This window comes from Marinobacter excellens LAMA 842 (assembly GCF_001574445.1).
In the GTDB taxonomy this organism is placed as follows: Bacteria; Pseudomonadota; Gammaproteobacteria; order Pseudomonadales; family Oleiphilaceae; genus Marinobacter; species Marinobacter shengliensis.
Window position 1 is genome coordinate 64702 of record NZ_LOCO01000011.1, and the last position, 57671, is coordinate 122372.

Genomic DNA, 57671 nt, shown 5'->3' on the forward strand with positions numbered 1-57671 from the left:
GAAAAAAGCCGCCGGGGTTAGCGGCGGCTTTTTATGTGCGGAGCGATTACTGAATCAGGTCGTTTTTGATGATCTTCGGAGTTACAAAGATCAACAACTCGCTTCGCTCGTCAATGTGCTCAGTGCGTTTGAAAAGGCGACCTAGGTAAGGAATATCGCCCAGGAACGGAGTCTTCGTGGTTTGGGTGGCCACCTCAGACTGGAAGATACCGCCCAGCACAACTGTCTCCCCGTTCGCTACCAGAACCTGAGTGGTCACGGAATTGGTATTTATAGAGGGGATACCGGCCGTTACCTCGCCTCGGGAATCCTGGTTTACCACCAAATCCATGATGATTTTGTCATCCGGAGTGATCTGGGGGGTTACTTCCAGAGATAGAACCGCTTCCTTGAACTCAACATTGGTTGCACCACTGGAAGTTGCTTCCTGGTAAGGGATTTCTTCACCAGATTTGATCGAAGCACTCTGACGATCTGCGGTGACAACCCTCGGCTGCGAAACCACCTCTGCACGACCGTCTGTTTCAAATGCTGACAACTCAAGATCCAGGAGGAAGTCGGTGCCAATATACCCCAGCGCGACAGAAGAGGAACCAGCGCGAGTAACACCCAAATCAACATTGAGATCGGATGGCAGACTCAACGGACCACTCGGAGAGATACCTGCCAGCCCCCCCTGAGAACCACCGATAATTATGTTATCGGAACCACCATCGGCAGTAGCACGGCCTTGCGCGCCCCAACGCACACCGAGCTCTTCGGAAACGTTATTCTGAGCGCGTACGATTCTAGCTTCGATCGATACCTGGCGAACTGGCACATCCCAAGTGCCAACCAATCGGCGAATCTCTTCCAGCTTTTGCTGCGTCTCACGCACACTGATCGTGTTGGTGCGAACATCCGAGGAAACAAAACCCCTGGAGGAAATAAGCTCTTCGTCTGCACGAATCAGTGCCACGATATCTCCAGCCTTCGCATAGTTCACCTGAATGATGTCCAGACGCACGGGGGCAAGCTCAGCAATTTGCTTGTTTGTCTCCAGCTCAAGCCTCTCTCGCGCTGCGATTTCCTCCGCAGGGGCCACCAAAAGAACGTTACCAATCTGACGCTTATCCAGACCTTTAGTTTTAAGGATAAGGTCAAGCGCCTGATCCCAGGGTACATTCTGCAACCGCAGGGTAATGCTGCCGCCAACGGTGTCACTGGCCACCAGGTTCAGGCCGGTAAAGTCGGCAATCAACTGGAGAACCGAACGTACTTCGATGTCCTGGAAGTTCAAGGACAGCTTGTCGCCGGTGTACGGGAATTTCTCTTCGCGACGGGTCTCGGCCTCTTCTTCAGAAAGTTTCTCAACGCTAACGGTAAACTCGCGACCTGACTGATAGGCAATATAGTCATAATTGCCTTCCGGGCGAATCTCAACCACCGCGTTGCCTTCCTCAACGAATGTATCGATCCGGGTAACAGGAGTGGCAAAGTCTGTAACATCAAGACGACGACGAAGATCTGAAGGGACATCCAGTCCCGGCATGGTCAGCCGGATGCGACCAGCCTGCTCAGACAGATTCACCGCCGCAGAGGCACTTCCAAGATCAACGATCACGCGCCCCTCGCCTTCCTTGCTCCGGCGGAAGTCCACGCCTGCAAGGGCATTGGAGGAGGCAGCGGCCGTCGATCCTGACTGGCGCTGCTGGGAAGCTGCCCCAGTGGGCGTAGCGCCACTGGCGCCGCCAATAGTCATGACCAGCGAATTGTTTTGACGAACTGTCTCGTGGGGAGTCAATTCCACCAGATTGAAGATCAGCCGCGTGCGATCTTTGGTTTCCACCACGGTCACGCTTTGCGCATTGCCGGACCCAAGCGGAATACTCCGCTGGTTAAGCCCACTGGTGGTGTCCTTGAGGTCCACAGCGATGCGCGCCGGGCGCTCAATCGTGTACCCGGTAGGCTCGGGCGGTGGCCCATCGAATTTCATGGTCACTTCCAGGCGTTCTCCCGGCAGCGACGAAAACGACACGTCTTCCAGCGTGACCGCGCTGGCCAGGCTGCTCCATAACCCGATGGCGATCACGCCCACGCAGACATTGAGTTTTTTGAACATCGCTAGCCTCGACCTTAAACCATTTTGTTCGTGCATGTTTTTTTCATTCATCCTTTATCGCTCCCGGCCTTATCCTTCATCCAAAGACAGGGAACGCGGGCGCTCGACCCAGCCACCCCGGCCATTTGGAACGATTTCAATCAATTCAATGCGGGTTTCACTGATACCGACAATTCGGCCGTAGTTCTGACCCATATAATTTCCGCTTCGCACCCGGTGGATGCCGCCGCTGCCATCACGAATCAGTGCAAACAATCCGCCGCCGACACCCTGAAGCGTACCAACCATGGTCAGAGATTTGAGATCGAAGTTCTCAAGAACCTCTCTCGGCCGGTCCAGGTCCGGCTCGACATCACTGATCGGCTGCTCGTCCACCATGGTCAACTGAACGTCGACGGGCGGCTCAAAGGGGGCCCGGCGATCTGCCGCTGAATAACTGAACGCCTCGTAGGCCTTGAATTCTGGCAGGGGCTCCACGTGCCCCCGGGGCTTGGCCCGGGTATCGGCCATGAACTTGTCCAGATCCGAGAAACCGTTGCCCTGGGAACAAGCCGTCAGCAAAGACGCCAGACACACACCCAGCCAGGCTTTTCCCGCATGCTTTCCTGTCATGCTCACTCTCCAGCCCGGTAGCGGTAGGTACGTGCAACAACTTGCATATCAAGCCGCTCACCATCTCCGCCAATTGGTTTTATGGTTAAATCGTGCAATGTCACAATCCGAGGGAGACTTGCCACACTGCTAACAAACGTCGCAAGTTCGTGATACGCACCGGATACCCGGATATTGATCGGCAGCTCCGAGTAAAAATCCCGCCGCTGCTCAGGCTGTAGCGCCACTTGCTGCAGAGACAGACCACTACCCAATGCGGTATTGGTGATATCCTCCAACAAGCCCGGCACCTCAGTCTCACTGGGCAACTGGCGTACCAACGCGCCAAACGTCTCTTCCATCTCGGCCATTTGAGCCTTGAACACGTCAAGGTTGGCCACCTGATAGGCCTTACGCTCATATTGTTGCTTGAGCTCCTGCTCGGTGCGCTCGACCCTGTCCAGCTGGGCATATTGATCCTTGATAAAGAACCAGTATCCGCCGCCAAGAATCAGGCCAAAGATAATCAGAGCAACAATTGCTTTTATCGGTGCAGGCCAGATACCTGCGTTGTTGATATCGAGGTCGTTGATATCAAATTCGTTCAAGCTCTTGAGTGAGTCCGCGAGGCTCATTAATTATCCTCCCCTTCGGGCTCTGGTGTCTGCTGCTGAACAGACAGGTTGAACTGGCTGTAACCTGCACGACGAGCGTCGGCTGCAGCCACATTGGTAAGGTTGGGATTGGTGAACCAGTCAGAGTCATCAAACTGACGCATCAGGTTGGATATGCGGCTGTTCGACTCCGCCATACCCACGATTTCGATGCGTTCTCCCGTCCGCTTCAGATCGGTGTAGAAGAGGCCATCAGGCAAGGTGCGAACCAACTCATCAAACACCCGAACGATGACCGGGCGAGTACCCTGCAGATCCTGGATTACCTGCATTCTCGCCAGCAATTCATCGCGCTGGCGCTTGAGGTTCTCGATTTCCCTGATCTGCTGATCAAGCTGTTTTGTCGCGGTTTCAATATAGGCGTTTCGGGATTGCTGATAAGCAATCCGGCTGTCCATATCCGACTTCCAGAGGAATGCCAGACCAGCCGCCACAATAGTTGCGCCAAGGATCATGACCACGAACTGCTTCTGCTTCTCAGCTCGCAGTTCCTCACGCCATGGTCTGAGGTTAATCTTTGCCATCAGTCGAAACTCCTCATTGCCAGGCCGCAGGCAATCATCAACGATGGAGCATCATTGCTCAGGGCTGATGCATTCACTCTGGAACCCACGGCCATGTCGGCGAATGGATTCGCAACCAGGGTTGGCGTACCGGTCTTCTCCTCCACCATCTCGGTCAGGCCCTGAATGGATGCCGTACCGCCTGCAAGAACGACGTAATCAACGGCGTTGTACTGGCTGGCACCAAAGAAGAACTGGAGAGCCCGTGCAACTTGCTGCACAACCGCTTCACGGAAGGGGGTAAGGACCTCCGGCTCATAGTCGTCCGGAAGCCCGCCCTGTTTCTTCGCGAGACCGGCTTCTTCAAGTGATAAGCCGTAGCGGCGCTGAATTTCCTCGGTAAGCTGCTTGCCCCCGAAAATCTGCTCACGGGTATAAACTGTCTTACCCTCAGCCAGCACACTCAGCGTGGTCATGGTTGCGCCGATATCGACGATGGCAACCACCAGCTCTTCGCCCTGGGACTCCAACTGGGGCTCGATCAGTTTGTACGCCCTTTCCAGTGCATAGGCCTCGACATCGACAATCTTGGTGGTCAGGCCGGCAATCTCGAGAGCGTCCTCACGGATATCCACGTTCTCTTTTCTGCACGCAGCCAGCAGCACGTCGACCTGGTCCGGATTCGACTCAGACGGACCCTGCACCTCAAAATCGATGGCTACTTCATCCAGCGGATACGGGATATACTGATCGGCCTCGAGGGTGATCTGGTCTTCCATCTCGAATTCGTTGAGGCCGCCATCCATCTGGATGACCTTGGTGATAACCGCAGAACCTGACACAGCCACGGCAACCTGCTTAACGCCGGTACGGGATTTAGAGGCCACTCGCTTGAGCACCTCACCCACCGCTTCTACATCAGTGATGTTTTTCTCGACAACTGCGTTGGCCGGCAACGGCTCAACCGCATAGCTTTCAACCTTGTAACGGTCGCCATGCCTTGACAGTTCCAGAAGTTTGACCGAGCTGGAGCTGACATCCACGCCCAGCACTGCACTGGATTTTTTTCCTAGCAATCCGAACACGCGCTCACCCTATACCTGGTTTAATGCACCCGGCTAAGGCGCCTCTGAACCAATCCCTGATACGGCAATCATGACAGAGACGCTTTATGTGTTTTTTATGTAAGAGAATTCTTCAAGTTTTCCGTCTACAATGCAGGCTCTTTGTTATTCAAGAGATCTTGCATTCAGTGAAGCAACTCAACCTTCCTAAAGCAATTTCTCAAATAATAGACCTATATCCAACTGTTGTCAGAAAAAAATGTCTCATTTGCTGCGCACATCTCGTGTTTTCGCCTGGTTCCTGCTCACCGGCCTGAGTGTCGCCATTATTATCGCCTCGGCCTTCTATTTATACCTTCGGCCCAGCCTGCCTCCTGTTCACCAACTGCTGGACGTAAAACTTCAGACGCCGCTTCGGGTATACAGTGCAGACAACAGATTAATAGCAGAATTCGGCGAAAAGAGAAGGGCACCGATCACAATCGAACAGATCCCTACAATTCAGTTACAAGCCTTTCTGGCCGCGGAAGACGCCCGATTCCACGACCATTTCGGAGTCGACATCAAAGGGTTGACGCGGGCTGCCATCGAACTGGTGTCCACCGGCAGTATCCAGTCCGGCGGTAGTACTATCACCATGCAGGTTGCAAAAAATTACTTTTTGTCACGCGACCGCACCTTTATTCGTAAGTTCAACGAGATACTTCTGGCTCTTCAGATCGAACGTGAACTTGATAAAGACAAGATCCTGGAGCTGTACCTGAACAAGATCTACCTGGGCAACCGCGCCTACGGCATCGCCGCCGCCGCCCAGGTCTATTACGACAAACCCGTCGACGAGCTCACCCTTGCCCAGATGGCCATGTTGGCCGGACTGCCAAAGGCGCCTTCTGCCTACAACCCTCTGGCCAACCCTGAGCGAGCACTGATACGCCGAAACTGGATTCTTGGAAGAATGCGGGATCTCGGCTACATCACACAGGAAGACTGGTCAGAAGCAACCAAAGCCCCGCTCACCGCCACCTATAACATGCGGGAAGCTGAGGTAGATGCCGATTACGTCGCCGAGATGGCACGAACGGAGATGGTTCGCCGTTTTGGTGAAGCTGCCTACAATGATGGCTACAGCGTGACGCTGACCGTTGACGGAACCAAACAACAAGCGGCAACGGAAGCCCTTCGCACCGGCCTTGAAAACTACGATCGGCGTCACGGCTTCCGGGGCCCCATCGGCCAGTTTGACATTGCCGGTATGTCTACAGCAGAGCTGTCCAATCAGCTACTCAACTACCCGAGGGTAGAAGGCCTCATCCCTGCAGTGATCACCTCAGTCAACGATGATGAGGGCGCAGCAAGGGTTCACACCCGCCACCTCGGTCCGGGAAAAATGGACTTCGAAACCATGACCTGGGCTAAGCGATACCGCACAGAGAACCTGACAGGACCAACCCCGGAGAAGCCATCCGATGTCGTTAATGTCGGCGACGTGGTCTATGTGAAGGTAACGCAACTGCCGCAAATTCAGGAGCAAACCCCTGAAACCGACGGCAACGAGCCTCGACTTGAACTGCAGGTTGCGCTCTCTCAGGCCCCAAGAGTGGAAGGCGCAGTGATTTCTCTGTCGGCAAAAACCGGCGCCATTGAGGCCCTTGCCGGCGGCTACAGCTTTAGCCAGAGCAAATACAACCGGGCAACCCAGGCTAACCGCCAGCCGGGTTCTACGTTCAAGCCTTTCCTGTACCTCTCTGCCCTGGAGAACGGCCGCACACCTGCAACCATTTACAATGATGCACCCATCGTATTTGAGGACTCAGAACTCGAAGGCGCCTGGCGCCCCCAGAATTCATCGGGCCAGTTTTATGGCCCAACGACACTCAGGGAAGGCCTCTATCGCTCGCGCAACCTGGTTTCAATCCGGCTGCTGAGAGATCTGGGCATTCGCCAAACACTGAACTATCTGGATCAATTGAAGATCCCGACCGCCAACATGCCAGCCAACTTGTCTCTCTCCCTGGGGGCAGGCCAGCTCACGCCAATGGCGCTGGCGCGCGGCTTCGCCGTTATCGCCAACGGCGGTTATGACGTGGAACCGTATCTGATTAAAACCATCCAGGAACCGGATGGCACCGTTGTCTACGAGGCACCTGAAACCGTACTTTGCGACAGCGACTGCGAACAGCAACTGACAGATAACGCCAGTGAAGACCCGCTCACAGAGAGCAACAGCGACACACCGGAAACGGATGGCATTCTGTTGCCGGCAAGCGCACAGCAGTCTGCGGAAAAACGCGTGATGAAACGCCTGGCCGACGAACGCTCGGTTTATATCATGCACACGATTCTTCAGGACGTGGTCCGTCGCGGCACTGGTCGCCGCGCACTGGCGCTGAACCGCAAAGACCTGGCCGGTAAAACCGGCACCACAAACGAACAGAAAGACACCTGGTTTGCCGGCTTCAATCACGACGTGGCAACAACCGTATGGGTGGGCTTCGACCAGCCATCCCCCCTCGGCCGACGGGAATTTGGCGCAAGCACAGCCCTGCCAATCTGGGTTGACTACATGAAAACCGCCATGCAAGGCGCACCCGAATCTACCATGGCAAGACCCAACGGGATTGTGAACATCCGCATTAACCCCAGAACCGGCGAACGGGCGCGCCCTGGAGAAGATGGCACGTTTGAAATCTTCAAAGAGGAAGATGCCCCAGCGCCGCTATCACAGGACACCAACGGCAACGGGTCTGGCGCCAACGACTCTGACAGCCTGCCCGGACAGATTTTCTGATCCGGCGCAGCCGAGCCCAGCAATGGGCAGACACAAAAAAACCGGCGGGATCTCCGCCGGTTTTTTTTGAGGCCCAACAACTACATCCGGATCAGATGATGTCGTCCATGGACTTCAGCGGGTAGTGCGCCGGGTAAGGATTGCGCGCCACACCAGAGTCTACGGCAGCACGGGCAACCGCAGCAGGCACTACGTCAAGCAGACGAACGTCCATCGGCTTGGGAATAATGTATTCCTTACCGAACTCCAGGCTGTCGACACCGTAAGCGGCGCAGATTTCCTGGGGCACGGGCTCTTTAGCCAGTTCACGAATAGCATGAACCGCTGCCACTTTCATTTCCTCGTTGATGGCGGTTGCACGAACGTCCAGCGCGCCACGGAAAATGAACGGGAAGCCCAGAACGTTGTTCACCTGGTTCGGATAGTCCGAACGGCCGGTTGCCATGATCAGATCATCGCGGGTAGCCAGAGCCACTTCCGGACTGATTTCCGGATCCGGGTTGGAGCACGCGAATACGATCGGGTTCGGAGCCATCTTCGCCAGCTGCTCAGCACTCAACAGGTCCGGACCAGACAGACCCAGGAACACGTCGGCGCCGTCAATGGCGTCATCCAGTGTACGCTTGTCTGTCTCGTTGGCGAACATCGCTTTGTACTGGTTCAGATCGTCACGACCAGAGTGGATCACACCCTTGCGGTCGAGCATGAAAATGTTTTCAGAGCGAATACCGCAGCTGATCAACAACTTCATGCAGGCAATGGCAGCCGCACCGGCGCCCAGACAAACCACCTTTGCCTCTTCAATTTTCTTACCCTGCAGCTCAAGGGCATTGATCATGCCAGCTGCAGTCACGATGGCAGTACCGTGCTGGTCATCATGGAAGATGGGCACGTTGCACTTTTCGATCAGCGCACGCTCAATCTCGAAGCACTCCGGTGCCTTGATGTCTTCGAGGTTGATACCACCGAAGGTATCCGCGATACGCTCTACAGTTTCAATAAACGCTTGCGGGCTTTCGGAATTGACTTCGATATCGAACACGTCAATACCAGCAAAGCGCTTGAACAGTACGCCCTTGCCTTCCATTACCGGCTTGCTTGCCAGGGGGCCGAGATTACCCAGACCCAGGATCGCAGTACCATCAGAAATCACAGCTACCAGGTTGCCCTTGGCCGTGTACTTGTATGCGTTCTCGGGGTCCTTCGCGATCTCGCGGACCGGTTCGGCAACCCCGGGGCTGTACGCCAGGGAAAGGTCGCGGGAAGTTTGGGTTGGCTTGGTGATTTCAACACTCAGCTTACCCGGCCGCGGTTTGGCGTGATATTCAAGGGCTGCTTCTTTCAGATCTTGAGACATTGCCACTGTTCCGTTTGTCACGTTTAAAGGTATTAACCGCCGGGGCTCGCCCAACGGAGCGCGACATTATGGCGCGACCGCCCCGAAACGACAAGCCAAAACCGAATATTTTATGACCAGTCAATAGTGCATTTTGCGTATAAGACATCGAAAAAACCGACGTCCAGACAAAAAAAAAGCGCCCTGAGGCGCTTTTTTGCAACATTTCGGTGCAGATCAGGCTTTCTTGCCGCCGATACGGCTGCCGAAACGCTTCTGGAACCGATCAATACGACCGCCGGTGTCCATAACCTTCTGCTTGCCAGTGTAGAACGGGTGGCACTGGGAGCATACGTCCAGCTGCAGGTCGTGGCCTACAGTGGAGCGAGTCTTGATCACGTTACCGCATGAACAGGTGGCGGTAATGTCTTCGTACTTCGGGTGAATACCTTCTTTCATGGCGAACCTCTGTCGGTCATGCCGCTACCTGATCACCCGCCGAAAACGGCCTACATGCCAGGCACCGCATGTTTGAATCAATTGGAAAGACCGTGCACAATCATGCCCGGCCATAAACAGACCGCGAATCTTACTGACAAACCCGGCCACAGGCAAGTATCTTGACTCCTCACAAGACTCCAGAACACAACGCCCGGCGCCAGAAGGCCCGCCATCAGGATACGCAGATACCGTGACACGGCCAGCTATCGCCCGCATCGCCCTGAACCGCCCCCTGAGGCGCCTGTTTGACTACCTGATTCCCGACAGCCTTGAGCTCGCACCTGGCCAGCGGGTTACCGTGCCTTTCGGGCGCCAGACTTTGACTGGCCTGGTAGTAGAGATTGGCGTTGAGCCCCCGCCCGGCGTCAACCTGAAGGCTATCAAAGGCACACTGGAAGCCTGGCCAGCCCTGCCAGACAACACCTTTAACCTGCTCACCTGGGCCAGCGATTATTACCAGCATCCGCTGGGAGAATGCCTGTTTACCGCCCTCCCCCCAGCCTTGCGACGGGGTCGGCCCGCTCAGGAGAAAGCCGATGAAAGCTGGCACCCGGCAGCAACAGAGGCCGTCTTACCAGCCAACGCACATCGGCAAGTCGCCCTGTTCAATGCCATCAAGGAATCACCCGGCATTAGCTCCAGCGCGCTGGTGAAATCCGGCTTCAGCCGGGCCCAGATTCGCAATCTGCAACAGAAAGATCTGATCACCGAGGGCGCCAAAGCCATAACTGCGCCGGCCACCAAAGACCTGCCGGCCCCGACCCTGTCCGCCGCCCAACAGGCAGCGTCAGCTCAGATGCCGGAGCACACACACGAATTCTCTGCCACCCTGCTCTATGGAATAACCGGTAGCGGTAAAACCGAACTTTACCTTCATTATTTAAAAAAGCACCTCAACGCGAACGAGCAGGCACTGGTACTGGTACCCGAGATCAACCTGACACCACAAACACTCGCCCGCTTTCGCCGCTACTTCGGCAACCGCATTCAGGTATGGCACTCTGCCCTGAATGACGGTGAGCGCCTGAGCACCTGGCTGAAAATCCGCAATGGCGAACCGGTGATCCTGATCGGCACCCGCTCGGCAGTACTGCTTCCTTTTAGCCACCTTCGCACCATCATCGTCGATGAGGAGCACGACAGCTCCTACAAACAGGGCGAAGGTTTCCGGTATTCCGGGCGGGATGTTGCCGTCTACCGCGCTCACCTGAACCGGTGCCCGGTGATTCTCGGCTCGGCCACACCGTCCCTGGAATCCTGGCATAACGCGCAACAGGGCAAATACCAACTGATTCGACTGGAAGAACGGGCCGGCAACGCGAAGCCGCCCCAGCTTGAATTACTGGACATCCGAAGCCGGCCACTTGAAGCGGGATTGTCCCGCCCGACCCTGAATTCGATCAAAGAAACGCTTGCGAGGGGCGAGCAGGCGCTGGTCTTCGTCAACAGACGGGGGTTTGCCCCTGTGATGATGTGCTTTGATTGCGGCCACCTTGAAGAATGCCCACGCTGCGACACCCGCCTGACCTACCACCGCCGCGACCACGCCATGCGCTGCCACCACTGTGACTTCCAGATGGCTGCCAGCCACACCTGCCCAAAATGCCAGAGCGAAAACTACAAACCCGTTGGCCAGGGCACCGAGCGCACCGAAGACACCCTTGCCGAGCAATTTCCGGACACGCCCATCGTGCGGGTAGACAGGGACAGCACCCAGCGCAAAGGCAGTATCCAAGCCATCCTGAAAAGGGTGAATACCGGCGAGCCCTGCATTCTTGTCGGCACCCAGATGCTGGCCAAGGGCCACGACTTCCCCAACGTCACCCTGGTGTGCGTGGTAAACGCCGACGGCGGCCTGTTCAGTGTTGATTTCCGGGCACCGGAACAGATGATCCAGACTCTGCTACAAGTCAGTGGCCGCGCCGGTCGGGGCGATAAACCGGGAAAAGTGCTGATCCAGACCTGCCACAGCGACCACCCGCTTCTCACCAACTTGTGCCAGGGTAACTACGCTGCGATCGCCGACCAGCTCCTGGCCGAGCGAGAAACCGGCGCACTGCCACCCTACCGTGCTATGGCGATCGTACGGGCCGAAGCCGAAACCATGCAGAACAGCCTGCAACTTCTGGACACCCTGAAACCCATGGCGCAAAGCCCCGGCATCGAAATCTGGGGCCCGTTACCTGCCGTTATCGCCCGCAAAGCCGACCGCCACCGGGCCCAACTGATTCTGTGCAGCGATAGCCGTGGCCACCTCAATCGCGTGCTGACACAGCTATGCCAATATCTGGACCAAGCCAGACTGTCCTCCAGTACCCGATGGGTGGTTGATGTAGATCCGCAGGAAACCGGCTGATCAGTTCACACAGGCCAGCTTTTTGCTTACACCCCAACTTTCCGCGATAATACGCCTCTTCTGATTTCATGGGCGCCCTGCCCTGTACCCATTCTCCTGAAAACCGAGTCATCTGACGCATGAAAGAGACCGTATCCGAGCTTCTCCAGTCCGCACTGGCTGCCCTGCAGTCTGAAGGCACTCTGCCGGCTGACCAGACCTTTACCCCCCAGGTTGGCAACACCAAGGACAAATCCCATGGCGATTACGCTTGCAACATTGCCCTGATGGCCGCCAAGGCGGCTGGCTGCCCGCCGCGAAAGCTGGCCGAGGCCCTGGTGGCGGCGTTGCCGGAGAGTTCAGCGGTGGAGAAGGTGGAGATTGCCGGGCCGGGCTTTATCAACTTTTTCATGAGCACCGCCAGCGCGTTCGGAATAGTGAATACCATCCTGGGCGAAGCGGAACAGTTTGGCCGTAACAACTCGGGCAAAGGTGAGAAGGTTCAGGTGGAGTTTGTGTCGGCCAACCCCACCGGCCCCCTGCACGTGGGCCATGGCCGCGGTGCCGCTATTGGCGACTGCCTGTGTCGCCTGCTGGAAGCCAACGGTTACGACGTTACCCGTGAGTTTTATTACAACGACGCCGGCGCCCAGATCAACAATCTGGCGCGGTCGGTTCAGTCCCGCGTGAAAGGCCTGACCCCGGAGCATGAAAGCTGGCCGGAAGACGGCTACCGGGGCGACTATATTGTCGACGTGGCCAACGCCTATATGGCCGGCGAAACGGTGATTGCCGATGACCGGGAAGTGACCGCCAAGGCCGACCCGGACGACCAGGACGCCATCCGCGACTTTGCCGTGGCCTACCTGCGCCGGGAGCAGGACCTGGACCTGAAAGCCTTTGGCGTTCAGTTTGATGTGTATTTCCTGGAATCTTCCCTGTACGAGGACGGCAAGGTGGAGGCCACCGTTGAGCGCCTGAAGGCCAACGGCTACACCTACGAGCAAGACGGCGCCATGTGGCTGAAAACCACCGAGTTTGGCGATGACAAAGACCGGGTTATGCGTAAAAAGGATGGCGGCTACACCTACTTCCTGCCGGATGTGGCCTATCACCTGGACAAGTGGCAGCGTGGCTTTACCACCGTGATCAACGAACAGGGTGCAGACCACCACTCCACCGTGACCCGCGTGCGCGCCGGCCTGCAGGCACTGAAAGCCGACATCCCACAGGGCTGGCCGGACTACGTTCTGCACCAGATGGTGATGGTGACCCGCTCCGGCCAGGAAGTGAAAATCTCCAAGCGGGCCGGCAGCTACGTCACCGTACGGGACCTGATCGACGAAGTCGGCCGCGATGCCACCCGTTTCTTCCTGGCCGCGCGCCGTGTCGACTCCCAGTTGACCTTCGATATCGACCTGGCCCGCTCCCAGACCAATGAAAACCCGGTGTATTACATCCAGTATGCCCATGCCCGTATTTGCAGCGTGCTGCGTAAGCTCGCAGCAGAGGGCGTACAACGGGGCATGACCGAATGTGTTGGCGATCTCAGCCTGTTAACCCTGGACGAAGAGAAGGAACTGGCCAATCAGCTGGCCAAGTATCCGGAGCTGATTGCCAACTCCGCCACCCAGCGGGAGCCGCACCACCTCACCCATTACCTGCGTGAGCTGGCCGGCCAGTTCCATACCTATTACAACGCCCACAAGGTGTTGATTGAAGATACCGCCCTGCGGGATGCCCGTGTCAGCCTTTATCTGGCCGTGCGCCAGGTGATTGCCAACGGCCTGGATTTGCTGGGCGTTAGTGCGCCAGAGGAGATGTAAGAAGACCATGGCCAGAGACTACGCCAAGAAAGACCGGCCTGCGGGAAAAGGAGCGGCTTCGTCCAGAAAGCCAGCGCCGAAGCCCCGTAAAGCTTCCCCCGCTAAGCGGAGTGCGCCATCGCACTCCCAGCACGGGGCGCTGTCGTTCAAATGGATTCTGTCTCTGGCTGCGGTAGGTGGTTTTGTCGGTTTTATCGTGTACCTCAACACACTACCAACGGGCCAGGAATCCGCCAGGCCGAGCCAACCCGCACAGCAGTCTGCCCAGCCCAAAACACCCGCGCCCAGCACCGCCAAGCAGGAGCCAAGCCGGCCACGGGAGCAGAATTTCCGGTTCTACGATATGTTGCCGGAATCAGAAGTGGTGCCCCCTAAGGTTCAGGAGTACTCCCCCAACCCTGCTCAGCAGGACTTCAATTATATTGTCCAGTCCGGCTCTTTCCGCAGCCAGGCGGATGCCGAACGGCAGCGGGCTCAGATCGCGTTCCAGGGTTTGCGAGCGCAGGTTCAGCGCATTGATCTGGAAAGTGGCAGTGTGTGGTATCGGGTGAATGTGGGGCCATTTGAGTCTCGCAGCCAGATGAATGCGGCGGTGGATAAGCTGGTTTCTATTAATATTCAGCCGCTGGTTCGGAAGATCCCGAAAGAAGGCTAGACTGTTGGAGTTGTCGGGGCTCAGGAAAGCTGGCCTCCACCTCAAGCCGGCCCTCTTGAATTCCCGCCAGAAGCCTCCATAAAGCTCCAAGACACTTTTACATCAGGCAACTGGAGCCAAAATGACTACCATAGTTTCCGTCCGCCGGGACGATGAAGTCGCCATGGGCGGCGATGGCCAGGTTTCTCTGGGCAACACCGTCATGAAAGGCAATGCCCGTAAGGTTCGCAGGCTCTATAACGGCCAGGTGATTGCCGGTTTTGCCGGCGGTACCGCCGATGCGTTCACTTTGTTTGAACGTTTTGAAGCCCAGTTGGAGAAGCACCAGGGTAATCTTACCCGGGCTGCGGTAGAGCTTGCCAAAGACTGGCGTACCGATCGCGCTCTGCGAAAGCTGGAGGCCCTGCTGGCCGTGGCCGACAAAACCGCCTCGCTGATCATTACCGGTAACGGGGATGTCATCGAGCCTGAACAAGGGCTGATTGCCATTGGCTCCGGTGGCCCGTTTGCCCAGGCCTCGGCTCGTGCGCTGCTTGAAAATACCGACCTGAGTGCACACGAAATCGCCGAAAAGGCGCTCGAGATCGCCGGTGATATATGCATTTACACCAATCAGAACCGCACTCTGGAAGTGCTGTCCTTCAAAGACTGACCGGAGCGACCATGTCTGCAATGACTCCCCGTGAGATTGTCCACGAGCTCAATAAACACATCGTGGGTCAGGATGAAGCCAAGCGTGCCGTAGCCATTGCCCTGCGTAACCGCTGGCGCCGCATGCAGCTGGACAGCAGCCTGCGTGACGAAATCACTCCCAAGAACATTTTGATGATTGGCCCCACCGGCGTGGGTAAAACCGAGATCGCCCGGCGCCTGGCCAAGTTGGCGGATGCGCCGTTCCTGAAAGTGGAAGCCACCAAGTTCACCGAGGTGGGCTATGTGGGCCGGGATGTGGAATCCATTATCCGGGACCTGGCCGATATGGCGGTGAAACTGCTCCGCGAGAAGGAGATGAAACGCCACGAGAACCGTGCCCTGGATGCCGCCGAGGACCGTATTCTGGATGCCTTGCTGCCACCAGCCCGGGATTTCAACGAAGACAGCCAGCGCGCCAGTAACGATTCCGCCACTCGCCAGATGTTCCGCAAAAAGCTGCGGGAAGGCGAGCTGGATGACAAGGAAATCGAGATTGACGTTCGCAGTGGCGGCGCCGGTGTTGAAATCATGGCTCCTCCTGGCATGGAGGAGATGACCAACCAGCTTCAGAGCATGTTCTCCAACCTGTCATCTGACAAGCGTAAGACCCGCAAGATGAAAGTGGCGGACGCCATGAAGCAGGTCAAGGACGAGGAAGCCGCCAAACTGGTGAACGAGGAAGAGATCAAGCACAAGGCCATTGATGCGGTTGAGCAGAATGGCATTGTGTTCATTGATGAGATCGACAAAGTCGCCAAGCGCTCGGAGAACACCTCATCGGATGTCTCCCGCGAGGGCGTGCAGCGGGATTTGCTGCCGTTGATTGAAGGCAGCACCGTCAGCACCAAGTATGGCGCGGTGCGCACCGATCACATTCTGTTTATCGCCTCCGGCGCCTTCCACCTGTCCAAGCCGTCAGACCTGATCCCGGAACTGCAGGGGCGTTTGCCGATCCGGGTAGAACTCCAGGCGCTGACACCGGAGGACTTCAAACGCATCCTGACTGAACCAGACGCCTCCCTGGTGCAGCAATACGAAGCCCTGATGGGCACCGAAGGCGTGAAGCTCAACTTCAGCGAAGATGCCATTGCGCGGATCGCAGAGGTGGCTTTCAAGGTGAACGAAACCACCGAGAACATCGGTGCCCGTCGCCTGCATACGGTGCTGGAACGCTTGCTTGAAAGCCTGTCGTTCGATGCCGGTGACAAGGTAACGGATGGCTTCGAGATTACTGCGGAGTACGTCGATGAGAAGCTGGGCGAGTTGTCTGAAGACGAGGACCTGAGCCGGTATATTCTGTAACCGGCTTCGCCCAACACTGAAAAGGCCGGATGTGTTTAACGCATCCGGCCTTTTTTGTACCCTGGCGCTTTTTTTACTGGGCTTTCGAGAACAAATGAGTGACGTTGCCGATACTTGCGGCTAACTTGCCCTTCTCCGCCTGCTTCTTGCGCCCCTTGGCCACATACAAGGGCAGCATTTCGCCATACAGGCTGGTGCTGATGGTGCGTTGTTCGTCTTCCAGGCGATCCCGACGCAGTTTGATGCCGTACTTGAGCAGTTTTGGCTCCAGTTCATCGGCCCGGTTCAGCAGATCTCTACGCGTCATTTGATAGGCGTGTTCGCACACCATCCGCCGGCTCTGGAAGCTGAACACGTTGGAGAAGAACAGCTTGGCGTCGTCCCGGGTGGGCTCGAACAGCAGGATGTCTTTGTCCGGGTAGTCACGGCCATACTGGGCAATACCGGACTGCATCCGTGAGTAGACCATGGTGCGGAACGTCTGGGACAACAGGTTGGGCATGCCGGAGCGCGTGAGGTCGCCGGGCTTCATGGTGCCTGCACGCACCGCTGCACTGGCGTCAATAGGCACCTGAGGGTTCACCGCCAGCACCAGATCGGCGCCGTCTTCGAAGGCGACCGAGGCGTGCAGCCCCTTGCGCAAGGTGCCGTCCACATAGTAACGCCCATCGATGTCGACCGGCACATACAGCCCCGGCGAAGCCGTGCTGGCCTGGACCGCCTTGGAAATGGGTACGTGGTCATACCCCGGGGCACCAAAGCACACCGCTTCCGTGCTCTCCACATCCGCAGCCACCACGTACAGGCTACGCTTTAGCTGACGGAAATCGTTGGTGCGGCCAAGCATGGTAAACGCCCGCCGCAGGTATTCGTGCAGCCCCTCGTTATCAAACAACCCGGCAGGCGCGGCTTGGGCCAGAATGGTCAAGGCTTCCAGAAGGCTCTGGTCGTAGGGGTTATTGATAAAACGGCTGACAGCCGAAGACAACAAACCGGGAACCGCCAGCAAGCGACTACCAATCTCCCGGAATGCAGGGCGATAGAATACTTCCGGGTGGAACGGGTGAACCTCGGCTTCATTGCGCACGAAGATACGACACAACTGGGCCGTGGTCATCTGATTGGCCAGGTTAGCCGCCACAAAGGAGCCGGAGTTAACCCCGACATAAACATCGATGTTATTGAAATCCAGGCCATCCAAGGCTTCGTCCAGCGCCCTTAGCGCTCCGATCTCATAAATGCCACCCAGTGGCCCACCGCCCCCAAGGGCGAGGCCAATGCGCGGTGCTGGCTTGAGCTCGGTCGCTTTGGTCATAGCCTGTCCTTCGTAGGTACTGCAGTAAGAATTACGTTACTAACCTATCAACGGATTTTAGAGTAAGCACCCTATTACTGTCACAGTCGGTCAGGAAACCGCCTGCTCTGCCATCGCAGCGCTGGAGGATTTCACCGGTCGCAAATACCGGCCAAACCCGGCATTACGCAGGGCCAGGTCGACACAGCTCTTGATGACGTGGGGGGAATCCAGCAGCAGAACATCTTCCAGCAACTGGATAGCCCACTCCCGATCAATGCTGCGGATAACGGATTTCACCTTCGGCAGACTGGCCGCGTTCATCGACAGGGAATCATAGCCCATCGCCATTAACAGCAACGCGCCACCCGGGTCGCCGGCCAGCTCGCCACAGATGCCCACCGGCTTACCCACGGAGTGGGCATCCTGGGCAATGCGCACCAATGCCTGTAAAACGGCCGGATGATAGGAATGGTAAAGCTGGGCAACACGCGGGTTGTTGCGATCTACCGCCAACAGGTATTGGGTCAGGTCGTTGGAACCCACCGATAGAAAGTCCACGCGCTCAGCCAGTTCACGAATCTGGTAAACGGCAGCCGGCACTTCCACCATCACACCCACTTTGGGCATGTGGATGTCGTAGCCTTCTTCGCGCACTTCGTGATAAACCCGGTAAATCAGGTGCAGGGATTCCTCCACCTCGGAAATGTTGCTGATCATCGGCAGCATGATCTGCAGGTTGTTCAAGCCTTCGCTGGCCTTCAGCATGGCCCGCACCTGAACAAGAAAGATCTCGGGGTGATCCAGGGTAACCCGGATGCCCCGCCAACCAAGAAAGGGGTTTTCCTCCTCAATCGGGAAATAGGTCAGGGCTTTGTCACCACCGATGTCCAGAGTACGCATGGTCACCGGATTAGGCGCAAAGGCTTCCAGTTGTTCCCGGTAATACTCCCGCTGCTCCTGCTCAGACGGAAAGCGGTCCTTGATCATGAACGGCACTTCGGTGCGATACAGGCCAATGCCTTCGGCCCCGTGAGACAGCGAGCGCACCACATCGGTCATCAGGCCGGTATTTACCAGCAGTGATACCCGATGGCCATCGGTGGTTTCGCAGGGCTTGTCCCGCAGCACCTCAAGCCCACGGATCAGCTCGTCTTCTTCCTCACAGATGGCCTGGTAGAAAGCGCGAAGATCCGATGACGGCGAGGCAAAAATCTGCCCTTCAAAGCCGTCCACCACCAGTTCTCGGCCATCCAGCTGGTTGACCGGAATATCCACCAGCCCCATCACCGTGGGCACACCCATGGCGCGGGCCAGTATGGCCACATGGGAGTTACTGGACCCTTTGACGGACACAAGGCCAACCAGTTGCCCTTTCGGCACTTCGCCCAGCATGGCTGGCGTCAGTTCTTCACTGACCAGTACCGTGTGCTCCGGGTATTCCTGAAGCTTTTGCTCGCCTTCCTGCATATGGGACAGCAGCCGCCGGCCGAGATCCCGGATATCCACCACCCGCTCTTGCAGGTAAAGATCATCCATCATCTCGAAATGACGGATGTACTGCTGCACCACCTGTTTCAAAGCACCCTGAGCCCAGATGCCTTCGCGAATTTTGATCGCAACTTCGCCTGGCAGGGCACCGTCATCCAGCATCCGCAGGTAAACGTCAAACAGGGCCTGTTCTTCGGGGCGCAGTTGCGAGGCCAGGCGGTTCGCTACCCGCTCGATGTCTTCCCTAACGGCCTGCACGGCAGACTGGAACAGCTCCAGTTCCTGCTCGATGTTCTCGGTCGGTTTCTCCGGCACCACATCCAGATCGGCGGACGGATACACCACCACACCAGTACCAATCGCGACACCAGGGGAGCCCGGCACACCATTGAAACTGACATCCTGGGTTTCTTCCCCGGTCAACGACAAGCCGCTTATGGCCCCGGTGGCCTCGCTGTGGGCAATGACACCCGCCAACTGGGCAGAGACCGTGACCAGGAACGCCTCTTCGCCCTCATCAAAACAACGGGAGCTCTCCCGTTGCTGAACCACCAGCACGCCCAGTACCCGGCGATGGTGAATGATGGGCACGCCCAGGAATGAACGGAAGCGTTCCTCACCCGTCTCCGGGAAGTAACGATAGCGGGGATGGGCAGGGGCGTCTTCAAGATTGATAGGCTCCTCACGGGAGCCTACCAGGCCCACCAGGCCCTCAGAATAAGCAAGACTGACCTTTCCAACAGAGTCTTTGTAAAGACCCTCGGTAGCCATCAGGATGTAACGGTTGGATGCCGGATCTAAAAGATAGACGGAGCAGACCTCGGTATTCATGGCCTTTTGCACCCGCGAGACAATGATATCCAGCGCCTCCTGCAAATCGCGGGCGCTGTTTACCTCTTGTACTAGACTTCGCAGGATGCTCAGCATGGAGTCAGTCCGTCATTTCTGGTGTTCCTTCAAACGCCGGTTCTGCTCACTCCGTTGCCACTGTTCCATGTTGTGGAACAGCCTGGGAGCCAGTTCTCTCAGCGCGCGCCTATACACTTCTCTCTTGAATGAAACTACTTGTCCTAACGGATACCAGTAGCTTACCCACTGCCACCCGTCGAATTCCGGTGAATCGGTACCATCCACGCGCACATGCGCGTCTGGCGACATCATCCTCAGCAGGAACCATTTCTGTTTTTGCCCCACACAAACGGGGTGCGAGTTATGGCGTACCATCCTCCTCGGAAGCCGGTAACGCAGCCAGCCCCGGGTGCAGCTGATGATTTCCACATCGCTGGCACTCAGGCCGATTTCCTCTCCAAGCTCCCGATAAAGCGCATCCTCCGGTGATTCGTCGTGCTTGATACCACCTTGTGGAAACTGCCAGGAGTCCTGCCCTATTCGCCTTGCCCAGAGAACCTCTCCCCTGTGGTTGGCCAGAATGATTCCGACGTTGGGTCTGAAACCGTCTGAGTCGATCACGGCACAGTCCTCATTAAAGTCGGCACCGGTTAAGTTTTAACCGGCGAAAATTGTCCAAGTTGCTCTCATTCTTACAGAATCCCAAGGCTTCGGCAAACGGAGCCGTTAGCGGCAGGTCATGGTAGACTGTGGCTCCTGCTTCAGAGCCTGTCACAATGGGAGGAAACGGCTTGACGCTCGCAATATTTGATCTGGACAACACCTTGCTGAACGGTGACAGCGACCATGCCTGGGGTGAGTTTCTGGTGGAAGAGGGCATGGTGGATGCCGAAGAGTACAAGCGCGCCAATGACCGCTTTTACGAAGAGTATCTGAACGGAGAGCTCGACGTATTCCACTATCAGCGCTTTGTCCTGGCACCACTGACCCGGCACAACATGGACGAACTGGAACGCTGGCGCGAAGCCTTCATGGCCAAGAAAGTACAGCCCATGATGCAGGATAAGGCGGCGAAGCTACTGGCCGACCACCGCGAACAGGGCCATACCCTGATGATTATCACCGCCACCAACCGATTCATTACCGAGCCAATTGCTGAACTAATGGGCATTGAGCACCTGATCGCCACCGAACCCGAGCTGGTCAACGGCAAATTCACCGGTGAAGTGGCTGGCACACCAAGTTTTCAGGAAGGCAAAGTGGAACGGCTGAACGACTGGCTGGCAGCTCACGGTGAGAGCCTTGAGGGCGCCTGGTTCTACAGCGACTCACATAACGACCTGCCGCTGTTGCGGAGGGTGGAGAACCCGGTGGCGGTTGATCCGGATCCGACGCTGGAGAAGACGGCTGTGGAGAATGGCTGGAAGGTTATGTCGTTACGGGTCTGACAGGGGGCTGCTCCAGGGGTCAGTCCCCGCATGGGGACTGACCCACTTTTGCCCGTCTGTTGCAACCAGATCGAACCATGGTGCTGGAGTCCAAAATGGGTCAGTCCCCATGCGGGGACAGACCCCTGGGCCCAAAGCTAACAACGATACTGGATTCCAAAATGGGTCAGTCCCCGTTCGGGGACAGACCCTTGGGACAGACCCTTAAAACCTAGAAAAACCCGGTCAGTGAACGCACAAAGCAGGACTTAATGTAGTCCGTCTCCGGAATCCCCGGCACGATGGGATGGTCCGGCGCCTGGTGACCTTGCTCCAGCAGCTGCACAAACCGATCAATCTTGCGGCCACTGCCACGAATAATGTCGATCAGCTTTTCCTGGGACAGATGCATGGAGCAAGATGCTGACACCAGCAATCCATCACGCTCCAGCAGCCTGAGCCCCAATTGGTTCAGCCGGGCATAGGCCTGCTCCCCGGCCTTCTGGTCACGGCGGCGCGGAATCAGTGCGGGCGGGTCCAGTACCACAATGTCGAACTTCTCTTTCTCATCCGCCAAGGCTTTCAGGGCATCAAAGGCATCGCCCTCAATGGTGTCCACATTCTCCAGCCCGTTCAGCTTTGCATTGTGATGTACCGCATCCACCGCCGATGAGGACGCGTCCACACAGGTCACCTGGGATGCCCCGGCACAAGCGGCCTGAATCCCCCAACCGCCGACGTAACTGAACACATCCAGCACTTTCTTCCCGGGCGCATAGGCCTGCAGGCGTTGCCGATTCATACGGTGATCATAGAACCAGCCGGTCTTCTGACCACCGGCCAGCGGCACCTCAAAGCGAGCACCGTTCTCCTCCACCAGCACCGTGTCCGCTTCCGGCCCATGGGCAAATTCCACATAGGTGTCCAGCCCCTCAACCTTGCGCATCTTGCCATCGTTCTTCAGCACGATAATCCGGGCATGAGCCAACCGCTGAACGGCACGCACAATGGCATCCTTCATCTGCTCCATGCCCGCGGTGGAAATCTGCACCACCACGACATCATCAAACCGATCCACCACCAAGCCAGACAGCCCATCACTGTCACCAAACACCCAACGGTAAAAAGGCTTATCAAACAAACGCTCCCGAAGACTGAGCGCCGCCTCCATCCGATCCGTCAGCCGCTTAGGCGTCATGCCATGGTCCGCATCCCGACTGATCAGCCGGCCGCAAATCAATGCGTGAGGGTTCACAAACGCCACACCCATCGGCTTGTCGTTCGATGCACGCACCTGAACCTGCGCGCCGGGCTCAAACCCTGGCAGCGGGCTACGCTGGGTGTCTACTTCGTTGCTGTACACCCACAAATGGCCGGCACGAAGACGGCGTTCTGCGCCCTTGCGCAGGTAGAGAACGGGAAAATCCATCGAATAGTTACCTGAGAGTTCGGTTAAATAGAGGACCGCGCCATTGCTTGGGCGTGCTTCCGGGGACAGGCCTCACGAAACTGTGCGGAGCCATGGATGGCGGAGCCCAAGCGCCACATGGATGTGCCGAAGGAGCGTGTTTCGGGAGGCCTGTCCCCGGAAACACGCTTGCACCAGGAGCGGATCTTACTCTTCTGCTGCCACATGCTCACCATAGGCTGCCGCATCCATCAGGCCATCAAGCTCGCCTTTATCAGCCAACTTCACCTTGAACATCCAGCCATCGCCGTACGGATCTTCGTTCACAATCTCCGGCTCGTCCTCAAGCTTCTCATTAATCTCGATAACCTCACCAGTCACCGGACTAAACACATCAGACGCCGACTTAACCGATTCAGCCACACCAGCCTCCTCGCCACCATTCACCGTAGCGCCAACCTCCGGAACACCAATGTAAACCACATCGCCCAACTGCTCCTGGGCAAAATCGGTAATCCCCACGGTGGCTGTGCCATCGGCATCCACCCGAACCCACTGATGAGTTTCGATGTATTTCAGATCTGCAGGAATATCGCTCATGATTTTGTGTGTCCTGTTGAAATTTTTCGCGCAGTTTAACCGAAGATCCTAGCCCCAGCGAACCTCACGCGCCAACTTCACAAACTCCGTAAGATAATCCACCGACTCATCCCGCTCCCGGAAGCCCAGAAAAATCTGCTTGGGCATACCTTCTTTACCCAGTTTCAGCGCAGTGATTGGCAGGTTTCTGGCGTATTCGTCCACCAGCCAGCGTGGCAACGCACTCACTCCCCGGCCCGCAGCCACCATCTGCAACATGATATCAGTGGTTTCGATAGTCTTGTGCCGGGCGGGCGCACAGTGGGCCGGCAGGAAAAACCGGGTAAAAATATCCAGCCGCTCCACCGCCACCGGGTAGGTAATCAGGGTTTCTTTCTCCAATTGGTGGGGCTCTACCCACGCCTTGCCCGCCAGCGAGTGACCCTCAGGCACCACCAACACCTGCTCGTAGTCGAACACCGGCTCAAAACATACTCCCGGCTTGTGCAGCGGATCTGGCGTTACCAGAAGATCGATGTCATGGCCGAAAAGCGCCCCCATACCACCAAACTGGAACTCCTGCTTTACATCCACATCCACATCCGGCCAATGCTGCAAGTAAGGACCCACTACCTTCAGAAGCCATTGGTAGCAAGGATGGCACTCCATTCCCACACGCAAGCTCCCGCGTTGGCCCCTGGCAATCTGTCGAACCTGCATTTCCGCGTGTTCAAACTGGGGCAACAGGCGGTTTGCTAGTCCCAATAGCTGACTACCCGCCTGGGTAAACCTCAGTTGCCGGCCCTCCCTCAGCCAGACCGGCGTGCCCAGTTGCTGCTCCAACTTGCGAACCGCATGGGACAGCGCGGATTGAGTCAGGTGCAACTGTTCCGCTGCCGCCGTCAACGAGCCTTGGCGCTCCACCGCTCGCAATATCTCAAGGTGATGTCGTTCAATCATGGCCAACCCGTGAATTATTCTCATGAATAGGTGAAATAATACCATTTTTATTCATGCCATCACCCACCTAACCTTGAAGGCCTTTAACAAACCACGGAATTCAAGGATTCAATCATGGCAATCACTCACAACCTGGGCTTCCCCCGCATTGGCGGCCAGAGGGAGCTGAAATTCGCACTGGAAGCCTACTGGGCTGGCCGGCAGACCGAGCAAGAATTAGCCATCACGGCCGCCGACCTGCGCCGGCGCCACTGGCAGCAGCAAGCCGGGCTGGATTATGTACCGGTAGGTGAGTTCTCGCTGTACGACCAGGTATTGGATATGTCCGTCACCCTCGGCAACCTGCCAGCACGGGCCAAAGACAAAGAAGGCTCGGAACTGGACGCCTACTTCCGTGCCGCCCGGGGCCGCGGCGCCAACGATAGCCCCTGCTGCGCCACCGCCGCTGGCGAAATGACCAAGTGGTTCGATACCAACTACCACTACATCGTGCCGGAGCTGCATGCCAAAACCCGGTTCGAGCTGAATCCCGAACGCCTTCTGGCCCAATTGGCTGAAGCACGAAAACAGGGCGTTAATGCCAAGCCCGTGATCATCGGGCCCGTTACTTACCTGTGGTTAGGCAAAACCTCGGATGGCAGTCATCGCCTGGATTTGCTGGAGCGCCTGCTGCCAGTCTACTCGCAGCTACTGGAAGCCCTGGCCGATGCCGGCGCCGAATGGGTGCAGATTGATGAACCGGCCCTGGTGACCGATTTGGACGCCAACTGGCGCTATGCGTTCAACCTGGCCTATCACCAGTTAAAGGCCAATCGCCCGAAGCTGCTGCTGGCTACCTATTTTGGAGAGCTCCGGGATAACCTGCAACTGGCTTGCGAATTGCCGGTGGCCGGGCTGCACATCGATGCTGTGAGCGCCCCTGCTGAAGTCAGCCGCGTGGCAGATTGGCTGCCCAGCCACAAGGTGCTTTCCCTTGGTGTCATCAACGGCCGTAACATCTGGAAATCCGACCTGAACAGCATCCTGGAATGGCTGGAGCCGCTGAGTGAGAAATTGGCCGACCGCCTGTGGCTGGCGCCGTCCTGCTCGCTGCTCCATGTGCCGGTAGACCTGGATCGTGAGCAGGAGCTGGATACTGAAATCCGCAGCTGGCTGGCCTTTGCTGTGCAGAAACTTGATGAGCTGAGCACGCTGGCGAAGTCCCTGAACGAAGGCCACGCCAGTGTTCGCGCAGAGCTGGCCGCAAACCAGCGGGCCATTGACAGCCGCCGGAAATCCGACCGTGTTATCAACCCGGAGGTTCGCCGTGCCATTGCCGCAGTGACGCAGGAACTGGGCAACCGCCAAAGCCCCTATCCCCAGCGAATTGCCAGGCAGCGTCAGATCCTGAACCTCCCGGCGTTCCCGACCACCACCATCGGTTCTTTCCCGCAAACGCCGGAGATCCGCCAGGCAAGGTTGCAATTCCGTAAAGGCGAACTGACCGGGCAAGCCTATACCGAGCAGATGCAGGCAGAAATCGCCCGATGCATCGAAGAGCAGGAAAAGCTGGGACTGGATGTGCTGGTTCATGGTGAGCCAGAGCGCAACGACATGGTGGAATACTTCGGTGAGCAGCTGGAAGGCTATGCCTTTACCCGCTTCGGCTGGGTGCAATCCTACGGCTCCCGCTGTGTAAAACCGCCCATCCTGTTTGGGGATATCCGCCGGCCAGCGGCGATGACGGTGGACTGGATTCGTTTTGCCCAATCCCTCACCGACAAGCCGGTAAAAGGCATGCTGACCGGCCCGGTGACCATTCTGAACTGGTCCTTCGTGCGGGACGATCAGCCAAGGAAAGACTCCTGCCTGCAACTGGCCCTGGCCATTCGTGAAGAGGTACAGGACCTGGAAAAGGCCGGCGTGAACATCATCCAGATAGACGAAGCCGCGTTGCGGGAAGGCTTGCCCCTGCGCCAATCAGACTGGACAACGTACCTGGACTGGGCGATTAACAGCTTCCGCATCGCCGCCAATGGCGTGGACGACAGCACCCAGATTCACACCCACATGTGTTATTCGGAGTTCAACGACATCATCGAGGCCATCGCCCACATGGATGCCGACGTGATCACCATCGAGACCTCACGGTCGGACATGGAGTTGCTGGATGCTTTCCGGAACTTTGAATACCCGAACGACATTGGCCCGGGCGTGTACGATATTCACTCCCCCAACATTCCGGACAAGCAACACATCATCAATCTGATGACCCTGGCGGCAGAACGCATCCCGGCAGAACGATTGTGGATCAACCCGGACTGCGGTTTGAAAACCCGTAAATGGGAGGAAGTGACGCCTGCGCTGGAGACGATGGTTGCAGCGGCCCAGGCTTTGCGGGCCTGACGCTCGAACACGGACTGTCCCTGTATATTCACAGGCCGGCGAACACGCCGGCCATTGGGAATATACAGGGACATAATAATCGGCTAGTAACCGGTACTCTTCTCGTCCAGATCAAACTCGAACCCATTCGCCCGGCATACTTCCGTGGAGTACTGCCCGGAAGCCTCAAGCTCAAACCAACGGTATCCGGGCGCCAGCGGCTCTACGGCAAATTTGCTGGAGCCAGTGGCGAACTGGATGCAAGTGGAGGGCGTGGCGAGCAGCTGCACGCTATTACGCTGCTGTTGGAGATCCTGGTGAATATGACCCCAGAGTACGATTTTCACTTGCGGGTGCCTGTCGATCACCTGCCAGAAAGCATCGCGGTTCTTCAGGCCGATTTTTTCCATCCAGTCAGAGCCAATATCCACCGGGTGATGGTGCAGGCACACCATGGTGGGCAACTCCGGTTGCTGCGACAGTGACTCGTCCAGGAAAGCAAGCTCCGGCTGCGAAAGCTCACCGAAAACCTTGCCGTGCACGGAAGAGTCCAACATCACAAAATGCCAGCCTCCCTGCACGAGCTGTTTTTGCTCCGCCTGAAACTCCGCTGCGATGGACGCCAACAAGTCGGAATCGTCGTGATTGCCGGCAATCCAGAGCGAGGGGCAGTTAAACGCTTTCAACTGCTCGCCAAAATACCGATAGGCCTCAGATGACGCATCCTGAGTAAGATCACCGGTCGCGAGGATCAGATCCGGCTGGCCATGGTTGCGCAAGACTTCATCAATCACCGCCGCCAGGCTGTCCCGGGTATTGACCCCAAGCAACGCGCCATCTGCCGACGCCATCAGGTGCGGGTCGGTCAGCTGCAATACCTTCAGGGGGTGAGCAGTATGCGCAATGGTCATTCAGGGCCTGTTGTCTTGAGTGCAACCGTTTGATATTTCAGACAAGTGTACGACGGCTGCGTTCCGTTTTATCAGTTTTAAATGGAAGGTAGGTCACATTCTGGCCCGCCACCACAAAGATTTTGCAGTTTTTGACAACTATGGCACAGGCAAAGCCGGGAGCAAGTCAGACTTTCAGCGCACTGTGGCGCAGTTCATGACAGAGACAACGAATTCAGTCGCAGCCTTCGCCCGCAGACCAGGCGGCGTGCTCCATAGGCAGGTGTCCAAACCGCAGGCAGTAATCCAGCCAATCGGCCAGAAACCCATTAACCTGAACTTTCTCATCCGGGTGATGCATGAACCGGTTCGGGTAGTCGTTTACCGGCGCAATCTGGCGCTGCCGGTAGCAACTGATCACTTCAGCCATGAGCGCGTCATGGTATACACGCACCGTCATTTGCGGGTTGTTCAGCCACCGGCCACTGTTATGCACTTGCTCGAGTAACAGGGTTTCGGTGAACTTTGCGGTTTGCAGCACTTCGATGCGCACCCGGCCCAAATACTGGTTTTCCCGGTGCAGCTCAAACTCGCAAACGGGCTTACCATCAGCCTCCAACTGGCGCAGTTTGCGCAGGCGCTGGTAGTTGCCATCACACAGCGCACCCAACTGACGCAGATCCGGCACATACGGCTTGGGCCGTTTTACCCACTCGGTCATGCCCGCCACTCCCGGCGCAGCCTGTCCCGGTTCAGCTGCAGCCATTGGATAGCGATGATGGCGGCAGCGTTGTTGATGCGGCCATCGGCAATCATGGCGAAGCACTCTTCAGCGCTGACCACGTGGCTGAGAATGTCTTCGTGTTCGTGCTCCATACCGAAAACACCGCCAGCCTCGGCCGTACTGACATGTCCGCAATAAAGGTGAATCATTTCGGTGGTGCCACCCGGAGACACCAGGTAATCGCAGATTTTATCAAGTCGGCTAAAGCTCAACCCTGCCTCTTCCTGCCCTTCCCGCTGGGCCACGTCTTCCGGGCTTTCGCCGTCTTCATTCATGCCGGCCACGAGCTCCAGCAACCAGGGCGACTGGTTACGGCCCAGAGCGCCGAGGCGAAACTGTTCCAGCAGCACGACTTCGTCCCGTTCCGGGTCGTAGGGGAGCACGCAGGTGGCGTCGCCCCGAACGAAAAGTTCGCGGGTGAAGGTGGGCATGTCGCGGCCGTCAAAGCGCGGGTGAGTCAGCCAGAGCTTGTCCATGCGGAAGAAACCCTGGAAAACGGTTTCGCGTTTTTCGACGGTGACGTCGCTGGCGTTGAACTGGAACGGTTTCGGCATTCGTGTTTCCGGTTTGGTGTTCGGCTTGGAACGATAGCCTTTGGGGTTGCTTGGGTGCAAGTGTCTTACGGCTGGCGTAATGGTTTGGTTCTGGCCCCAGCCTGCTCAGGTTGGTGCATCGCAGTCGTTGGGTATTGCTTTCCAAAACACGCTCCTTCGGCCCATCCATGGGGCGCTTGGGCTCCGCCATCCCTGGCTCCGCACAGTTTTGGAAAGCAATACCCAACGCCTGCAGCCGACGCTTGTGCGACACGCCCCAACATTGCCTGACGCCCTCTTGGGAGCGATTACTGCCAAAGCCCAAGAGAGTTGGGGTGGGGGTGCCGTTCAGGAGTGTGCGGAGCCAGGGATGGCGGAGCCCAAGCCGCACAGGGACGTCTTGAGGCGTCTCCTGAACGGCACCCCCACCCCGACTCACAACGCCTAACCAGCAGGCTAAGGCGATCTAGAGCGCCAAAGTCAGACCTTGTCGTAAAGCTTGGAGCCAGATTCCACAAACTCCCGCGATTTGGCCTGCATCCCGGCATCAATCGCCGATACCTCGTCGATGCCCTGCTCTGCCGCGTAATCCCTTACTTCCTGCGAGATCTTCATGGAACAGAACTTCGGCCCACACATGGAGCAGAAGTGGGCCACCTTCGCCGATTCCTTGGGCAGGGTCTCATCGTGGAAAGCGCGGGCGGTGTCCGGGTCCAGGCCGAGGTTGAACTGGTCTTCCCAGCGGAACTCGAAACGGGCCTTGGACAAGGCGTTATCGCGGATCTGGGCCCCCGGATGGCCCTTGGCCAGATCGGCCGCGTGGGCGGCGATTTTGTAGGTGATGATGCCGGTTTTTACATCATCCTTGTTCGGCAGCCCCAGGTGCTCCTTCGGGGTGACGTAGCAGAGCATGGCGCAGCCGAACCAGCCGATCATGGCTGCCCCAATGCCGGAGGTAATGTGATCATAGCCCGGAGCAATATCAGTGATCAGCGGGCCGAGAGTGTAGAACGGGGCTTCGTCACAGCATTCCAGCTGCTTGTCCATGTTCTCTTTGATCAGGTGCATGGGCACGTGGCCGGGGCCTTCGATCATGCACTGGACGTCGTGTTTCCAGGCGATCTTGGTGAGCTCTCCCAAAGTTTCCAGTTCGCCAAATTGTGCCGCATCGTTGGCATCTGCAATGGAACCCGGGCGCAGGCCGTCACCGAGGCTGAAGGAGACGTCGTAGGCCTTCATGATTTCGCAGATGTCTTCGAAGTGCTCGTACAGGAAGCTTTCTTTGTGGTGCGCCAGGCACCATTTGGCCATGATGGAGCCACCGCGAGACACGATGCCGGTGGTACGTTTCGCGGTCAGCGGCACGTGATGGAGCCGCACGCCGGCGTGGATGGTGAAGTAGTCGACGCCCTGCTCAGCCTGTTCGATCAGCGTGTCGCGGAAGATTTCCCAGGTCAGGTCTTCAGCCACGCCGCCCACTTTCTCCAGGGCCTGGTAAATGGGCACGGTGCCGATGGGAACCGGCGAGTTGCGGATAATCCACTCGCGGGTTTCGTGGATGTTCTTGCCGGTGGACAGGTCCATTACCGTGTCGGAACCCCAGCGGATACCCCAGGTCAGTTTCTCGACTTCGTCTTCGATGGACGAGGTGACCGCCGAGTTGCCGATGTTGCCGTTGATCTTCACCAGAAAGTTACGGCCGATGATCATCGGCTCGGTTTCCGGGTGGTTGATGTTGGCGGGAATGATGGCGCGGCCACGAGCCACTTCGTCGCGAACAAACTCGGGGGTGATCTCCGGCGGCAGGTTGGCACCGAAAGATTGGCCGGGGTGTTGATCCGCAAGCAAGCCATTGTCACGAGCTTCCTGCAGCTTCATGTTTTCCCGGATGGCGATGTATTCCATCTCCGGGGTGATGATGCCCTGGCGGGCGTAATGCATCTGGGACACGTTCTTGCCCGGCTTCGCCCGCAGGGGTTTACGCTCATCCATAAAGCGCAACGGGTCGAGCTGGGGGTCTTTCATGCGCCGGCGGGTGAATTCGGAGGTGTAGCCATCCAGCTGCTCCACATCGCCCCTCTCGGCAATCCAGTTGGCGCGAACCGGGGGCAGGCCTTTTCTCAGGTCGATGGAGGCCTCAGGGTCGGTGTAAGGCCCGGAAGTGTCGTACACAACGACCGGCGGGTTCTTTTCGCCGCCCATTTCCGTGGGGGTGTCTCCCACAGTAATTTCCCGCATAGGCACGCGCAGATCGGGTCGGCTACCCTGCACGTATATTTTTCGTGAGCTTGGTAATGGTTTGATTGCTGCGGAGTCTACTTTTGCGGAGTCGCTGAGGTAGGCTGGTAAATCCGTCATGATCTGCTCCCGTTGAGGCTGATGGTGTCGGGTCGCGTATGACGGAGTTACGACAAGATGCCACCAAAGGCACGTTGACGCGGTTCGTATGGTCTTAATTCCTACGCCGGTATTATCCGGATCAGGTCGCGGGTTCTGCGTTGCAATCTCAGCCGATCGCCATATTCTGGCAATTCGGCACCCCGTCAAGACGCGATAAGTATTTTGTTCTGCTCTAAAAATGCATGAGCTATGCAAGTGTAGAGGCCGGACTGATTATTGTCCATAATGGTCAACCAATACCTTTGGGTCATTGCCGGGCAGATTCCCGGAGTTAGTTTTTCAGGAGAAACAATGAAGAAACGTTTACTTCCAGGATTGATCACCCTGCTCGCAGCCCAGCCTGCCTTTTCTCTGGATCTGATGGAAACCTATGAGAAGGCACTCTCTTACGATTCCGGCATCGCATCTGCACTAGCACAATTTCAGGCGCAGCAAGCGGCCAGCGATGTCAGCAGGAGCACACTTCTGCCACAAGTCGGCGCGTTTGCTGAGGCCAACCACACAGATTTCGACGCCAAGAATGGCCCGGGAGACAGCTATAAGGCCCTGAACTACGGCGTTCGGCTGAGCCAACCGGTGTTTCGTGCCGACAGCTGGTTCCGCTACGATGCCAGTCAGTTCCAGACCGAAGCCGCCCAGGCTCAGTACAACCTGGCCCAACAGCAGCTGATTCTGGACGTCGCCACCGCTTACTTCAACGTGCTGCGTGCCCAAGATACGGTGACAACCGCACGCGCCACCGAAGCAGCCATCCAGCGGCAGTACGAGCAGGCTCAGGAACGCTTTGATGTCGGCCTGATTGCGATCACCGAGGTCTATGAGGCCCGCGCCAGTTACGATGACAGTAAAAGTCAGCGCATCGCCGCTGAAAACCAGCTCAACGTTGCCCGTGAACAACTGGCGCGTTTGACTGGCGAATACGCAGAGGATCTGGAAAACCTGCGCGAGAACTTCCCGCTTGGCCGACCGGAGCCGATGGATCCTTCAGCCTGGGAAAACACCGCACTTGAGCAGAACTGGGTTATTCAGTCTGCGCTTTATCAGTTGAATGCCAACGAGGCCAACCTGAAGGTCGCGAAATCCGGCCACCTGCCTACGCTTGACCTGTTTGCGTCTTATGGCAAGTCTGAACTGGATGGCGCCAAGAATACCCAGCAGGAAGGCACACAAGGCGTTATTGGCCTTGAGCTGAACGTTCCCCTCTACATGGGTGGCGGCACACAAGCCGGCGTGCGCCAGCAGCGCTCACTGGTTACCGCCGCGCAGGAAGACCTGAACACCACGCGCCGGGATGTTCGGGTTAACACCCGCAGCCTGTACCTGACCGTAAATAATAACGTTGAAACCGCCTCAGCCCTGGAACAGACCATCATCTCCCGCCGCAGTGCGCTGGACGCGACCCGTGCCGGTTACGATGTGGGAACCCGGAACATTGTGGAAGTGCTGGATGCCGAGCGGGCGTATTACGTGGCCCTTCGGGATTATGCCAATGCCCGTTACGATTACGTGATTAACACGTTACAGCTGAAACAGGCGGCAGGCACTCTGAGCCCGCAAGACCTGATTGAACTGAACAACTGGCTCAGCGCCAACGCCAGGGGCATCGAAGCTCTGGCAGAAGAAGATCTGACCCTGGACGACCCCACGCAGTAATGGCACCGTCGTCTGTGTGATTCCGGTGGCGACTGCCCCGGAATCACAGCCTTTCGATTATCCCCTCAACCACCCTGTCCAGCGCGCCCCGGTTTTTATTAACCACGGCCAGCGCTCGCTCCCCATAGGCTTTGCGTTCCGCCGGGTTGGCAAACAATAGATTGATCGCCCGAGCCAGATCGTCTGCCCCCTGAACCAACTGCACACCCTGGTCTGCCAGCAACCGTTCGTAGATGGTCTCGAAATTGAACACATGAGGCCCGGAAAACACCGGGATACCCCAGGCTGCCGGCTCCAGCGGATTGTGACCGCCCCGTTCGATCAGTGAACCTCCCACAAAGGCAAGGTCGCTGGCGCCGTAGAGCATCATCAGCTCGCCCATGGTATCGGCCAGATAAACCTGCGCGCCCCCGGCACTCTGCGCCTGAGATCGCCGTGCAACCTGAAAGCCCAGCTCCTGTGCCATGACCGCCACGGCGTCAAAGCGTTCCGGGTGGCGCGGCACAATAATCAACAGGGCATCAGAGTGTCCCGCAAGCACCAATCGGTGAGCCTGAAGCAGCTGTTCATCCTCGCCACTGTGTGTGCTGCCGGCGATCCAGACCGGACGGGGGCCAAGCGTGGTACGAAAACGCTCCGAGGCAAGCCGGACATCCTCCGGGATGTCTACATCGAACTTCACACTGCCCGTCACCTCAACGTGGCTTGCGGCAACCCCAATTCGACGAAAGCGTTCTGCATCCGGCTCTGCCTGGGCCGCCACCCAGGTGATGCTTTTCATGATCGGCGCCGCCAGCCCCCTGACCCGCTCGTACCCCCGGGCAGAGCGCTCCGACAGCCGGGCGTTGATCAGAAACACCGGCACGTTTTTGCGGCGGCACTGGCTGATCATATTGGGCCAGATCTCGGTTTCCATGATGACCAGAATGCGGGGATTGACCCGCCGAAGAAATCGACGGATGGCGCCCGGTGTGTCGTACGGCGCGTAGGCATAGGTTACCCTGTTACCAAACATTTTCCGGGCCTGGGCAAGGCCGGTGTCGGTCATGGCGGTCATCAGAATGGTGGCACCGAGATTGCGCGCCAGCAGTCGACGCACCATGGGGCCGGCAGCGATGGTCTCGCCCACGGAGACCGCATGCACCCAGATTACAGGCCCGGGTATGGAAGGCACGTGGCCCAGGCGATGCTGCCAGTCTTGCCTGAGCGCCGGAGCTTTGCGACCTTGCCACCAAAGTCGGATGAGAATAAATGGCAGGGCCAGGCGAATCAGCAGGGAATAGATAAACTGGAACACGCAGGACTCCCGGCAAAACAGTGCGTTATCATAGGGCGAAAAGTGTCGAGGGGTTGCATCTTGCCCCCGGGTTAAACGTTTGTCGATGCAGGATTCACGATTTTGAAAAAGAAGTACCGCAAACTTCCGAGAAATACCGACTATTCAGCTTACCGTCATCCTCGCTGGTGGCCAACCTGGCTGGGTATTGGCGTGATGTGGCTGGTTGCCCAACTGCCCATCCGGTTTCAATGGTGGCTGGGAAAGGTGGTGGGCTTGCTGGTCTGGAAACTGGCCAAGAGCCGCCGGCACATCACCGAGGTCAACATTCGCCTGTGCTTTCCGGAGTTGAATGAACAGCAACAGGCGGCCCTGGTACGTAATGCCTTTATCGCCAATGGTATAGGGTTGATGGAGCTCGGCATTGCCTGGTTCCGGGACCCGGCCAAGCTGACCGGCATGACCCGCATCCACGGCATCGAGCATTTCGAGAAAGCGCTGGAAGCCGGCAAGGGCGTGCTGCTATTGGGCGGCCATTACAGCACGCTCGACCTGGGTGGCAGCCTGGTCACCGAATACATAGAAGCCGACGTCATGCAGCGTGATCACAACAATCCGTTGATGAATGCCGTAATGACCAGGGCCCGGGGCCGGCGCTATGGCACCGTACTAGGTGCCCGCGACCTGCGCGGCCTGTTCAGGAGCCTCAAGAAAAATCGCGCCGTGTGGTACGCGACAGATCAGGACTACGGCCGCAAGGACATCGTGTTCGCTCCCTTCTTCGGCATTCCCGCCGGCACCATCACAGCCACTTCGCGAATTGCTGAACGCAGCGGCTGTAAAGTCGTGCCCTTCAGCCATTTTCGCCGCGATGACAAGCCCGGCTATGACATCTATTTCCACCCCGCCCTTGAGAACTTCCCAAGCGGTGACGACCTGGACGATGCAACCCGGATCAACGCCGTCATCGAGCAGGAAATTCGCAAAGCGCCAGACCAATACCTGTGGATGCACCGGCGCTTCAAAACCCGCCCTGACCGCGAAGACCCCGGCTTTTACGGGCGCAAGCGCAAGGAATAACCCGTGAGCAATCACTCGCAAGCACCGGTTGTCTGGCTGCTGACAGACAACAAGCCCGGCCACAAAAACCAACTCAAGGGGCTGGGCAATCGCCTGCGGGTGCTGACCGGCGCGGCGCTCTACTGGATCAGTGCCGAAGAATACCCGGTACCTCTGTGGCGGGCCCTGCTGGGTGTGGCCCCAGCTATGGATGCAGCACTGCCCAAACCGGACCTGATTGTGGCCGCAGGCACCGGTACTCATCGTTTATTACTGGCACTTCGGCGCCTGGGCAAGGCCAAAACCCTGGTACTGATGAAACCGGCCTTCCCACTGGGCTGGGTAGATGGCGCGATTATCCCGACCCATGATGAGGTAAAGCCCGCTAACAACATCCTGCACACCGAAGGCGTGATCAACACCATCACACCCCTCGCCCGGCTGACCAGCAAACCGGAAGCCCTGATCCTGGTGGGTGGGCGTTCGGAACATTTCGATTGGGACGACGATGCCATTCTGAACCAGGTCAGTGACCTGATAGCCCGCTACCCTCAGTGGCGCTGGACCATCACCGATTCCCGGCGCACACCAGAAAGCACCACCGATCGGCTGGCCGAATTGCAGAGCCCGAAAATCTCCGTAGTGCATCACACCCGTACCCACGACGACTGGCTCAGCCACCAGCTCGCTGCTTCCCGCGCGGTCTGGGTAACGCCGGACAGCATTTCCATGGTGTGCGAAGCCGCCACTTCCGGCGTGCCCACCGGCCTGCTGAGTTTGAATGCGCGTGCCAACAGCCGCGTGGCGAACGGGGTAAAACGCCTGACAGAGCGGGGGCTGATTGCCCACTGGGCAGACCATGCCAGCGTGATGGCCGAACAGGCAGAAAGGCATGAACGACTCTGGGAAGCCGACCGGGCTGCCCGATGGGTGGCGGGTAACTATTTGGCTGCTTTTCAACAATCAGGAAAGGAGGCCAGGCAATGAAGATTCTCCAGGCTCTTCCTGCGCTCTATAGCGGTGGCGTGGAAAGAGGCACGGTGGAATTCGCCGCCGAGCTGGTCAAGCGTGGCCATGAGTCTTTTGTGGTCTCCAACGGTGGGCCCATGGCAGAGCAAGTGCGCGGCCAGGGCTCAACCCACATCCACATGCCCATCCACCGGAAAACGCCCGCGTCTTTCGGGCAGATTCTGCCCATGCGCAAGCTGTTGCAGGAGCTGCGGCCTGACATTGTTCATGTCCGCTCCCGCATGCCCGCCTGGATTATCCATCTGGCCCTGAAGACCCTGCCTGCCGACCAACAGCCCGCCGTTGTCTCGACCTTTCACGGCATGTATTCCGTTAATCCCTACAGCGCCATCATGACCAGGGCGCACCAGATCATTGCCGTCTCCAATTGCGTGCGGGATTACGTGTTGAAGAATTTCGAGGTAGCGGAAGACAAGCTGACGGTGATCCAGCGCGGCGTCGACATCGACGCCTTCCGCAACCGCGCCATCAACGACCAGTGGCTGGACATCCTCCTGTCCCGCTTCCCCCAACTGGCCGGCAAGAAAATCATTATGATGCCCGGCCGCATTTCCCGCTGGAAAGGCCAACTGGACTACCTTGAAGCCATGGCCCGCATTGTCCGCCAGCGGCTGGACTGTCACGGCATCATCGTGGGCGGGGCCGAACCGGGAAAAGAACGATTCCTGCAGGAGCTTGAAAAAGAGCGCAGCCGGCTAGGCCTGACCGATAAAGTCACATTCCTCGGCCAGCGCAACGACATGACCAACCTGTATCTGTTCGCTGATGTGGTTTGCCACATGTCCACCAAGCCGGAACCCTTCGGACGCACGGTGACCGAAGCCCTGGCGTCCAGCACGCCAGTGGTGGCCTACAACCGGGGCGGTGCGGCGGAAACGCTGCAGGCATGCTTTCGGGACGGACTGGTGACGCCGGATGATACCGGGGCATTCGCCAATGCGGTGTTGGGGCTGCTGGATAAACCCCGGCCGGAGATTGAGTTGCCAGAGCGGTTTTTGTTGAGGGCGCAGACGGAGGCGACGCTTCGGGTATACCAACAGGCCCTGAACGGGAGGCCCGATTGAAGGTCGCCCTGATACTCGCAACGCCTGGTAGTGCCTGGGGTGGCATGGAAAAACATGTGGCGGACCTGGCGGAAGCCCTCACGAGCCTCGGGCATGAGGTGCACATAATCGCCCATCCTGACTACCGCTCGCACTTCCCATTCGCCGAGTTTCATCCGTGCCCGATGAAGCTGAGCCGAAACAACCCCTGGCTTCGTTGGTGTGTTTCCCGGATATTGAAGCGGGTTTCGCCCGATATCGCCCACGCCCACGGCAATAAAGCCGCCGTCATATTCGGCAGGTTGCCTCGTCAGACCTGGCAAACCGTGGGGACGATTCACGGAAGCAAATCAAACCTTCGTCCTTTTCTTCTGCTGGACAAAGTGATTGCCGTCAGCGGGTCGATCTACGAGGGCCTTAGCCACCCGTCCGGTCATCTGATTTACAATGGAATCCGGAAGGAAACCCCGGAATCGCCCGCCGGCAACTATCCACTCCCCCAAACAACGAACGTCATTGCTGCCGGGAGGCTGGAGCCAGTAAAGGGGTTCGACATGCTAATCCAGGCATGGAGCATGATCCATGACCGCTTTCCGACGGCACACCTCACCATCTTTGGTGACGGCTCTGAAGCCAGAAACCTGCATCGGCTGATTGGCGATGAAAGACTGAGACACTCGGTGACGATGGCAGGACACCAAACAACGCTGGCATCGGCATTGTCCAATGCAGACTTGATGGTTCTCAGCTCAAGGCGGGAGGGGTTTCCTTACGTTTTGATCGAAGCCTTGATGGCCGGACTGCCGGTGGTCTCAACCCCGGTTTTCGGCAGTGTCGACCTGCTTCCCGAGAACGCGCTCGCCAGGGACATTTCCACGCAGGCTATCGCCGACGTCATCGCCAGCGCACTGAACAACCTGGATGGTCTTCAAGAATCTGAGCAATCCGCATTTGACTATGCGCAGACACATCTCACGCTCAGGGGCATGGCAGAGGCAACCATCAGAGTGTATCAAGCCGAATAGCACCTGTGAGAGCGTCTTACTGCTCCTCGCCACCGGAACGACTGATTCCCTCGAGCATCTGCAATTCCCTTGCCTTCGCCAATCGCATGAAATTACGGTTTGCGGCCACTACCGAAACACTGAACCCGAACCAGCCATTCAATACCTGACGGTGGATCAGGTAATACTTCAAAAACTTCAAAGGAAATTCGACCATCAAACGCGGGGTCGAAATTCGCCTGTCCTTCTCATAGAGGAACCGGGCCTGCTCACTGGACAGTTGAATGTACTTTCTCTCCATCTGCTCCAGAGAAATCAATGTCCTGTGCAAGACATCGCCTTTGAGCTCCAACACGCTACCTGTATGCACTCTAGGCCGATCATCGTTACTGTGTTTTTCCGCATGGATCGCAGCCCGTTTCCGATTGTAGAGCCGCAGGATCTTTTTGGGCTTGTCGTGCCGAAAAGGGTGCCTCGGGTTGGGGGACGACAAAACCCAACGCATACGATAACCAGCGATATCCGGAGAGATCGGCTTGGAAAACAGCTGCTTGATGTTTCGTACCAGAGTATCGGAAAGCACTTCATCAGCATCCAGATCAAGTACCCAGTCGTTCGCACACAGGCTGGCGGCATAGGCCTTCTGGCTCGCAAAGCCTTCCCATTCCCGATAAACCACCCGGGCGCCCGCGGCCTCTGCTAGTTCACAGGTTCGGTCTGTACTACCCGAATCAACAACGATGATTTCATCAGCCCAGTCCTTCACCTTCTCAAGAGATTCCGGCAGCCTCTGCTCTTCATTCAACGTGATGTAGTAAACCGATAACGGCAGTTTCATCATAAACACCCGCAAACTGGACCCTACTCGGCCCCAAACACTGCCGAGTTAGCGCACCTGTGATAATATTCAGCCATCAGAAAAGGACAATGCTGACCGAAATCTACACGTGGAGCAAACACATGATTCACCCCGTCATTATGGCCGGAGGCACCGGCTCTCGCCTTTGGCCGTTATCCAGGCAATTGAACCCCAAGCAGTTCCTGAAACTGACGGACCAACATCTATCCATGCTGCAGCTGACCGTGGCCCGGCTGGATGGGATGGAATCCGCCGATCCACTCCTGATCTGCAATGAAGACCACCGTTTTCTGGCGGCTGAGCAAATGCGCCAGGCGGGCTACAAAGATACCCGAATTATTCTGGAGCCCTGTGGGCGCAACACGGCACCGGCCATCGCTCTGGCAGCCCTGCAACTGGTCAAGAACATCGATGAAAACCAGAACCCGCTGATGCTGGTTCTGGCCGCAGACCACCTGATCAAAGACATCGCTGCGTTCCAGAGCGGCATCCAGAAGGCCATTCCTCTGGCTCAGGAGGATAAGCTGGTGACCTTCGGCATAGTACCCGGCCATGCGGAAACCGGTTACGGCTATATCCAGCAAGGGCCGGAGCTTGGCGAAAACAGTTTTAGTGTAAGCCGATTTGTGGAGAAACCAGACCAGAAAACCGCGGAAGAATACCTGGCATCCGGTGATTACCTCTGGAACAGTGGCATGTTCCTGTTCGGCGCCCGCACCTACCTTCAGGAACTGCAGAAACACCGCCCGGACATTCTTGCGATCTGCCAGGCAGCACTGGACGACGCCAGTGAGGATCTGCACTTCACCCGCGTGAATGAAAGCGTATTCGCCGAGTGCCCGGAAGATTCCATTGATTACGCCGTGATGGAAAAGACCGATAACGCCGCCGTGGTGGCGCTCGATGCCGGCTGGAGCGATATCGGCTCCTGGTCCGCCTTATGGGAAGTTTCCGAGAAAGACAGCTGCGGAAACGCATTCAGCGGTGATGTCATTGCCCATAACACAGAGAGCACTCTGGTGCGGGCAGACAGCCGCCTTGTGGCCACGGTTGGCGTGAAAGACCTGGTAATCATTGAAACCAAAGACGCCTTGCTGGTCGCCCACAAAGATCAGGTCCAGGATGTCAAAAAGGTGGTTGAACGCATCAAGAATGATGGTCGACACGAGCACATGAATCACCGGGAAGTCTACCGGCCCTGGGGTGTATATGATTCCATCGATAACGGCCACCGCTACCAGGTGAAACGCATCACCGTGAAGCCCGGCGCCAAGCTGTCCGTTCAGATGCATCACCACCGAGCCGAGCACTGGATTGTGGTCAGCGGCACGGCCAAGGTAACCAACGGCGACAAGACCTATCTGGTAACAGAAAACCAGTCTACCTACATTCCGGTCGGCCAGATCCACTCCCTGGAAAACCCGGGCGTGATTGATCTGGAACTGATCGAGGTTCAGTCCGGCTCATATTTGGGTGAGGATGACATTGTGCGTTACGAGGATGTTTACGGCCGGTCATGAGCAAGCTCAAATATTTTCTGATTGCGGGTCTACTCAGGATTGTCAGCTGGTTATCCCTTGCCTGCGCGCAGCGGATAGGGCGTTTCGTAGGCTATCTGCTATGGCGACTGCCTTCCAAGTCCCGAAAGGTTACCGATATTAACCTATCCATCTGCTTACCGGACCTATCAGACGCCGAACGCGCCATAATGTCAAAGAGGTCCCTTGCCCAAACCGGCATGACCATGCTCGAGGTTCCCCTTATGTGGGAATGGCCTGTGGAGAAATGCCTTAGACTGATCCGGGAAACTGAGGGGCTAGAACTAATCGACAAGGCCATGGCGGGAGACCGGGGGCTGATACTTCTGGCACCGCACTTGGGCAACTGGGAGCTGGCAGGGCTGTTCTTCTCATCGCGCTACAAGATGGCAGCTCTTTATAGCCCGCCGAATATGCCCGAGTTTGAAGATTATATGATCAAGGTTCGCGGGCGCCTCGGTTCAGAACTGGTCCGTGGAGACCGACGCGGCTTGGCTCGACTTGCCTCGATTCTCCGGGAAGGCGGTGTTGCCGGGATTCTGCCGGATCAGTCACCCCGGGGTAAAGGCAACGCCTTTGCACCTTTCTTTGGCATGGAAGTGAAGACCATGACCCTGGTATCCAAGCTTATCCAGCGCACCGGCGCCAACGTGCTGATCACTTATGCGGAACGCCTGCCCGATGCTTCAGGATTCCGAATCGTCGTGCGCGAGACCGGCTCTGGCCTCGGCGACAGGGACCCTGTGGCCGCAACTACGGCCATGAATCACGCCATAGAACAATGCGTGCAAGAAATCCCCGAGCAGTATCAGTGGGAGTACAAGCGTATGCGTCATCGGCCACCTGGCGAAATCAACCCCTATAATCCGGACCGTGTATGTTAAACCCCAGAATGGCGCTCCATGCACTTTTGATCGTCGGGCTTGGCGGCGCACTCATGTCTTCGAGTATCCTAGCTGGCGCAACCCTCTTGCTTGCCATTGCTGGAATGGTGCTCAGTGCCCGCAAATCTTTGTATAAAACCGGCTGGGACAAGCCCAAAGAGCTAAGGCTGCTGCACTTTTCCTTCTGGTTCTTCGTTCTGGTGAGCTTTCTGTCCTGGGCCCTCGAAGGTTTTGACTATGAGGGCGGAAAAACATTTGGTACGCACGCCCGGTTTATCCTGTTCTGGCCCCTAATCGTTGCCATAATCTATGCCCGGATCGGTGCCCGAACAACTTTTGCCGCCATCGGACTGATGGCCGTGTCCGTCACCGGGATTTTTCTCGTGACTATTACTGCCCACCAGGGCGCGCTTGGTCAGGTGCTGAATTCCCGCTTCGGTGGCGGGATCAACCCCATCAGCTTTGGCAATCTCGCCCTTCTGGGCGGCATGCTGACGATCGTTGCTGCCATGTTTTTTATCCGGGACAAACGGGCGGGCCTGGCGATACTGTTCTTCACCGGTGGAACGGCTGCGGTCCTGATTTCCATGCTGTCTGAAACCCGTAGCAACCTGGTTGCTCTGCCATTTCTTCTGCTCGTGCTCGTACCACTGCTCAGCAAAAAACTTCGAGTTGCTGGCTTGATTGTTGTGCCACTGCTCGTCGCCGGCGCGATTATCAGCAGCGACCGCATGTCCAGTTCACTATATGGCTTGCTTCACAGCGGGCACCTGGATACAGGCATGGAAATTCGCCTTGAAGTCTGGGGACAGGCCTTGAACATGCTCAGCGACAACCCCTGGACAGGCGCTGGCCTGGGTGGTTATACCCACCGTATCGAAGCGGAAGTTGCAGCTGGCAATCTGCCAGAACACTTCCTAGACTGTTGTACCGGGCATGCCCATAACGATCTGCTCAACAATGCTGCCAGCAGCGGCATTCCGGGCATTCTCAGCTGGGCCCTGCTGATTTTCATTCCGTTGGCCATCTTTGCCCGGAACCTGGCCAGCCGCCATCCAGCCACAGCCCACCTTGCGGCGGCTGGTTGCATGGTCTCAATCGGCTACTTCTTGTTCGGGCTCACAGAAGCCACGTTCAACCGAACCTTGTTCCTGACCTTCTACCTGCTGGCAGTTGCGTCAATCGCCTCGGCCATGTTCACAGAATTAAGCGCCTCTTACGTTCGAAACAGGGCCCGCAAGGTGTCAGCGACCATAATCACGAAAAATGAAGAAGACCACATTACCGACTGTCTGAAATCCGCAAGGCTGGTTGCCGACGAAATTATTGTTCTGGACAGCGGCAGTACTGATCGGACGGTGGAGCTGGCCAGAGAGTTGGCCGATGTGGTTGAAGTCACCGACTGGCCGGGTTTTGGCATCCAGAAACAGCGCGCACTTGAGAAAGCGACCGGTGAGTGGGTGCTGTCACTGGATGCCGATGAGCGTGTCACGCCCGAGCTGGCAAGGGAGATCAACGATCACCTTGCCGATCCTGACGCGGACGCCTACAAGCTTCCCTGGGCGGTAACGATTTACGGCAGCCGTCTGGATTTCGGACGCAGCGGCCGAGCCCCGCTCCGGCTGTTCCGTCGCGAGGGCGTCAGCTTTTCAGACGCCCTGGTGCACGAGCGGATACTGATCCCGTCCGGACGCAAAATCAAAACCCTCAGGGGCCGCCTCACTCACTATACACACCGGGATTTCGGTCATTCCCTGGAAAAAAGCGCAAAGTATGCCTGGCTTGGTTCTCTGGAGAAGCATCGCAAGGGCAAAAAAACCCGCACCATGATCTACCCAACTCTACGGGGCCTGATGACGTTTGTGCAGGTGTACTTCATCCGTTTCGGCTTTCTGGACGGCGCTGTGGGTTATCTGACGGCGGTCACCTACGCGCAGGTGACCTTCAACAAGTATGCCGGGTTATGGACTCTGGACCGGCCGGCCCGCTTCGAAAAGTCGTGACCCCCGAAGGAGCGTCGTTTCCACGCCGACGCTCCTGAACATACGCCTTATTTCATCATAGTAGGTCAGCCGGGCGCCCAGGGCGGCATCATCGATCTGGAACACCCGGATTTCCGGGAATATCTTTTTCAGCGTAAACAGCGCGGTTGAAGCAAAGCTGTAAAAAGCCAGGTAGGTTTCTCCTGACAGAGCCACTTCTACCTCTATGGGGCGACCGGCCTGTCGTATCTCGAGCGGAAATTCTGCAAGCAACCTCTCAAGCTCTTCCCTGCTCTCCTTTCGATGCATGAAGTACACAACAAGGCTATCGGGATGACGCTCTACGACGTGCTGAATTTGCAGCTTCAGTTGCTGAAGCCGATCTTCCACGCCAAAAGGCTGGCCCAGGAACCCGACCATGGGCATCTGACTGCTGTTACGGGCGGATATTTTGAAGGTTCTGCGAAACACCGGAAAATCATGAACCTGAACCTGGACAAGTTCGGAGCTCTGTAACGGAAAGAACGTAAAGAACGCGATCACCTCCGGAACAACGCGATGAATCCGTATTCCCATGGTTCTCAGAAGCCGTTTTTTTGCCGCTGAAATCCGGGAGGCGATACCCTCATTGTGAATGGCGTGGTAGTAGGTCACGGTGGCCAGGCCATCATCGACGAAAATCAGCTGTTTGCTGTCGAATCCCCGATAAAAGACTTCATGAATCCAGCTGGATTTGTTGCCGATAAACAACCGTTCAATGCGGCGTCGTGAAAGGCTCTTGGCGACCGCTCCCAGACGAAGGTAAAAGGAACTTTTTTTCAGATAGATGGTTTCGATGCCTTGCCAGCCCAGGGCCTCGGCCAGGAAGGCCATTTGTCCCTCGGTCTCCCGGTTATCCGGTCGCGCAATGACGAGAAGGGTAGTTTCAGCACTGCAGCCGTAATGGTGGCGAGCCTCGGAGCAACTGATCAGTTGAAGGGGCGTACTCGCGACAAAGACATTGATAGGGCTGGGGATGCTGCTCAAATCATTCGTTTCCCGATCTGGACCTTCGAGGATTCTATCCTGAGCTTTCCGGTGCCATACGTGCAAGCTCCTTACGCAAGCGGCGCCTGACTTTCAGCTTACGTAACAGGTTCATCGGCTTGGGCTTGAGTTCGCTACGTTTGTTGATCAGGAAATCCTCAACCGCATCCAGAACCCGCCCGCTGGAACGACCATCCCTGAAGCTATGCAACTGGTCGCAAAGGGCTCGTGTTTCTTGCATCAGGGTGTCGGGATACTGCACTGCCTCTTCCAGGGCTGACTCAACATCCTCAACGTCGTGGACGTCGATCAGATAGGGACCCGGCATTTTAGTCCTGAAGGTAACCACCGGGCGATCCAGGAACATGAATTCGAACATGATGGACGAGGTATCGCACAGCATCACATCTGCCTGCGGCAGCAAAGGCAACAGATCTTCATCGCTTTCGACAAAACGAAGGTTCTCACCGCTAAGCTTACGATACTGATCCACTATCGCAGGATCCATCTTTGGGTGCAGGGTCACAATGAACTTCCAGCGACCATTCCGGGACAATTCGCCGATTTTCTCCACCAGATCCGGAGCAGAAGTAACAGATCGGCTGAAGGTTGAGGCGTAAAATACAACCGGTAACTCGTTTTCCGAGCGGTTTCTTTTCCCCTCACCGGGCTGCGATAGCAGAGGATCCAGCTTGGGCCAGCCGGTATGGGCAACCCCGAAATGCTGGTATTGGGCCGCCAGTTCACGGAACTTTTCCGTATCTTTCACGGCATGCGTACAGTAGAGATCAAACCATCCGCGAATACGGTAATGATCACTTTCATCCTCGCTGCTATGGCCACGTTTGTTGCGAGCCATGCCGTGAAATACCTCGACTTTGATTCCCGGAAAGAAATAGGGCACCCAGTCCCCGGGGACGAAGGTCGCATCGGCGTTGTATTCCATTACCTCTTTGACGCTGCCAAGACGACGCTCTTCGGGCCGAAGCGGCGCCGCTGAACAGCCCGCAACGAACCAGGCTGCTTCGTCGCCCCTGCGCATTATCTCTTCCTGCAGTGGTCGCAGAATCGAATAGGAATAAGGTTGGTTGACAAAAAACAGATACCGCCGCATTCAGGCCCTGCCCGTGAGTGCTTTGTATAGCTCACCCGTCTCCCTGACGGTTTGTGAGGAGTGAAAATCCCGGGCGATCCTTTGCCGCGCAGCCTGACCAAGCGAGGCCGCCAGCTCTCTGTCGCGATATAGCCGCTCGATCGCTGCTGACAGCTCTGTGGCATTTTTCGGTGGAACCACAATACCGCTGACTCCATCTTCCACCAGTTCGGGCATGCCGCCGACCTTGGTTACTACCGGCGTCACACCGTAGACCATAGCCTCGATAACTGCTCGAGGCAGCCCTTCCCTTTCCTTGGAAGGAAGCACAAACACATCGCTAGCTGCGGCAATGGCCGGCGCGTCGGTACGGAATCCCGTAAAATGGATCCGTTCTGGATGAGACGCGGAGGCAGCTTGCGATTGAATCTCAGCGTTCTCAATGACATCCCCGACCAGCAACAAATGCGCATTCACATCCTCTGGCAGCTTATCCATAGCCACTATGAGGTCGTCGAAGCCTTTTCGAGGGCTATTACGCCCGGTGCAGCAAACCACGAAGGCGTCCTCCGGAACGCCAAACTGGGTCAGATCCGCCTTGGGCGCTTGATACCAGTCCAGATCATGCCCCTTGTAAATTCTTTGAAGCTTTCTTTCAGGGATATGCATCCACAGGAGCCGAAGGCTCGCCAGGTAATCCTTGATGGCATCGGCGACACAGACAATTTTGCTGACGCGTGGGTGCAGGAACGTAATCCAAGACTCCGGATTGAGGTAGCTGATGTTACCGATCACGCCACGATAGGCGACTACCTTGGTATCTGTGCCCCGGGAAGCCCGCAGGCCGCAGGCCAGGGCTCGGGGGTTATAAGCGTGAATGACGTCATATTTCTTCTTCGCCAACTGTTGGCGGATGGCCTCAGTGCCTTCTTTGTCGAAGCGGTTCTTCAAGGCCATGGGACTGACGACCATACCCTCGTCGACAAGACGCTGATAATTCCTGCCCTTGGGGTTACACATAACGTCGAGGTCAAATCCGGCCTTTCTGAGCCCGATAAAGAGTTCAGTTTCCGGACGATCGCAGGCATCCGTAAGGCATAGTATTGACGGAAGCGATCCGCCCTGTCGTGGATTGGTCAAGTGGCCATTCCCCTGTTATATCCGTTCATGAAATAACTCCAAATCTTCGCCCGGGCGTTTTCTCCGGCGACCTTTACCAGCGACCGAGCAAAACGATCCAGATTAGCCTCTTTCCAGCGCGCCGGAGCACTACCAGTCATCAACCTGCTCTTGTCGAAATCAATCAGAAAGTATTCGTTGCCCCGAACCAGTACATTGAAGCTGTTCAGATCCGCATGCATGACGCCGGCGTCGTGAAATCGACGAATGGTTTCTCCAATGGACGTCCAGGCCTCATTATCCAACTCAGAGATAAGGTCAGCCAGGGGCGTGGTGTTCTCCAACCGTTCAATGATGATGGATGCCCGATACTGAATTGGCGACAGTTTCCGGTACCAGGCTGCAACCGGACGGGGAACGGGCAGCCCCTGGCTGACCAGGGTGTTCAGCAAGCGGAATTCGGCAAAGGATCGCACATCTGCCTCGCGCGTGAAGGCATAGGCGTATCGTGCAAATTTCGCCATTAACCCACCACGGCGATATTCCCGAAGCACTAACCTGTCATCTCCAGCCTGCAAAAACCAGGCACCGCCGCGGCCACCGCTGCTCACCGGCCTGGCCTGATCACCCCATGAGGCGGCATCGAACCAGTCTTCGGTAACCCTGCCTTCGTAGTCCGGATGGATCAGCATTGCCGAAGCCCTTTCCCGAATACAGATTTCAGACTCCGCCATGCTCGGTCCCCGGTCACCGAAATTGAAAGAATGCCCACCTTACCCGCTCACGCCGGGACGGGCGCGCGCGACTGAGTTAGAATGGGGGCCAGTTTACCAATGATTGCCGACAAAGCTCCACAGCCCCAGGCCACAACCTGAACCGGATCAAAATCTAATGAACTCCATCTGCATCCTGCGCCTGTCAGCCATCGGTGACGTGACCCACGTGATACCTGTTGTGCTGAGCCTTCAGGAACAACTCCCCAACGTAAAAATCACCTGGATTATCGGCAAAATCGAGGCAAAACTGATTGGCGACCTGCCCGGTGTCGAGTTCATCATTTTTGACAAAAAAGCCGGCCGAGCAGGCTACGCGGAGCTTCGCCGGAAAGTGAAAGGCCGAAAATTCGACGCTCTGCTACACATGCAGGTCGCTTTCCGAGCAAACCTGGCGGCGGCCTGCATCCCGGCGAAACTCAAAATCGGCTACGACAAGGCCCGAAGCAAAGACCTCCACAGCCTGTTTATCAATCGGCGCATCGCGCCCGCACCTCATCAGCATGTCAGGGACTGCCTGGCGAGCTTTCTGGAACCACTGGGGCTCAAGTCCGCGCCTCCCCGCTGGAAGATTCCGCTGTCGGACGCTGATCACGAATTTGCCCATGGCCATCTGGCCAAGGACAGGAAGAACCTGGTCATCAGCCCCTGCGCCAGCCATACACTGCGCAACTGGCCGGCGGAACGCTATGCGCAGCTGGCCGATTACGCCATTGAAAACCACGGCATGAAGGTCATTCTGGTGGGCAGCCCTGCACCGTTCGAGAAAGAGTATTGCGAGGCTATCGAGAGCACCATGAAACACCCGGTTCACAATATCTGTGGCCAGGATACCCTGAAACAGCTGACCGCCCTGATGAGCCATGCAGACCTGGTTGTGGCCCCCGACACGGGCCCGGCGCACATTGCCAGCGCCGTCGGAACCGATGTACTCGGACTATTCGCTGCCAGCAATCCTAACCGCTCAGGGCCATACAGCTCGCTGAAATGGTGTGTAAACCGCTATCCGGAAGCCCTGAAGCAATTCACGGGAAAATCCGTTGAAGAGGCCCGTTGGGGCGCCAAGGCGGAATTTGAGGGGGCGATGGAATTGGTATCGGTCGAGGACGTAACGGCCATGCTTGATCGATGGGTCGTGGAGCATTCAGGGTAACGGCACCCGCCCCTCAGGGGCGGATGCATACCGAAATGGGATTATTTCCGTGCGGTGTAGTCCTGGTAAGACTTCTCTTCCACAAAACGCGATCCCAGCGCCAGGTTCACTTCTTTTTTAATGGCCGCACGCTTGTCATTCGTGACATAAACAGCGCGTGCCAGCTCAATAAAGCGGGGACCAAAGTCCTGCTCCGCTTCCTGGTCACGGATGTCGTCCTCAATCACCCAAAGCTCCTCGTTAACCGCTTTGAGCTGCTTACGCAGATCGGCGATATCATCGGCTTTGTCGGCCACGGCTTCATCCCAGGTCTTGCTGAGCTCTTCCAGTTCAAGGCGAACATTTCTGACCTTTTCTTCGTCCTTGATGCGCTCGGATTTGATTTCGAGGATGGTGATCTTGTCCAGCACCTCACCAAAGGAAACGGGAACCTTGATTACGTCTGCCATTGTCTCGTCCTGCTTGCTCGTCGATTCCAAATAACAAGGCCGCCGGGGCCTGTTCAGCGCCGGCGGCCACTTCATACAGATACTGGCTGGATCAGCCTTTTACGTGGCTCAACCACTCTGAGTGCTTGTCCAGCTTCCCCTTAACCGCATCAAAATACATGCTCTGCAGCTTCTCGGTAATCGGCCCGCGCTTGCCTTCACCAATCTGGCGGCCATCCAGTTCGCGGATGGGCAGCACTTCGGCGGCGGTGCCGGTGAAGAAGGCTTCTTCGGCCACGTAGACTTCGTCGCGGGTGATGCGACGCTCTTTCACCTGCAGGCCCAGGTCTTTGGCGAAGTCGATGATGGTGGCGCGGGTGATGCCTTCCAGACAGGAGGTCAGTTCCGGCGTGTGCAGCACGCCGTCACGCACGATAAAGATGTTCTCGCCGGAGCCTTCAGCCACGTAGCCTTCGTTATCCAGCAGCAAGGCCTCTTCAGCACCGCCGGAGATGGCTTCGTTCAGGGCCAGCATGGAGTTAATGTAGTTACCATTGGCCTTGGCCTTACACATGGTGATGTTCACGTGGTGGCGGGTGTAGGAGGAGGTGCGCACCTTGATACCCAACTCTTTGGCTTCCGGCGACATGTAGGACGGCCAGCTCCAGGCGGCAACCATCACGTGCACTTTCAGGTTGTCGGCACGCAGGCCCATGCCTTCGGAGCCCAGGAACGCCATGGGGCGCAGGTAGGCTTCGTCCAGGTTGTTTTCACGAACCGCGGCACGCTGGGCTTCGTTGACCTCATCCTTGCTGAACGGCATTTTCATGTTCAGGATGTGAGCGGAGCGGAACAGGCGGTCGGTGTGCTCTTTCAGGCGGAAAATCGCCGGGCCGTTCGCGGTGTTGTACGCACGCACGCCTTCAAAACAGCCCAGGCCGTAATGCAGGGTGTGGGTAAGGACGTGGGTCTTGGCATCACGCCAGGGAACCATTTCACCGTCCAGCCAGATAACGCCATCGCGGTCAGCCATCGACATTCTGTTCTGCTCCTAAAAAAAGCGGTTTTCGGGGAACCGGCATTCTAGCAGGATTCTCTGCCGGAATTGAATGTTGCTTAATCGGCGAGCATCACTTTTTGCCACATGGATTGTATGTAAGCCCGCTCCTCGGGAAAGGCCTCTCCCTCCACCTGGCTGTTCAGGTTCTGCAGGGCCCTCCGGTGGATGGTGGATCTCAGGGTTATGAACACCTCCCTGAGCTTTTCGGTATCTTCCACCACCATCACGCCGGCACGACCCAGTTCTTCCATCTGCCGGATGTTGTCACTCCACTGGGTCAGTTCAGGGTGCTCGGCGCTCCAGGCCAACATCAGGTATTGCACCAGGAACTCGATATCAACAATGCCGCCGTTGTCGTGCTTGATGTGGAACACTTCTTCCCGCCGGGCCTCGGGCGTACCAAGATTGGCGCGCATTTTTTCCCGCATATCCACCACTTCCTTGCGCAGTGCCTGCTTGTCTCGTGGCTGGCAAAGAATGTTGTGGCGAATGGTTTCAAAGGCTTTCAGGGTATCCGGGCAACCCGCCACCCCACGGGCCCGCGCCAGGGCCTGGTGTTCCCAGGTCCAGGCATCGTTCTGCTGGTATTTTTCAAACGCCTGCAAGGTGCTGACCAGCAACCCGGAATTGCCCGACGGGCGCAGACGCATATCCACTTCGTACAACTGACCGGAGGGAGTCTGGGTGCTGAGGATGTGGACGATGCGCTGGCCGAGGCGGGTGTAGAACACGGCATTGTCTATGGGTTTGTCGCCGTCGGTGGCCAGTTCCGGGTCTGCCTGGTGCACAAACACCAGATCAAGATCCGAGGTATAGCCCAATTCTATGCCGCCGAGCTTGCCATAGCCGATGATGGCGAAGTCGGTATCACAGGCGGAGCCATCAGCCCGGCGCGGATAGCCGTGTCGGCTCACCAGGTTTGCGAACGCCACGTCCACCACGTGGTCCAGCACCACTTCGGCTATCCAGGTGAGGTAATCACTCACTTTCATCAACGGCAGGGTGCCTTTGATCTCAGAGGCAGCCACCCGCAGCACATGGGCCTTTTTGAAATAGCGCAGAGATTCCATCTGCTCTTCAAGGTCTTCATAGGGAATCCGCAGCATTTGCTGGCGCAGGTCGTCCTGCAATTCTTCCTTGGCGGGGGGCGTGTACAGGCTTTCGGCGTTCAGCAACTCGTCCAGCAACAGCGGGGTTTCCGCCAGCAGGCTGGCGATCCAGGGGCTATCGCTGCACAGGCGTACCAACTGTGTCAGGGCGCCGGGGTTCTCCATCAGGAGTACCATGTACGCCGTTCGGCGGAGGATTGCCTCCACCAGCTGAAGCACTCGTTCGAGCGTTTCAGAGGGATTCTCTACACCAGTGAGGGCACTTAACAGCAGTGGCATGAATTCATTCAGGCGCCGGCGGCCCTGGGTTTGCAGCGTCTGGACGGTGCGGCTGTCACGCAGATCCGCCAGTTTCTGGACGCTGTCCTCAGGGCGCTCAAACCCCTGCTCCGAGAGCCACTCCACGGCAGCAGCCGCCTCCATTTCTGCGAGCCAGAGTTCGAACCAACCATCCTCAATGCCGGCTTCGCCCTCCTGCTCCTCTTCCTCCGAGGCAATGATATTGGAAAAATGTGTGGCTACACGCTCACGATGCTCTGTCAGGGCCTTCTGGCAGGCGGACCAATCCTCGTAACCCATGATCCGTGATATCCGAGCCAGTGAGAGTGCATCGTCGGGCAGCTCCTGAGTCTGCTTGTCTTCCATGCCCTGAAGAGCATGTTCCAGATTTCTCAGGAACACATAGGCATCCCGAAGCTCCCGAACCACGGTGGAGGGCAGTAGTTCCAGCTCCTCTAACTCTTTAAGGATCACCTGCAGTTCCCGCTGCTGAAGCTCCCGGTCCCGGCCGCCCCGAATCAGCTGAAACGCCTGCACCACAAACTCGATTTCACGGATGCCGCCGCTGCCCAGCTTGATGTTGTTTTCCAGCCCTTTGCGGCGCACTTCCCGGCTGATCATTGCCTTCATATTGCGCAGCGATTCAAAGGCACTGAAATCAATGTACTTCCGGTAAACGAAGGGCCGAAGGCTACTCATCAGCACCTCCCCTGCCCGCTGGTCGCCCGCCACTACCCGGGCTTTCACCATCGCGTAGCGTTCCCAGTCACGGCCCTGGTCCTGATAGTAGGTTTCCAGCGCTGCGAAACTCAGGGCCAGGGCGCCGCTCTGGCCGTAGGGGCGCAGGCGCATATCCACACGGAACACAAAGCCGTCGGCGGTGATCTGGTCCAGCGCCTGGATCAGTTTTTGCCCAAGACGAATAAAGAACTGCTGGTTATCCAGGGCTCGCCGACCACCGCGCGTTTCGCCCTTGCCCGGGAAGGCGAAGATAAGATCAATATCAGAAGAGACGTTCAGTTCACGGCCGCCGAGTTTGCCCATGCCCAGCACCACCATTTTCTGGGGAGCTTCCTCGCCGGTGACCGGGTCTTTGCCCCAGGGCGTGCCGGACTCTTCACAAGCCTGTTCGTACAGCCAATCCAGCGCGCCATCAATACAAGTATCGGCGAACGCACTGGTGGCGGCGATGGTTTCCTGAAGGTCGGCCCATTTAAGGAGGTCCCGCCAGATAATCCGGAACTGGATCTCCCGCCGGAATTGCCTGAGTGCGGCGTGCAACGCCGGTTCAGAATCCACCGAGCCCAGGAGAGATGCCCAGCGCTCCGCCAGCCAGGATTCGGTGGTCGGCTCATGCAGCGGCCGGGCCTGAACCGCGGAGCGGACCTGCTCGGGGTGCCTCTCCAGGGTCTGTCGCAAAAAAAGGCTGCGGGCGGAGGCTTCTGCAATATCTGCTTCAGAGAGTGCGGCGGCCCCGGTTAACCAGCCCGGAACACCGTCCGGAAATATTGACGGCCAGCAGGCCGACACATCGCTTGCCAGTTCCGCCGGCAGTGAACCCCAAGGCTCAGACATAACGCAAACCCCTGTCTCTCTGATATATTTCCGGTACTGTATAACGAACTCGCCAAGGACTGAACAGGCACGCCAACTCTATGATGCGCAATCGCCGCCCGCTGAATCCCGAACATGCCCAGTCTCACCTACCCATGGGCGGCCTGATCCGCAATCGTATGCGTCGGCTCTTTGTCATACTGGGTTGCTTGCTCATCACCCAGATACTGATCATCTGGGCCGCCGAGCCTCTGACGCTGTTCGAGGCGGCGTGGATGACCATGACCACTCTGGTTACCGTGGGCTACGGCGATTTCGCCCCAGAAACCACCGTTGGCCGTCTGAGCACCATCCTGCTGATGTTTATCAGTGCCATCACACTGCTGACACTGATCGTCAGCGACTATATTGAATACCGGTTCTACCGCCGTGAACGAATCCTGACCGGACGCTGGATTTACAACATGAAAGATCACATCGTAATCATCAACACTCCACGAAGTGGCGGCGAGCAGTACTTTATGCGCTTTGCCTCCCAGATCCGCTCGGTACCGGAATACCACACGGTACCCATCATGCTGCTGACCCGTCAGTTCCCGGGAGGGCTGCCTGCAGAACTCACCGATTGCGGGATGGTTCATTTTCACGGCGCAGGTAACGATCCAGAAGCCCTGAAAGCGGTGCATGCTGGCAGTGCCAAACACATCATCGTGCTCGCCGCAGACGAATCCGATTCGTTCTCAGACAGTCTGACCTTCGATATCGCCCACCGGCTTGCTGAGTCCAACCTCGGTGCAAGGACCACCGTGGAATGCGTGAGCGACCCCAACCGGGCCAGATTCAAAGCCCTGGGCGTGCGAACCACCATCCGCCCAGTGCGCACCTACCCGGAGATCATGGTGCGGGCCGTGGTGGCACCCGGCTCAGAGAAGGTGCTGGAAGACATGTTCAACTACGAGCGCGACCATCCTCACCGCTATGATCTGGAGTTGGACGACCTGGTGTGGGCTGACATTGTCAGCGCACTCGTGCGCCACGGCATAGGCACCGCCCTAGCGTACATCGATCACGACAATGAAGTGATTTGTCACCCTCCCACCAACGAAGAGGTTGAGGGCAAGGGACTGATTGTGCTGGTCCGATCAACAGACACCCCATCAGTATCAGTGGTGGAGGAGGCCCTGGACCGGTACCGGGAATTCCTCAAGCAGTGGCGAGACCTGCACAGTGACAACGAGCAGAAAGCCGAAGCGATGACTCCGAAAGAGTAAGGTAACGAATGTCATACTTGGACTCCGAATTCTACCAGCCCTTATTTGAGGCCATCGCCACTGAGGACCAGGCGCAGATTCAGGCTGCGGCCGCCACCTTCAATGCCGCTGACCTTGCGGAATTTGTTGAAGAGAATCCGGACAACGAAGAGGGCGTTCGTCTGCTCCGGGCTTTGACAACAGAACAAAGCGCCAAGGTATTCGGGTATATCGGCCCCAACACCCAAACGTTGATCGCGGAGCTCTTGCCCACCCGAGACCTGGCTGAGCTGGTAACCGCCATGCCCTCGGACGAACGGGCCGACTTCTTCAACCTGTTGGATGAGAACCGCCAGCACACCCTGTTCCAGTCCCTGGCCAGCAAAGAACGGGAAGACCTCCGGCGCCTCGCCAGCTTCGAGGAAGGCACCGCCGGAGCTCTGATGAGCTCGGAATACGCGGTGATCAGCACCGGCATGTCGGCCAGCGCGGCCATTAACCTGCTCCGAAACACCGCGCCGGATAAAGAGACCATTTACCAGGCCTACGTGATCGACAATCAGCACAAACTGGTGGGGGCTGTCTCCCTTCGGAACCTGATTACCGCCATGCCTGGCACGCCCGTAGACGACCTGATTGCCACTGGTCTCGTGACCGCCAGCACCGACACCCCTCAGGAAGAAGTGGCCCGACTGATATCACGCTACGACTTGCTGGCACTGCCAATTCTGGATCACGACGAACGGCTGGTGGGCATTGTCACCTACGATGACGCCATGGATGTTGCCGAAGAAGAAGCCACCGAAGACATTCACAAAGGCGCCACGGTCGGCAAGCTCGAAACCAGTCTGAGAGACGCAACACCGTTCTCTCTTTATCGATCCCGGGTTCAGTGGCTGGTAATTCTGGTGTTTGCCAATATATTCACCGGCGCGGGCATAGCCTACTTTGAGGAGATTATTTCCGAGCACATTGCCCTGCTGTTCTTCATGCCCCTGCTGGTGGCCAGTGCCGGTAACGCCGGGGCGCAGTCCGCCACGCTGATGGTACGGGGCATGGCCACCGGCGATGTCACGGTAGCCGACTGGGGCAAACTGCTGGGCAAAGAAACCCTGGTAGCCAGTGCTCTTGGCATTACCATGGCCATTGCGGTGATGGCGGTTGGGTTTCTGCGGGCAGGGCCGGAAATTGCCTTTGTGGTCGCGGTCACCATGATCGCCGTGGTGATGGTGGGCAGCCTGATCGGCATGCTGCTGCCTTTCCTGCTGGATAAGCTGAAGTTTGACCCGGCTACGGCCAGTACACCGCTGATTACCACCATTGCCGATGTCAGCGGTGTGTTGATTTATTTCAGCGTGGCCACGGCGCTACTGGGACTCAATTAGAAGATGAACCTGCCAGCGCCAGCTGAAGCGCTCCAAGACGGGGCGCTTTATCTATCAGCTCTGGCACAGCGTATTGGCCTATTATTGCCTGGACTTCATCCCACAACGCCTGATCTCTCGCTTGTGTAGCCGACTTTTTTACCTGCAGCAAAGAAGACTCAGGGCAGATCAGAGGTTTTTGCAGAAGCCAACCGAGACTAAGCTGATGGAGAAACTCGGTGACCGACAACTCGCCAGGGGCCTGGTCCAGTTCAGGCCGATAAATTCCGGCCAGGTAATACCCCTGCTCAGCCTTACTCACCAGGTTCAGAAGTACCGGCACTTCATCGGCCAGCGCCTTGGCCCAAGACATCAGTGCTGCAGGGTTTCCTGACTTTAGCTCGAATTCCACTTCGTGGAGGGCTCGGGATTGTCCCCCACCCACAATCTCGCCGGAGTCCACGGCCACTTCAACAAGCGCATCCGCAGTTTCCAGCATGACCACCTGGCGGGTGAAGTTAGTTTCAAAGGCCACCTGGAGTTGCTGAAGATCCAGCTGTTGTTTCAAGGGCGTACTTTCGAGCAGCGACAGATCCAGCTCAGGCCCCGGCAGCGGCCACTCCCACTCCTGCCGGCGATGGGCGCCATCAACAAATTCGCCCTGGGTTTTCAGAGTCTGGATGTAGCGATTTCCGGATTGCCTCACACGAAGCGCCGCCCTGGCCCTGTTGAGCGCTGCGCCTGGCGTATCGTAGTAGCGATTCACCAGAAGTTTTTGGCCACCAGGCCTGGCCTCAGGCTGCGCAAGCAACCACTCCAGGGCTTGCGCCTGCGCCCGTTCCGATAGGGTCAGTTTGATTTCAAGTTCGACGGCCATGACAGACTCCAAAAAACGGGCCCCTAAAAATACAAAAACCGGTGACCAGAGTCACCGGTTTTTGAGACTACTTGATTAGCTGGTTAGCTGATCAGAAGTAGTAAACAGCACCGATAGCGGCAATGGAGCGCTCGTCGCTTTCTACGATGTTACCCTGACTATCGACATATGTGCCATATGCACCATTATCGCCGCCACCGAGGTAACCCTCAAAGAACACGTACATGTTATCCGAAAGATTGTGCAGCGCCTGCAGCGTGATGGTGTCCATATCCAGACCGTTATCATCACGATCCATCAGTTCATAAGCCAACGCGAACTGGTTTTTGCCCAGCGTGTACACGCCCATCACGCCGAACTTATCGAACGCATCCTTGGTGGTGTGGTACTCACCAGTCAGGCGAAGGTTGTCAACGCTGTAGCTCGCACGCAGGCCATAAGTGTTTTCGTTTGAACCAGGACCATCGTTTGAGTCAACTGCGAAAGCCAGTTCCAGCGCGTCAACTTCGTACATAGCGGCCAGCTGCCACGGATAAGATTTCTCTCCGTTATTACTGACATCTCCGTCACCGTTGAACTGCAGCGCGGCACCAACAGTCAATCCACCAAACGACGGTGAACGATACTGGATGAGATCGCTCTCACCAGTTGTGTATCCTGGGCCAATGTTCAGAGTCGCCACTTCGAAGAACTGATTGATCTCATCAACTGCGGTTTCATAGGTAGAATCGTCTTTACCTACCCAAAGCTGACCAAAGGTCTCACCACGAACACCGATGTAGGCTTCATCAATCTCATAGATGCCGGAACCATCATCGTTGTTGTCGTCAGCGTTGAAGTGGAATTCGGCCTTAAAAAAGCCCTCAACGCCCGGAGCGATCTGATGGTTGTGCAGAACGCCAATGGTAGAA

The 57671-nt window shown here is 57.2% G+C and carries 47 protein-coding genes and 1 riboswitch (1 of these 48 running past the window's edge); of the genes, 19 read left to right on the top strand and 28 right to left on the bottom strand.

Annotated features, from left to right (window positions below; translation table 11 throughout):
* Positions 1 to 46 precede the first annotated feature (46 nt).
* The 5 genes from pilQ to J122_RS11190 all read right to left on the bottom strand — a co-directional run bounded on the left by pilQ (position 47) and on the right by J122_RS11190 (position 4954).
* Positions 47 to 2101 (bottom strand): type IV pilus secretin PilQ, encoded by a 2055-nt coding sequence (pilQ, locus tag J122_RS11170; RefSeq protein WP_227510178.1) that lies wholly within the window; start codon positions 2099 to 2101, stop codon positions 47 to 49.
* A 69-nt stretch (positions 2102 to 2170) separates the two neighbouring features.
* Positions 2171 to 2713, bottom strand: coding sequence for a pilus assembly protein PilP (locus J122_RS11175; protein WP_061332384.1), 543 nt, complete (start codon positions 2711 to 2713; stop codon positions 2171 to 2173).
* Positions 2714 to 2715: 2 nt separating this feature from the next.
* The gene (locus tag J122_RS11180; protein ID WP_061332385.1) at positions 2716 to 3327 is read right to left on the bottom strand and encodes a type 4a pilus biogenesis protein PilO; all 612 of its coding nucleotides are present in this window, start codon (positions 3325 to 3327) and stop codon (positions 2716 to 2718) included.
* On the bottom strand, positions 3327 to 3890 hold the full coding sequence (locus tag J122_RS11185) for a PilN domain-containing protein (protein WP_061332386.1): 564 nt from the start codon (positions 3888 to 3890) through the stop codon (positions 3327 to 3329). Before J122_RS11185 ends, J122_RS11180 begins: the two co-directional genes overlap by 1 nt.
* Positions 3890 to 4954 (bottom strand): pilus assembly protein PilM, encoded by a 1065-nt coding sequence (locus J122_RS11190; protein WP_061332387.1) that lies wholly within the window; start codon positions 4952 to 4954, stop codon positions 3890 to 3892. Before J122_RS11190 ends, J122_RS11185 begins: the two co-directional genes overlap by 1 nt.
* A 238-nt stretch (positions 4955 to 5192) precedes the next feature.
* Here J122_RS11190 and J122_RS11195 point away from each other — a divergent pair, with 238 nt between their 5' ends.
* Complete coding sequence (locus J122_RS11195) at positions 5193 to 7721, top strand: penicillin-binding protein 1A (RefSeq protein WP_061332388.1); 2529 nt, start codon at positions 5193 to 5195, stop codon at positions 7719 to 7721.
* A gap of 91 nt (positions 7722 to 7812) precedes the next feature.
* On the opposite strand, the gene J122_RS11200 is transcribed toward J122_RS11195, so the two are convergent.
* Together J122_RS11200 and rpmE are read right to left on the bottom strand one after the other, a co-directional pair.
* On the bottom strand, positions 7813 to 9078 hold the full coding sequence (locus J122_RS11200) for a malic enzyme-like NAD(P)-binding protein (RefSeq protein ID WP_061332389.1): 1266 nt from the start codon (positions 9076 to 9078) through the stop codon (positions 7813 to 7815).
* A 216-nt stretch (positions 9079 to 9294) separates the two neighbouring features.
* Complete coding sequence (gene rpmE, locus J122_RS11205; protein WP_061332390.1) at positions 9295 to 9516, bottom strand: 50S ribosomal protein L31; 222 nt, start codon at positions 9514 to 9516, stop codon at positions 9295 to 9297.
* A gap of 232 nt (positions 9517 to 9748) precedes the next feature.
* Here rpmE and J122_RS11210 point away from each other — a divergent pair, with 232 nt between their 5' ends.
* The 5 genes from J122_RS11210 (at position 9749) to hslU (ending at position 16369) form a co-directional block, all read left to right on the top strand.
* Positions 9749 to 11914, top strand: a complete 2166-nt coding sequence (locus J122_RS11210) for a primosomal protein N' (RefSeq protein ID WP_061332391.1) — start codon at positions 9749 to 9751, stop codon at positions 11912 to 11914.
* Positions 11915 to 12033: 119 nt separating this feature from the next.
* Positions 12034 to 13719: an arginine--tRNA ligase gene (gene argS / locus J122_RS11215; RefSeq protein WP_061332392.1), complete on the top strand. Its 1686-nt coding sequence runs from the start codon at positions 12034 to 12036 to the stop codon at positions 13717 to 13719.
* 7 nt (positions 13720 to 13726) lie between these two features.
* The gene (locus J122_RS11220; protein ID WP_061332393.1) at positions 13727 to 14374 is read left to right on the top strand and encodes an SPOR domain-containing protein; all 648 of its coding nucleotides are present in this window, start codon (positions 13727 to 13729) and stop codon (positions 14372 to 14374) included.
* 121 nt (positions 14375 to 14495) lie between these two features.
* Entirely contained in the window at positions 14496 to 15026 is a 531-nt protein-coding gene (gene hslV / locus J122_RS11225) for an ATP-dependent protease subunit HslV (protein ID WP_058090075.1), read from the top strand.
* An 11-nt stretch (positions 15027 to 15037) separates the two neighbouring features.
* Positions 15038 to 16369 carry an HslU--HslV peptidase ATPase subunit gene (gene hslU / locus J122_RS11230; RefSeq protein WP_061332394.1) on the top strand — a complete coding sequence of 444 codons (1332 nt, stop codon included), beginning with the start codon at positions 15038 to 15040 and terminating at the stop codon, positions 16367 to 16369.
* Between the two features lie 73 nt (positions 16370 to 16442).
* On the opposite strand, the gene J122_RS11235 is transcribed toward hslU, so the two are convergent.
* From J122_RS11235 to J122_RS11245, 3 genes are all read right to left on the bottom strand, one after another.
* Positions 16443 to 17684, bottom strand: coding sequence for a patatin-like phospholipase family protein (locus tag J122_RS11235; protein WP_061332395.1), 1242 nt, complete (start codon positions 17682 to 17684; stop codon positions 16443 to 16445).
* A 90-nt stretch (positions 17685 to 17774) separates the two neighbouring features.
* Positions 17775 to 20081 (bottom strand): phosphoenolpyruvate--protein phosphotransferase, encoded by a 2307-nt coding sequence (ptsP, locus tag J122_RS11240; RefSeq protein ID WP_061332396.1) that lies wholly within the window; start codon positions 20079 to 20081, stop codon positions 17775 to 17777.
* Positions 20082 to 20093: 12 nt separating this feature from the next.
* A complete protein-coding gene (locus tag J122_RS11245; RefSeq protein WP_061332397.1) occupies positions 20094 to 20624 on the bottom strand; it encodes an RNA pyrophosphohydrolase in 531 nt (176 codons plus the stop codon).
* 170 nt (positions 20625 to 20794) lie between these two features.
* Between J122_RS11245 and J122_RS11250 the strand changes: the two genes are divergently transcribed.
* Positions 20795 to 21451, top strand: a complete 657-nt coding sequence (locus J122_RS11250; RefSeq protein WP_061332398.1) for an HAD family hydrolase — start codon at positions 20795 to 20797, stop codon at positions 21449 to 21451.
* A 211-nt stretch (positions 21452 to 21662) separates the two neighbouring features.
* Here the strand turns inward: J122_RS11250 and J122_RS11255 are convergent, their stop codons facing one another.
* From J122_RS11255 to J122_RS11265, 3 genes are all read right to left on the bottom strand, one after another.
* On the bottom strand, positions 21663 to 22859 hold the full coding sequence (locus tag J122_RS11255) for a class I SAM-dependent rRNA methyltransferase (RefSeq protein WP_061332399.1): 1197 nt from the start codon (positions 22857 to 22859) through the stop codon (positions 21663 to 21665).
* A gap of 186 nt (positions 22860 to 23045) precedes the next feature.
* The gene (gcvH, locus tag J122_RS11260) at positions 23046 to 23438 is read right to left on the bottom strand and encodes a glycine cleavage system protein GcvH (RefSeq protein WP_061332400.1); all 393 of its coding nucleotides are present in this window, start codon (positions 23436 to 23438) and stop codon (positions 23046 to 23048) included.
* A 48-nt stretch (positions 23439 to 23486) separates the two neighbouring features.
* Positions 23487 to 24377, bottom strand: a complete 891-nt coding sequence (locus J122_RS11265; RefSeq protein WP_061332401.1) for a LysR family transcriptional regulator — start codon at positions 24375 to 24377, stop codon at positions 23487 to 23489.
* A gap of 114 nt (positions 24378 to 24491) precedes the next feature.
* On the opposite strand from J122_RS11265, the gene metE reads away from it, so the two are divergent.
* A complete protein-coding gene (gene metE / locus J122_RS11270) occupies positions 24492 to 26762 on the top strand; it encodes a 5-methyltetrahydropteroyltriglutamate--homocysteine S-methyltransferase (protein ID WP_061332402.1) in 2271 nt (756 codons plus the stop codon).
* A gap of 83 nt (positions 26763 to 26845) precedes the next feature.
* On the opposite strand, the gene cpdA is transcribed toward metE, so the two are convergent.
* From cpdA to thiC, 4 genes are all read right to left on the bottom strand, one after another.
* Positions 26846 to 27652, bottom strand: a complete 807-nt coding sequence (cpdA, locus tag J122_RS11275) for a 3',5'-cyclic-AMP phosphodiesterase (protein ID WP_061332403.1) — start codon at positions 27650 to 27652, stop codon at positions 26846 to 26848.
* Positions 27653 to 27866: 214 nt separating this feature from the next.
* A complete protein-coding gene (locus J122_RS11280) occupies positions 27867 to 28352 on the bottom strand; it encodes a DUF1249 domain-containing protein (protein ID WP_061332404.1) in 486 nt (161 codons plus the stop codon).
* Complete coding sequence (locus J122_RS11285; RefSeq protein WP_061332405.1) at positions 28349 to 28969, bottom strand: NUDIX domain-containing protein; 621 nt, start codon at positions 28967 to 28969, stop codon at positions 28349 to 28351. Before J122_RS11285 ends, J122_RS11280 begins: the two co-directional genes overlap by 4 nt.
* Positions 28970 to 29428: 459 nt before the next feature.
* Positions 29429 to 31306, bottom strand: coding sequence for a phosphomethylpyrimidine synthase ThiC (gene thiC / locus J122_RS11295; protein WP_061332407.1), 1878 nt, complete (start codon positions 31304 to 31306; stop codon positions 29429 to 29431).
* Positions 31307 to 31387: 81 nt separating this feature from the next.
* A riboswitch (TPP riboswitch) is annotated at positions 31388 to 31501 on the bottom strand.
* A gap of 138 nt (positions 31502 to 31639) precedes the next feature.
* Here thiC and J122_RS11300 point away from each other — a divergent pair.
* Positions 31640 to 33001 carry a TolC family outer membrane protein gene (locus J122_RS11300; protein WP_061332408.1) on the top strand — a complete coding sequence of 454 codons (1362 nt, stop codon included), beginning with the start codon at positions 31640 to 31642 and terminating at the stop codon, positions 32999 to 33001.
* A gap of 43 nt (positions 33002 to 33044) precedes the next feature.
* On the opposite strand, the gene waaA is transcribed toward J122_RS11300, so the two are convergent.
* On the bottom strand, positions 33045 to 34298 hold the full coding sequence (gene waaA, locus J122_RS11305; protein WP_061332409.1) for a lipid IV(A) 3-deoxy-D-manno-octulosonic acid transferase: 1254 nt from the start codon (positions 34296 to 34298) through the stop codon (positions 33045 to 33047).
* Positions 34299 to 34400: 102 nt separating this feature from the next.
* Between waaA and lpxL the strand changes: the two genes are divergently transcribed.
* The 4 genes from lpxL to J122_RS11325 are packed head-to-tail and all read left to right on the top strand — an operon-like array spanning position 34401 to position 38433.
* The gene (lpxL, locus tag J122_RS11310) at positions 34401 to 35357 is read left to right on the top strand and encodes an LpxL/LpxP family Kdo(2)-lipid IV(A) lauroyl/palmitoleoyl acyltransferase (RefSeq protein WP_082780568.1); all 957 of its coding nucleotides are present in this window, start codon (positions 34401 to 34403) and stop codon (positions 35355 to 35357) included.
* A gap of 3 nt (positions 35358 to 35360) precedes the next feature.
* Positions 35361 to 36323: a mitochondrial fission ELM1 family protein gene (locus J122_RS11315; RefSeq protein WP_061332410.1), complete on the top strand. Its 963-nt coding sequence runs from the start codon at positions 35361 to 35363 to the stop codon at positions 36321 to 36323.
* Positions 36320 to 37429, top strand: a complete 1110-nt coding sequence (locus J122_RS11320; RefSeq protein WP_061332411.1) for a glycosyltransferase family 4 protein — start codon at positions 36320 to 36322, stop codon at positions 37427 to 37429. Before J122_RS11315 ends, J122_RS11320 begins: the two co-directional genes overlap by 4 nt.
* Positions 37426 to 38433, top strand: a complete 1008-nt coding sequence (locus tag J122_RS11325; protein ID WP_061332412.1) for a glycosyltransferase — start codon at positions 37426 to 37428, stop codon at positions 38431 to 38433. The genes J122_RS11320 and J122_RS11325 overlap by 4 nt, the downstream gene beginning before the upstream one ends.
* Before the next feature lie 16 nt (positions 38434 to 38449).
* Here J122_RS11325 and J122_RS11330 read toward each other — a convergent pair whose 3' ends face one another.
* A complete protein-coding gene (locus J122_RS11330; protein ID WP_061332413.1) occupies positions 38450 to 39250 on the bottom strand; it encodes a glycosyltransferase family 2 protein in 801 nt (266 codons plus the stop codon).
* A gap of 122 nt (positions 39251 to 39372) precedes the next feature.
* Between J122_RS11330 and J122_RS11335 the strand changes: the two genes are divergently transcribed.
* From J122_RS11335 to J122_RS11345, 3 genes are read left to right on the top strand one after another with little or no spacing between them, the layout of a single operon-like run.
* Complete coding sequence (locus J122_RS11335; RefSeq protein WP_061332434.1) at positions 39373 to 40791, top strand: mannose-1-phosphate guanylyltransferase/mannose-6-phosphate isomerase; 1419 nt, start codon at positions 39373 to 39375, stop codon at positions 40789 to 40791.
* Positions 40788 to 41693 carry a lysophospholipid acyltransferase family protein gene (locus J122_RS11340; protein ID WP_061332414.1) on the top strand — a complete coding sequence of 302 codons (906 nt, stop codon included), beginning with the start codon at positions 40788 to 40790 and terminating at the stop codon, positions 41691 to 41693. Before J122_RS11335 ends, J122_RS11340 begins: the two co-directional genes overlap by 4 nt.
* Positions 41687 to 43696 carry an O-antigen ligase family protein gene (locus tag J122_RS11345; protein ID WP_061332415.1) on the top strand — a complete coding sequence of 670 codons (2010 nt, stop codon included), beginning with the start codon at positions 41687 to 41689 and terminating at the stop codon, positions 43694 to 43696. The genes J122_RS11340 and J122_RS11345 overlap by 7 nt, the downstream gene beginning before the upstream one ends.
* Here the strand turns inward: J122_RS11345 and J122_RS11350 are convergent.
* The 4 genes from J122_RS11350 to J122_RS11365 all read right to left on the bottom strand — a co-directional run bounded on the left by J122_RS11350 (position 43655) and on the right by J122_RS11365 (position 47647).
* On the bottom strand, positions 43655 to 44701 hold the full coding sequence (locus J122_RS11350) for a polysialyltransferase family glycosyltransferase (RefSeq protein ID WP_156471751.1): 1047 nt from the start codon (positions 44699 to 44701) through the stop codon (positions 43655 to 43657). The genes J122_RS11345 and J122_RS11350 overlap by 42 nt on opposite strands.
* A gap of 34 nt (positions 44702 to 44735) precedes the next feature.
* Positions 44736 to 45743: a CDP-glycerol glycerophosphotransferase family protein gene (locus J122_RS11355; RefSeq protein WP_227510179.1), complete on the bottom strand. Its 1008-nt coding sequence runs from the start codon at positions 45741 to 45743 to the stop codon at positions 44736 to 44738.
* A 72-nt stretch (positions 45744 to 45815) separates the two neighbouring features.
* Positions 45816 to 46934, bottom strand: coding sequence for a glycosyltransferase (locus J122_RS11360; protein WP_061332418.1), 1119 nt, complete (start codon positions 46932 to 46934; stop codon positions 45816 to 45818).
* Positions 46931 to 47647: a 3-deoxy-D-manno-octulosonic acid kinase gene (locus J122_RS11365; RefSeq protein WP_061332419.1), complete on the bottom strand. Its 717-nt coding sequence runs from the start codon at positions 47645 to 47647 to the stop codon at positions 46931 to 46933. Before J122_RS11365 ends, J122_RS11360 begins: the two co-directional genes overlap by 4 nt.
* A 157-nt stretch (positions 47648 to 47804) precedes the next feature.
* Between J122_RS11365 and J122_RS11370 the strand changes: the two genes are divergently transcribed.
* Complete coding sequence (locus J122_RS11370; RefSeq protein WP_061332420.1) at positions 47805 to 48839, top strand: glycosyltransferase family 9 protein; 1035 nt, start codon at positions 47805 to 47807, stop codon at positions 48837 to 48839.
* A gap of 41 nt (positions 48840 to 48880) precedes the next feature.
* On the opposite strand, the gene J122_RS11375 is transcribed toward J122_RS11370, so the two are convergent.
* The 3 genes from J122_RS11375 to glnE form a co-directional block, all read right to left on the bottom strand.
* Positions 48881 to 49288 carry a DUF6165 family protein gene (locus tag J122_RS11375; protein ID WP_014420523.1) on the bottom strand — a complete coding sequence of 136 codons (408 nt, stop codon included), beginning with the start codon at positions 49286 to 49288 and terminating at the stop codon, positions 48881 to 48883.
* A gap of 91 nt (positions 49289 to 49379) precedes the next feature.
* On the bottom strand, positions 49380 to 50306 hold the full coding sequence (locus J122_RS11380) for a branched-chain amino acid transaminase (RefSeq protein ID WP_061332421.1): 927 nt from the start codon (positions 50304 to 50306) through the stop codon (positions 49380 to 49382).
* A gap of 77 nt (positions 50307 to 50383) precedes the next feature.
* Complete coding sequence (gene glnE / locus J122_RS11385; protein WP_061332422.1) at positions 50384 to 53290, bottom strand: bifunctional [glutamate--ammonia ligase]-adenylyl-L-tyrosine phosphorylase/[glutamate--ammonia-ligase] adenylyltransferase; 2907 nt, start codon at positions 53288 to 53290, stop codon at positions 50384 to 50386.
* Positions 53291 to 53370: 80 nt separating this feature from the next.
* Between glnE and J122_RS11390 the strand changes: the two genes are divergently transcribed.
* Together J122_RS11390 and mgtE are read left to right on the top strand one after the other, a co-directional pair.
* A complete protein-coding gene (locus J122_RS11390) occupies positions 53371 to 54540 on the top strand; it encodes a potassium channel protein (RefSeq protein WP_061332423.1) in 1170 nt (389 codons plus the stop codon).
* A gap of 8 nt (positions 54541 to 54548) precedes the next feature.
* The gene (gene mgtE, locus J122_RS11395; protein ID WP_061332424.1) at positions 54549 to 55904 is read left to right on the top strand and encodes a magnesium transporter; all 1356 of its coding nucleotides are present in this window, start codon (positions 54549 to 54551) and stop codon (positions 55902 to 55904) included.
* Here the strand turns inward: mgtE and J122_RS11400 are convergent.
* Positions 55897 to 56760: a CYTH domain-containing protein gene (locus tag J122_RS11400; RefSeq protein WP_061332425.1), complete on the bottom strand. Its 864-nt coding sequence runs from the start codon at positions 56758 to 56760 to the stop codon at positions 55897 to 55899. The two genes, mgtE and J122_RS11400, sit on opposite strands and share 8 nt — an antisense overlap.
* 91 nt (positions 56761 to 56851) lie before the next feature.
* On the bottom strand, positions 56852 to 57671 hold the 3' portion of the coding sequence (locus tag J122_RS11405; RefSeq protein ID WP_061332426.1) for a porin. It continues 164 nt past the right edge of the window; 820 of the gene's 984 nt are visible here — the last part of the coding sequence; its start codon lies beyond the right edge, outside the window; the stop codon is at positions 56852 to 56854.

What these genes read in the sequence shown, in the direction of transcription:
- thiC (WP_061332407.1), bottom strand. Translation starts at nt 31,306, where the DNA reads ATGACGGATTTACCAGCCTACCTCAGCGACTCCGCAAAAGTAGACTCC.
- gcvH (WP_061332400.1), bottom strand. Translation starts at nt 23,438, where the DNA reads ATGAGCGATATTCCTGCAGATCTGAAATACATCGAAACTCATCAGTGG.
- ptsP (WP_061332396.1), bottom strand. Translation starts at nt 20,081, where the DNA reads ATGCTGAGCATCCTGCGAAGTCTAGTACAAGAGGTAAACAGCGCCCGC.
- J122_RS11220 (WP_061332393.1), top strand. Translation starts at nt 13,727, where the DNA reads ATGGCCAGAGACTACGCCAAGAAAGACCGGCCTGCGGGAAAAGGAGCG.
- hslV (WP_058090075.1), top strand. Translation starts at nt 14,496, where the DNA reads ATGACTACCATAGTTTCCGTCCGCCGGGACGATGAAGTCGCCATGGGC.
- J122_RS11185 (WP_061332386.1), bottom strand. Translation starts at nt 3,890, where the DNA reads ATGGCAAAGATTAACCTCAGACCATGGCGTGAGGAACTGCGAGCTGAG.
- J122_RS11390 (WP_061332423.1), top strand. Translation starts at nt 53,371, where the DNA reads ATGATGCGCAATCGCCGCCCGCTGAATCCCGAACATGCCCAGTCTCAC.
- mgtE (WP_061332424.1), top strand. Translation starts at nt 54,549, where the DNA reads ATGTCATACTTGGACTCCGAATTCTACCAGCCCTTATTTGAGGCCATC.
- J122_RS11175 (WP_061332384.1), bottom strand. Translation starts at nt 2,713, where the DNA reads ATGACAGGAAAGCATGCGGGAAAAGCCTGGCTGGGTGTGTGTCTGGCG.
- J122_RS11355 (WP_227510179.1), bottom strand. Translation starts at nt 45,743, where the DNA reads ATGCGCAGGGGCGACGAAGCAGCCTGGTTCGTTGCGGGCTGTTCAGCG.
- hslU (WP_061332394.1), top strand. Translation starts at nt 15,038, where the DNA reads ATGTCTGCAATGACTCCCCGTGAGATTGTCCACGAGCTCAATAAACAC.
- J122_RS11265 (WP_061332401.1), bottom strand. Translation starts at nt 24,377, where the DNA reads ATGATTGAACGACATCACCTTGAGATATTGCGAGCGGTGGAGCGCCAA.
- J122_RS11340 (WP_061332414.1), top strand. Translation starts at nt 40,788, where the DNA reads ATGAGCAAGCTCAAATATTTTCTGATTGCGGGTCTACTCAGGATTGTC.
- J122_RS11400 (WP_061332425.1), bottom strand. Translation starts at nt 56,760, where the DNA reads ATGGCCGTCGAACTTGAAATCAAACTGACCCTATCGGAACGGGCGCAG.
- J122_RS11235 (WP_061332395.1), bottom strand. Translation starts at nt 17,684, where the DNA reads ATGACCAAAGCGACCGAGCTCAAGCCAGCACCGCGCATTGGCCTCGCC.
- J122_RS11255 (WP_061332399.1), bottom strand. Translation starts at nt 22,859, where the DNA reads ATGGATTTTCCCGTTCTCTACCTGCGCAAGGGCGCAGAACGCCGTCTT.
- J122_RS11375 (WP_014420523.1), bottom strand. Translation starts at nt 49,288, where the DNA reads ATGGCAGACGTAATCAAGGTTCCCGTTTCCTTTGGTGAGGTGCTGGAC.
- J122_RS11285 (WP_061332405.1), bottom strand. Translation starts at nt 28,969, where the DNA reads ATGCCGAAACCGTTCCAGTTCAACGCCAGCGACGTCACCGTCGAAAAA.
- glnE (WP_061332422.1), bottom strand. Translation starts at nt 53,290, where the DNA reads ATGTCTGAGCCTTGGGGTTCACTGCCGGCGGAACTGGCAAGCGATGTG.
- J122_RS11200 (WP_061332389.1), bottom strand. Translation starts at nt 9,078, where the DNA reads ATGTCTCAAGATCTGAAAGAAGCAGCCCTTGAATATCACGCCAAACCG.
- J122_RS11180 (WP_061332385.1), bottom strand. Translation starts at nt 3,327, where the DNA reads ATGAGCCTCGCGGACTCACTCAAGAGCTTGAACGAATTTGATATCAAC.
- J122_RS11335 (WP_061332434.1), top strand. Translation starts at nt 39,373, where the DNA reads ATGATTCACCCCGTCATTATGGCCGGAGGCACCGGCTCTCGCCTTTGG.
- J122_RS11195 (WP_061332388.1), top strand. Translation starts at nt 5,193, where the DNA reads ATGTCTCATTTGCTGCGCACATCTCGTGTTTTCGCCTGGTTCCTGCTC.
- J122_RS11330 (WP_061332413.1), bottom strand. Translation starts at nt 39,250, where the DNA reads ATGAAACTGCCGTTATCGGTTTACTACATCACGTTGAATGAAGAGCAG.
- J122_RS11365 (WP_061332419.1), bottom strand. Translation starts at nt 47,647, where the DNA reads ATGGCGGAGTCTGAAATCTGTATTCGGGAAAGGGCTTCGGCAATGCTG.
- argS (WP_061332392.1), top strand. Translation starts at nt 12,034, where the DNA reads ATGAAAGAGACCGTATCCGAGCTTCTCCAGTCCGCACTGGCTGCCCTG.
- J122_RS11320 (WP_061332411.1), top strand. Translation starts at nt 36,320, where the DNA reads ATGAAGATTCTCCAGGCTCTTCCTGCGCTCTATAGCGGTGGCGTGGAA.
- cpdA (WP_061332403.1), bottom strand. Translation starts at nt 27,652, where the DNA reads ATGACCATTGCGCATACTGCTCACCCCCTGAAGGTATTGCAGCTGACC.
- J122_RS11380 (WP_061332421.1), bottom strand. Translation starts at nt 50,306, where the DNA reads ATGTCGATGGCTGACCGCGATGGCGTTATCTGGCTGGACGGTGAAATG.
- rpmE (WP_061332390.1), bottom strand. Translation starts at nt 9,516, where the DNA reads ATGAAAGAAGGTATTCACCCGAAGTACGAAGACATTACCGCCACCTGT.
- J122_RS11370 (WP_061332420.1), top strand. Translation starts at nt 47,805, where the DNA reads ATGAACTCCATCTGCATCCTGCGCCTGTCAGCCATCGGTGACGTGACC.
- J122_RS11280 (WP_061332404.1), bottom strand. Translation starts at nt 28,352, where the DNA reads ATGACCGAGTGGGTAAAACGGCCCAAGCCGTATGTGCCGGATCTGCGT.
- J122_RS11345 (WP_061332415.1), top strand. Translation starts at nt 41,687, where the DNA reads ATGTTAAACCCCAGAATGGCGCTCCATGCACTTTTGATCGTCGGGCTT.
- J122_RS11300 (WP_061332408.1), top strand. Translation starts at nt 31,640, where the DNA reads ATGAAGAAACGTTTACTTCCAGGATTGATCACCCTGCTCGCAGCCCAG.
- metE (WP_061332402.1), top strand. Translation starts at nt 24,492, where the DNA reads ATGGCAATCACTCACAACCTGGGCTTCCCCCGCATTGGCGGCCAGAGG.
- pilQ (WP_227510178.1), bottom strand. Translation starts at nt 2,101, where the DNA reads ATGTTCAAAAAACTCAATGTCTGCGTGGGCGTGATCGCCATCGGGTTA.